This is a genomic window from Nocardia sp. NBC_01009, assembly GCF_045208035.1.
Classification (GTDB): Bacteria; Actinomycetota; Actinomycetes; order Mycobacteriales; family Mycobacteriaceae; genus Nocardia.
In genome coordinates this window covers 2,062,418-2,120,088 of the sequence record NZ_CP108695.1, presented here as the reverse complement: position 1 = coordinate 2,120,088, position 57,671 = coordinate 2,062,418, and the positions used below count along the sequence as shown (strand labels likewise).

Below are 57,671 nucleotides of genomic sequence, written 5' to 3'. Positions count from 1 at the left end.
CGGCACGTGCTTGCGACCGTCATGGACGGCGAAGGTGTGACCGATGAAGTCGGGGATGATCGTGGAACGACGCGACCAGGTCTTGATGACCTGCTTCGTGCCCTTCTCGTTCTGCACGTCCACCTTCGCAAGGAGGTGGTCGTCGACGAACGGGCCTTTCTTAAGACTGCGTGGCATTCTCTAACTCCCTCCTTGTTATCGCTTGTTCTTGCCGGTGCGGCGGCGGCGAACGATGAGCTTGTCGCTCGGGCGGTTGGGCTTGCGGGTGCGGCCTTCCGGCTGACCCCACGGGCTGACCGGGTGACGACCACCGGAGGTCTTGCCCTCACCACCACCATGCGGGTGGTCGACCGGGTTCATGACGACACCACGGACGGTTGGGCGGCGACCCTTCCAGCGCATACGGCCGGCCTTGCCCCAGTTGATGTTCGACTGCTCGGCGTTGCCGACCTCGCCGACAGTGGCGCGGCAGCGCACGTCGACGCGACGGATTTCACCGGAGGGCATACGCAGCGTGGCGTACGGGCCTTCCTTACCGAGCAGCTGGATGCTGGAGCCTGCGGAGCGGGCCATCTTCGCGCCACCGCCCGGACGCAGCTCCACGTTGTGAATCGTGGTACCGGTCGGGATGTTGCGCAGCGGCAGGTTGTTACCCGGCTTGATGTCGGCCGTGGGGCCGGACTCGATCGGGGTGCCCTGCTGGATGCCCTTGGGCGCGATGATGTATCGCTTCTCGCCGTCCACGTAGTGCAGCAGCGCGATGTTGGCGGTCCGGTTCGGGTCGTACTCGATGTGAGCGACCTTGGCCGGGATGCCGTCCTTGTCCAGTCGACGGAAGTCGATCAGACGGTAGGCACGCTTGTGGCCGCCACCGCGGTGCCGAGTGGTGATGCGACCATGCGCATTACGACCACCCTTGCTGTGCAGCGGGCGAATCAGCGACTTCTCGGGGGTCGACCGAGTGATCTCGGCGAAGTCCGAGACGGACGAGCCACGGCGACCGGGGGTTGTCGGCTTGTACTTACGGATTGCCATGAGTTCTTCTCTACTTTCTGGATTCCCAGGCGCTTACGCGACCGGGCCTCCGAAGATCTCGATGGGCTTGCTGTCGGCCGAGATGGTCACGAGCGCGCGCTTGGTGTCCTTGCGCTTGCCGTAACCGAAGCGGGTCCGCTTGCGCTTGCCCTGACGGTTGGCGGTGTTGACGCTGGTCACCTTCACGCCGAAAACCTTCTCGACGGCGATCTTGATCTGCGTCTTGTTGGAGTCCGGGTGCACGATGAAGGTGTAGGTGCCTTCCTCGATCAGTCCGTAGGACTTCTCCGAGATGACCGGCGCCAGCAGGATGTCGCGGGGGTCGGCGATGGTGGTCACTTGCTCTCCTCCTGTGCAGCTTCGGCGGGGCCGTGCACAAAGGCGTTCAAGGCCTCGACGCTGAACACCACTTCGTCGCTTTCCAGCACGTCGTAGGTGTTGAGCTGATCCGGCGCGATCGGGTGCACGAACTCGAGGTTCTGCACGCTCTTCCAGGCCGCCAGATCTTCGCGTCCGAGGACGACGAGGAACTTCTTGCGGTCCGAAAGCTCCGCGAGGAAGCTCTTGGCCGTCTTGGTCGACGGGTCCTGCCCGGCAACCAGTTCGGTGATCACGTGGATGCGCTCGTTGCGCGCACGGTCCGAAAGCGCTCCACGCAGTGCAGCGCGGATCATCTTCTTGGGGGTGCGCTGGCTGTAGTCACGCGGCTGCGGGCCGTGGACCGTGCCACCACCGACGAACTGCGGCGCGCGGGTCGAGCCCTGACGGGCGCGGCCGGTGCCCTTCTGCCGGTACGGCTTCTTGCCACCACCGCGGACTTCACCGCGGGTCTTGGTGGCGTGCGTACCCTGACGGGCCGCAGCAAGCTGCGCGACGACAACCTGATGCATCAGCGAGATGTTGGCGGTCGCGTCGAAGATCTCCGCGGGGAGTTCGACGGTGCCATTGGTCTTGCCGCCCAGTTCCTTGACCGGAAGCGTCAGATTGGTCTTCTTCTCCAGGCTTGTCATGCGTGTGCACCACCCTTCACGGCGCTCTTGACGACGACGACGTTGCCGCGACGACCCGGGATCGCTCCCTTGATCAGCAGCAGGCCGTTCTCGACGTCCACCTTGTGAACCGACAGGTTCTGCGTGGTGACGCGATCGTTGCCCATCCGGCCCGACATCCGCATGCCCTTGAACACGCGGCCGGGGGTGGCGCAACCACCGATGGAACCCGGGCGGCGGTGCACGGCCTGCGCACCGTGCGAGGCGCCCTGACCGGCGAAGCCGTGGCGCTTCATGGTGCCTGCGAAGCCCTTGCCCTTGCTGGTGCCGGTCACGTCCACGTACGCGCCCTCTTCGAACACCTCGGCAGTCAGCTCCTGGCCGACCTCGAAGGTGGAAGCATCCGCAACGCGGATTTCGGCGACGTGGCGACGCGGGGTGACACCGGCCTTGGCGAACTGACCGGAGACCGGCTTGTTCACCTTGCGCGGGTCGATGGCGCCGAAAGCGACCTGGACGGCGCTGTAGCCGTCGCGCTCCACGGTGCGAATCTGGGTAACGACGTTCGGTCCGGCCTTGATGACGGTCACGGGAACGACGCGGTTCTTGTCGTCGAACACCTGGGTCATGCCGAGCTTGGTGCCCAGGATGCCGGCCGCTGGCCTGTTCTTGTTATCAGTCATGTCTCGAGTCCCCGTCACTGAATGTTGACGTCGACGCTGGCCGGCAGGTCGATACGCATGAGCGCGTCAACCGTCTTCGGCGTCGGGTCGAGGATGTCGATCAGCCGCTTGTGCGTACGCATCTCGAAGTGCTCGCGCGAGTCCTTGTACTTGTGCGGCGAACGGATGACGCAGTACACGTTCTTCTCGGTCGGCAACGGCACCGGCCCGACGACACGGGCCCCGGTGCGGGTCACCGTCTCCACGATCTTGCGCGCTGAGGCGTCGATCGCTTCGTGGTCGTAGGCCTTGAGCCTGATGCGGATCTTCTGTCCCGCCACGCTAAGTGTCCTTTTCTCCGCTTTTCCTTCGTGATCCGGAAGCTGGCTTCCGTACCACCCTCAATTTGCACAGCCCGAACACACGAAGACGTCTCGCTAAGAGATCGCGACCGGGCACGCCCGATCCTCGCCGCTGTTCATCTGTCATGGTTCTCCGGTCCACGCGGTCGGGCGTGTCGCCCATCCGCTCATTCCTCTGCCCTGGAATCGAAATTCACCTCAGGCTTCGGAACACTGTCCCGGACGTACCCACGCTGGAATCCAGCGAGGTACACGATTGGGTATTGCTCGCCTCGCCACCCACCACAACCCGAGGAACAGGCATGGCCCGGTGCAAGGCAACCCGAACAGTATGCCCGACGCCGCCGATGACTTCAAATCCACCCCCCGCACAACGCCACCGGCCGCCCACAGCGCAGGTCAGAACGTGAATCCCGGGCGCGCCCCCGAGTCGATCGCGCCGCGAAATCCGGAGTCCGGACCCTACCGTCCGAGAACTTACTTATGAGTAAGATACGGGCATGACGAAAGAGACCGCCACATACCGCGGCTGGAAGAAGCTGCCGGACAACCGGCTCGGGCACGCGCTGTTCTCCCTCGGCATGGTCGCGCGGGTGCCGTACTTCGGCACGGTGCTGCCGAGCGTGGTGCGGCTGGAGCCCGGACTGTGCGAGGTGACCTCGCCGAAGTGGTTCGGCATCCACAACCATCTGGGCACCTACCACGCCATCGCGGCGTGCAACCTGGCCGAGGTGGCGATGGGAATGCTCAGCGAGGCGACGGTGCCGGACACGCACCGCTGGATCCCGAAGGCCATGAACGTCCAGTACCTGGCCAAGGCGGAGACCGGGCTGCGCGCGGTCGCGAAGCTGCCGGAGATTCCGGACTTCACTCGGATCACCGAGGGCCAGGAACTGATCGTGCCCGTCGCGATCTACGACAAGAACGGGCTCGAGGTTGTGCACGCCGACATCACCACCTGGGTCACCCCGAAGTAGCAGGCGATCGCATTCGGCACCGCGTTTCCCGAGGATGGCGACGGCCGCCTCGGGAAACACGGTGATCGGTGTCGCAGACAGTTGCATCGGCGTGGCCGCGCGGTTTGAATGCCGGTATGAGTGTCAGCGCCGGCCGGGATGTCGATCTCTGCGTGGTCGGGCTCGGCCCGACCGGCCGGGCGCTGGCACACCGCGCGATGCGGGCCGGGCTGCGGGTCACCGCGGTCGACCCGCGACCCGACCGGCTGTGGCCGCCCACCTTCTCCTGCTGGATCGACGAGTTGCCGGAGTGGTTGCCGCCCAGCGCGATTGCCACGAGGATCGCCGCACCGACCGTCTGGACCAGCACCGAGCATCGCATCGAACGCCCCTATTGCGTGCTGTCGAAGACCGGCCTGCGCGCTGCGCTGCCACTCGACGACGCCACCGTGATCGCCGGCAGGGCCACCAGGGTCGATGCCAACGAGGCCGAGCTCGCCGACGGCACAATCCTCAGGGCTGCAATGGTTTTCGATACCCGCGGGCTGCCCGCGCTCGGACGGCGCCGCGCCGCGAGCGCGCACGGCATCTTCGTCGACGCCGAGACCGCGGCACCGATGGTCGCCGACGGCGAAGGACTGCTGCTGGATTGGCGGCCGGAAAACGGCGCGGGACCGGACGAGCCGCCCTCGTTCCTCTATGCCGTCCCGCTCGGCAACGACACCGTGATCTTCGAGGAAACCAGCCTCGGCCTGCTCGGCGGCATGCCACAGCACGAATTGCGCAAGCGCACCCTGAACAGGCTGGCACTACACGGGATCACCCTCACCGGCGCGGAGCCGAGCGAGGCCGCGCACTACCCGCTCGACCAGCCGCCACCGAAAAAGGGGACGGCGCAAGCGATTCCGTTCGGATCGCGCGGCGGCATGATGCACCCGTGCACCGGATACAGCGTCGCCGATTCCCTTGCCCTCGTCGACACCGCGGTCAGCGCACTCCAGCAGGGCCGCGACCCCATCGCCGAACTATGGCCGTGGCAGGCCCGGCTGACCTATTGGATGCGCATGCGCGGCCTATTCGGCCTCGGCCGCCTGACCACCGAACAGTCCGTCTCGATGTTCGACGCCTTCTTCACCGCGTCACCGCGCGGCCAACGCGCCCTGCTCTCGGCCCACGCCGACTACACCGCGCTCGGCGCGATCCTGTTCAACACCGTCGCGCATACCTGGCCCTTCCGTTGGCGCTATGACCTCGTCGGCTGGACCAATCGGAATCGCTGGGTCGACTACCCGTTCACCGAGTCGTCGGAACGCACAGAAGGGCGCGTCCGGTAGCTCCGAGCCACCGGCGCGCCCTTCGATGACAGTGGTCAGCGACCGGTTTCGGCCGCGCGGCGGTAACCGCGAATCGCGGGATAGGCGAAGACCACGATCAGGCCGATGCTCCAGGCGAGGCTCTTCATGAGGGGTTCGGCTACCGGCCCGCCGTAGGACAGTCCGCGCATCGCATCGACGGCACAGCTCATGGGTTGGTTCTCGACCGTGCTCTGCAGCCAAACCGGGTAGGCGAAGACCGGGACGAAGCCGGTGTTGAAGAACATCAGCAGGGTATTGAAGATGCCGATGAGGCTGACGAGCAAGGTGCCTTCGGTGATCGTCGCTAGCGCGGTGACCAGGACGGCGAAACCGATACCGAACAGCACCGGAATGCTGATCAGCGCGATGGCCGCGAGCGGCCCCTGGCCGAAGCGGAAGCCGATGGCGAAGCCGACCGCGGTCACGAACAGGGTGCTGAACAAGATGCGGACAGCCTCGGCAAGAATCCGACCGGTCAGGCCCGCGGCCCTGTGCACCGGCATGGTCCAGAAACGACCGAGCAGGCCGGTCGCCTTCTCGCGCTTGAACCCGAGCGCGCTGACAACAGCGCCGGTCATCGCCGCGATGAGCGTGATCATCGCGACCTGACCGTAGATGCTCGGAATACCGGTGGCCGCGGTAATCGATTTACCGAGCACGACACGGAACATCAGCAGCGTCAGCGCCGGATAGAGCAGCGTCTGAATGGTCGTCGACGGGTCACGCACCCAGGTCAGCAGCAATCGCTTGCACTGGATCACGCTGTGAGCCAGCCAGGTGCTCAACGCGCGTTCGGATTGTGCGGTCACCATGGGAAGTGGGGAGTTGCCCGCCGTTTCGATGTCCTCGGCGACGGGATGGGTCATGGTTGCCTCTGCTGAACTCATGGCCGCCTCACACTCGCCAAGACCGCCGATGGGACGAACGCGATCGCCAGCCCGCACACCCAGACCAATGGCACCCACAGCACCTGCCACGTCACCCCGTCATGGGCCATATCGCGCAGTGCGAAGGAGAACTGGGAGATCGGCTGATTGCGCACGAACGGCTGAATCCACTCCGGGAAGCTGCGTTCCGGGACGAACCCGCACGAGAGCATGCCGAAGATCAGGGTCGGCAGTGTCAGTGCTTGGCTCAGCGATTCCGGGTTCTTACTGAGGATGCCGAGCGTGTCTGCGCCGATCGCGAGCACGGTCCCGATCGCCAGCGAGAACACACAGAAAAGCACGGCCTGGCCGAACCCTGCGACGAAACGGAAGCCGATCATGTGACCGAAGATCAGCGCCGCGGTCAACGAGGTGACCGAACGGACCAGCCCCGCACAGATCCGCGCCGTAAACGGGACAAGCTTGCCGATCGGCATGGTTTGCAACCGAGTGGTGAATCCGGTCAACGACTCGAATGCGGCAAGCTGCGCGTTCGACATCATGGTGAATGCCATGGTCTGCAACACGATGATCGGCATCACGAACTGCGCGTAGTCGATGCCCTGGAACTTCATCACGTAGCGCAGCGGCAGATAGAAACCGACGGTGAACACCAGCGGAGTGATGATCGCGACGATCAACTCACCCTTGGTTACCATCGTCCTGACGATCCGGCCGGTCAGCGAACGCCACTGCCCGAACGACGACCGCCTTGCCGTGGGTAGCTCGGCGAACAGCGACGCCGCGTCGATGTCGAGGACGCGTTCGGCGGTGGAAGCGGTCACGCCGCACCACCCGTGTGGCCGGTGATGGAGAGGAAGACGTCATCGAGGGAGGGCCGCCGCAGCGCGATGTCGGCCAGCTCGATCCCCGCGGAGTCGAGCCTACGCAGCGCCTCGGTGAGGGTGGCAGCGCCTTCGGGCGCCGGGATGGAGATCCGGTCGCCGCCGTTGATTTCGGCGAGCACCGCGGCGGGCACCAGATCACCGAGCGCGGTGGCGGCGTTGTTCAGCCGCTTCGGGTCGAGGGGAACGACCTCGCAGTAACTTCCGCCGGTCTTCGCCTTGAGCTCGTCGGCGGTGCCCTCGGCGATCACCCTGCCCTTGTCGATGACGATGATGTTGTCGCTGAGCACGTCGGCTTCTTCGAGGTACTGCGTGGTCAGCAGCACCGTGATGCCCTGGTTCTGCAGCGCGGTCACCAGATCCCAGACACCCTGGCGGCTACGTGGGTCGAGGCCGGTGGTCGGCTCGTCGAGGAACACGACCTCGGGCCGTACCACGAGACCGCAGGCGATGTCGACGCGGCGACGCATGCCGCCGGAGTAGCCGCGCACCGGCCTGCGGCCCGCACCGACGAGGTCGAATTCCTCCAGCAGTACATCGGCGCGCTTGCGGGCGGCGGATTTACCCAGCCCCATCAGACGGCCGAACAGTTCCAGGTTCTCGCGGCCGGACAGGTTTTCGTCGAGCGCGGCGTACTGCCCGGTCATCATGATCGATCGGCGCACCGCGGCCGGGTCCTTGCGGATGTCGTGCCCGGCGATGGTTGCCGTGCCGGAGTCCGGGCGCAGCAGCGTGGACAGGATCTTCACCGCGGTCGTCTTGCCTGCGCCGTTCGGACCGAGGATCCCGAGCACGCTCCCCCGCTCGGCGCGGAAGCTGACCCCTTGCAGCGCGTGCACGTCACCGAACGATTTCCGGACATCGTCCACGACGACCGCATACTCGACGTCCCGGGCCTCGCTGGTGACAGCCACGGCGTCGTCGGGGTGTGAATCTGTTTGGTTCAAGCTCGGCATCAACTCTCCACTATCGGCCGGGGGCGACCAGGTCGTCGGCACGCACGCACAAATACGTCCGGGTTGGTGATCCGTAGCGCCTGGCGCGATGTTACCGGCCCCTCGATCCGCGAACGGTCGCCGGCGCGATACCCACAGGACCGCACCCCCAACTGTGTGCTTGATCACATTAACCGTGGGCGATCGGCTCCGCGCTGGGTTGATGCCGGTCTCCGCCGTCCGGGGCAGCACACGGGCGGCGGCAGCGCCTTGTCGGGCCGCCGCGGCGACCATAGTCTGCTATCCGGGGGAACGCACGCACTCATTCGTCGGCGGCAGCGCAGCTTCACCCCGAAGCGTCTGCGCCGGATCGACTCTGCGGGAGGTGACCATGGCCGAGACCGCGCAGCGATCGGGCCGATCGAACGTGCTGACGTCCTACGACCCGCGCACCGGCGAAGTCGTCGGGAATTACGCCGTGATGGGCACCGGCGAGTTGAACCGCACGGTGCGCGCATCACGCTCGGCCGAAAAGTGGTGGGCCGAACTGGGATTCAGCGGACGCAAACGCTGGCTGCTCGACTGGAAACGCAGCATTGCCAGGCGGGCAAGCGAATTGGTGGAAATCCTGTGCGAGGAGACCGGAAAACCGGAGGCGGACGCGGCAATCGAGGTGATGCTCGCCGTCGAGAACCTGGACTGGGCGGCACGTAATGCCGCTCGTGTACTGGACCGGCGCCGCCTCGGATCCACCTGGCTGACCCGCAATCAGCGCGCCTCTGTCGGCTATCTGCCGCTCGGCGTTGTCGGGGTGCTCGGGCCCTGGAACAACCCGGTGTTCACCCCGATGGGCTCGATCGCCTATGCGATGGCGGCGGGCAACACGGTGGTATTCAAGCCGAACGAGCTCACCACCGGCGTCGGCGTGTGGCTGGCCGAGAGCTGGAGCCGACTCGCCCCGAATCAGCCTGTGCTGCAGGTGGTTACCGGCGACCACGGGACCGGCGCCGCGCTGTGCCGTACCAAGGTGGACAAGATCGCGTACGCGGGCTCCGACGCGGGTGCGCGTGAGGTGATCTCGCTGTGCGGGCAGACGATGACGCCGGTCGTCGTCGAGCGCAACGGCAAGGGCGCCATGATCGTCCATGTCGATGCGAAGCTCGACGACGCCGCGGAGGCCGCGGTATTCGGCGCCATGGCCAATGCGGGCCAGAATGCCAACGGCATCCAGCGCGCCTACGTTGCGAACTCGGTCTACGACCGTTTCCTCGAACTGGTGACCGATCAGGCGCGGCGGCTGCGACCCGGCGCGGACAAGCGGGCGTCCTACGGCCCGATGATTCTGGAGTCGCAGGTCGATGTGGTGCGCAAACAGGTGCGCGACGCGCTGGCCCGTGGCGGCAGGGCGGTGGTCGGCGGGCTGGAGTCGATCCGCGAGCCCTACATCGAGCCCATCGTGCTCGCCGACGTGCCGGAGGAGAGCGTCGCGATCACCGGCGAGGGCATCGGGCCGGTGCTGATCGTCAACAAAGTGGCGAATGTGGAGGAGGCCGTGCAGCGCATCAACGCGGTCGGCAACGGTGTCGCGGTCTCGGTATTCACTCGCGATGTGCACGGCGCCGAGGCGTTCGCCGAGCAGCTCAGAGTCGGCGTTGTGACTGTCAATTCCTCGACCGCCTACGCCGGGATACCCGCGCTGCCGATCGGCGGTGTCGGGGAATACGGCCAGGGCCACCATCACGGCGACCAGGGTCTGCGCGAGTTCAGCCGGACGCTGGCCATCGCGCGCAAGCGCTACCAGGCGCCGGTGAATCTTTCGACCTTCGACCGCCATCCCCGCGATCTCCGCCTGGCCAAGGCCATCTTCCGGGTCCGCCACCGACGCATGGGCTGACTCAGCTCGCGCCGAGGAGCACCGCTTCCATCAGCGCACAGACGCGGGCCAATTGTTCGGGGCGCGCGTCGAACTTGGTCAGCCTGCCGACATCGATCACCTGGCCGATGGCGGCGTGCACCCGAAAGCGGGCCTCGACGGGGTCGCCGTCCAGCAGGTTGGCCCACTCGAGGACGTTCTGACGCTGAATGGCGCGCAGTTTGTGCTGCTCGGTCTGCGGCAGATTGCTGAACTCGGCGTAGTAGACCGGCATGATCTCGGGCATCGAGAAAGTGAGCCTGGCCTGGCGGAAGGCGATGCGCCGGACCGCGTCCGGACGGCTCGTTGCCTCGGCCAGCGCCTCGGTGATCGCGATGGCGACCCGGTCGCCCGTGCGGTGGAAGGCCGCCGCGAGCAGGTCGGCCTTGCTGGTGAAGTACCGGTACACACTGGAGGCATTGATACCGACAGCCGCGCCGATCTCCTCGATGCTGGCTTCGTGATAGCCCTGCCTGCCGAAGATCCGGATCGCCTCGGTGAGCAGCTGTTCGCGTTTCGAGGTGACCGGAAGGCCACGGGTGGCGGGGCCGGGATTGCGCTGCTGGGGTGCGGGCGGCAGTTCGGCACGCAGAATCGACCAGCACATGTCGTGCAGCAACGGCAGCAGCCGGGTGGTGGACAACGCGGTGCGGTGCGCGGAGACGCTGGCGATCGCGCTGAGCACCGCGGCAGCGAGCATCGCCACGTCCTCGGGTGGTGCGGTCGGCCGCAGTAGCGCGATCGGCGCCGCCACCGTCGCGTTGAGATCGTCGTAGATCTTCCGGATCCGAATCCGGTCTTCCTGCTCGAGGTAGCGCCGCTCCCAGCGGTACAGTCCCGCCTCGCGCCGAATGTCGATGGTGTGTTCGCTCATCGCCCTGATCAGGGCGTCCAGCCGCCGCGCAGGCTCCTGTTGCGGATCGTCCGCGGCCTCGGCGACCTTCAGCAGATGCCGGGCGCCCTCCTCCGCTGCCGCGACGAGCAGCGCGTACTTATTGCGGAAATGTCGATACAGCGCGGGCCCGGAGATCCCGACCTCGGCCGCGATCTCGTCGACACCGACCGGGTAGTACCCGCGTTCGCTGAACGCGCGCGCGGCCGCCCTGATGATCTGCACCTTGCGATCCTTCGGACGCCGCCGCACCGACTGGCCGGCATCAGGCCGCACGGAAGCGAGATGTACCTCGCTGCGATCCGCGACCATGTACCTCTCCGTTCTCGGACGGCGCCGCTGGTTGACAGCGCCGGACAAATCAACCTAAGTTAACCACAATTCGCAAAGTTAACCATTATTCATGGCTATCCGAAGCGATTGCTTGCAGATGGCTCGCAAGAACCGGTCCACCGAATTTCCAGACCAGGAGCACCACATGAGCAACGCCGATTCCGCAACTACTCCTGCGGGCTTCTCGGCCGTCCACGACGGCAAGGTGCTCCGAGTGACCATCACCAAGCCCAAGCGAAAGAACGCTGTCGACTACGACACGATGGTCGCGCTCGGGGATACCTTCCTTGCCGCCGCCGAGGACGCCTCGGTCCGGGTAATCGTACTGACCGGTGCGGGCGCCGACTTCTGCACCGGCGCCGATCTGGCGGCGACCGCGTCGGAGGCGCAGCGCGGCATCACCTCCGACCAGGTGATGGATGCGGCCAACCGACTCGTGAAAGCCATTGTGGATGCACCTATTCCGGTTATCGCGCGAGTCAAGGGCGCAGCGGCGGGCGTCGGTGTCGGCATCGCACTTGCCGCCGACCTCGTCTACGCCAGCGAGGAGTCCTACCTGCTGCTCGCCTTCATCAATATCGGCCTGATGCCCGACGGCGGCGCCGCCGCGCTGGTCGCCGCGGCCGCGGGACGCCCGCTCGCGGCCGAGATGGCGCTGCTCGGCGAGCGACTGCCCGCACCACAGGCCAAAGCGGCCGGCCTGTTCACCGCGGTGCTCGGTGCGGACGAACTGGACGCGACGGTGGAGGCTGCCGCGGCGAAGATCGCTGCGGGCCCGCGGCGCGCGCTCGAGCTCACCAAGAAGGCGCTCAACGCGGCGACCCTGACCCGACTCGACGCGTCGCTCGCGGCGGAGAAGGCCGGCCAGACCGAGCTCCTGCAGTCCCCCGACTTCTTCGAAGGTGCGACCGCGATGCTCACCAAGCGCAAGCCGGTCTTCGGTATCTAATTTGCAGCGCCTGCGGCGCTGCGTGTTCGCGGCCCCCTTGGTCTCGCTTCCGAGCCGTCGAGACTCGCGCCTGCGGCGCATGCGCTTCGACGGCTCGGAAGCGAGACGGGCCGCGAACTCTAGTGCTCGGTCTCGCTTCGCTCGGAAGGTGTCATCGTGCCTAGTGGGTGCGTTGGTAGCTGAGCTTGCGACTTTGGTTTGGGCGCTTAGGCGGCTGTAGAGGTGGGATGCGCCGCGAACTCTGGTGCTGGGTCTCGCTTCGCTCGGAAGGTGTCATCGTGCCGAGTGGGGGCGTCGGTAGTTGAGCTTGCGACTTTGGTGGTTGCGCTTCGGCTGTTGTGAGGGTGGGGACGGGCTGCGAGGTCTGGGGCTGGGTCTCGCTGCCCACGAAAAGCGTCATCGTGCCGAATGAGCACGTCTGTGGGGATCTTGCGACTTTGGTGGACGCACTTCGGCGGCTGCGGAGGTGGGCCGGGCCGCGAACTCTAAGTTGCTAGTCTCGCTGGGGCTCGAAATGCGTCAACGTGCCGAATGGGCACGTCTGTGGGGATCTTGCGACTTTGGTGGCCGCGGCTCGGGCGCTTGCGGTACGAGACGGGCACGCACACTCTGGGGCTGGGTCTCGCTGCGCTAAGACGGTGTCATCGTGCCGAATGGGGCGCCGGTAGCTGAGCTTGCGATTTATTCGGATGCCGTGTGACCGTCCCGGCGGCGAACCGAACAAGCGGGGCGACTATGTTCATCGGCTATGACTTACCTGGTTACTGGAGCAACTGGGTTCATCGGTCGGTTCCTCATCCCCGCGCTGCTCGAACGCGAGGGTGATATCCATGTGCTTGTCCGGCCCGGCGCCGACTCGGCCGCGCGGTATGCCTGCTGCGCCCGCGAGTGGGACGGTGGCGACCGGGTGCGGCCGGTCCGCGGCGACCTCGGCGCCGACGGACTCGGCATCGATCCGACGTGGCTCGCCGAGCACCGCGGATCGATCGATCAGGTCTTCCATCTGGCATCCAGCTACGACCTGACCGCGCGCGGCGGCGGCACCAGGCACGTGGTCGATGTCGCAGAGGACCTGAAAGCCGGTCTGCTGCATCATGTCTCGACAGTGGAGGTGGCAGGCTCGTGCGCGGGCCTTTTCACCGAGGACATGTTCGACGAGGGTCAGGTGCTGACAACGCCGATGCAGCGGGCCAAGTTCGAGGCCGAGCGGATCGTGCGCGAGTCCGCGCTGAACTGGCGTATCTATCGGCCGCCGATCGTGGTCGGCCACTCCCGCACCGGCGAGATCGACCGGATCGATGGGCCTTACTACTTCTTCCGGCTACTGCGGATGGCGGCGCAGCTGCCGAGAATCCTGCCGGTGCTGGTGCCGAAGCTCGGCGAAACCAATATGGTGCCGGTCGACTTCGTCGCCCGCGCCCTGGATCACCTTGCCCACCAGCCGGGTTCGACGCCGATGACCTACCACCTCGTCGATCCGCGCAGGCAGAGTGCGGTCGAGGCGCTGAACCTGTTCGCCGACGAGGCCGGGGCGCCGCACCTGGTGGAGGTGATGCCCAAACGCACCCTGAACATGATGCTGCGGGTGCCGGGCACCAGCTGGCTGCTCCCCCGCGTCGGCGTCCCACTGGATGTGTTGGAGCACAGCGAATTCACCTGCTGGTTCGACTGCCGCCACACCACCGCCGCGCTCAGCGGCACCGATATCAAGGTGCCGCCGCTGGCCGCCTATGCCCCGCTGATCTGGAAATACTGGATCGAGAACTGGGCCTGAGCGGCTCAGTTACCGGTGACCGTCAGGTAGATCAGCGCCACATTGAGCAGGCTGATGACGATCGCGACCAACCAGGCGAGCGCTGTCGTCACGCGATGGTTGACGTCGGCGCCCATCAGGACACGGTCGCTGGTGAAGCGGACGAGCGGGATCAGCGCGAACGGAATACCGAAGGACAGCACGACCTGCGAGATGATCAGGGCGCGAGTGGGGTCGATGCCTATAGCGAGGATGGTGATCGCGGGGATCAGGGTCACCAGGCGACGCATGAGCAGTGGAATCTTGCGGCGCAGTAGGCCTTCCATGATCATCGCGCCGGCGTAGGCACCGACCGACGTGGAGGCCAGGCCCGAGGCCAGCAGGCCGATCGCCAGCAGTAGCGCGGCGACGGGACCGAGGACCTCGCCGACCGCGGCGTGGGCACCCTCGAGGGTGTCGACATTCTCGCGGCCGCGCAGGGTGTTCGCGGCCATCAGCAGCATCGCCAGATTGACCGTCCCCGCCAGCACCATGGCCAGTCCGACATCGTATTTGGTGACCCGCAGCAGCCGAACCCGCAGCGGGCCGGGCTCGGGGTGGCCGTGGCGGTCCCTGGCCAGTCCGGAGTGCAGGTACACCGCGTGCGGCATCACGGTCGCACCGATCATGGCCGCCGCGAGCAGCACGCTCTCGGCGCCCTGGAATTGCGGCAGCAGGCCACCGATCGTGCCGGACACCGAGGGCGGCGAGATCACCACGCTGGCGAGGAAGCCGATGGCGATGATGGCGAGCAAGCCGGTGATGACCCGTTCGAACGGCCGCTGTCCGCGCCGGTCCTGCACCAGCAGCAGTCCCATCGAGACCACACCGGTGATCACGCCACCGACCACGAGCGGCAGCCCGAACAGCAGCTTCAGCGCGATCGCGCCGCCGACCACTTCGGCGAGATCGGTCGCCATCGCGACGGTCTCCGCCTGACCCCAATACGCGAGCCGGACCGGGCGACTCGCCTTGTCCCGCACCGCCTCCGGCAGCGACATGCCGGTGACCAACCCCAGCTTCGCGGACAGGAACTGCACCAGCCCGGCCATCACATTGGCCATCACGATGACCCACACGAGCAGGTATCCGAACTGCGCGCCCGCGCTGATATTCGACGCCACATTTCCTGGGTCGACATAGGCGATGGCAGCTACGAATGCCGGACCGAGCAAGACACTGACAGATCTCGCCCGATGCGACGCGGTGCGCGCCGACTCGGCCAGGGTTGTACTCACAGAACAGAATTTTACGGGTTACCAAACTTTTTGGTTAGTCTGGTCCGCCTCTCCGGGTCTTCAGGCCGGATTCAGGTGTCATAACGGTGTCATTGGCGGCTACCGGTCGGCGGTTCGGTCGAGTTGGCCCGTGCCGGATGAGTTACCCATGTACCTGCGAAATCAGGCATTGCGCAACCTTTCGAACATGGAACGACCGCCCTGATTGTGTTGATTCACACAATCAGGGCGGTCGGGTTCGATCAGACTCCGCCGCGCGGTGAGATCAGATGCCGAGGCCCTTGGCCAGGAGCGGCCAGGAGGCATGCAGCTCGTCGTTCCAGTAGCCCCACGAGTGGGTGCCTCCGCTCCGGAAGTTGAAGGTCGCCGGGATGCCCAGCTGGTTCAGCTTGCCCTGGAGGTTGTGGGTGCAGAAGTTGGTGCCCGCTTCGATCACGCCGCCGATGAGGATCTGGTTGGCCAGACCGAAGGAGCCGGGCAGCGCGTAGGGGTTGTTCAGCTGGTCGTACTGGCCGGGCAGTCCGTTGCCGGTCGAGATGTAGAGGTCGAGACCACGCAGACCCTCCGCATTCACATACGGGTCGTTGGCCTTCCAATCGGGCGAACCCTCCGGGCCCCACATGTTGTCGGTGCTGCCGCCGCCCCAGGTCTCCACGGTCAGCTTCACGAACTCCGAGCCGACCGGGTCACTGGTCTGGGCGCAGCCACTGTAGGCGGCGACGGCCTTGTACAGACCCGGCTTCGCGATCGGCAGGGCGAGCACGGTGGTGCCCGAAGTCGACAGGCCGGCGATGGCATTCACACCGTTGGTGCCCAGCGCGCCGTCGATCAGCGGCGGCAGCTCTTCGGTGAAGAAGGTCTTCCACTTGTTGCGGCCCAGCGTCGGGTCGTCCTTGATCCAGTCGGTGTAGTAGCTCCACTTGCCACCGATGGGCTGCACGACATTGACGTTCTTGTCGCCGAGGAAGTTGAGCGCATCGGTCTTGGCCACCCACGACGCGTCGTCCTCACCGCCGCCCGCGCCATTGAGCAGGTACAGGGTCGGCCGCGGCACCGACGCATCGGCAGGGCGCTGCACGTCGATGGTGACGTTCTTGTCCATCGCCGCCGAGAACACGGTCAGGCGGATGCTGCGCGCGTCCTTGTACTCGGCCTTCGCGATCTTCGAGCCGTCGGCCGCGATCGGGTTGGCGAGCAGGGCCTTCTGATCGATGATCGGGTCAGCCGTCGCTGTGGATGTGCCGAATCCGGACATGACGCCCGCGAGAACTGCGGTGGCCGCGATCATCGCGGCGGCACGCGTGCCACGGCGCCGAGTCTGTCGACGGATCAATTTCACACCTTCACTTCGTATCGAGATTATGGTTGGGCTTTCCCCTGGCCGCCGGGCATCCGCACTCGGCACCACGCCGACGATACGGCCTATGTCGTCGTGATAACAGGGGCCATCGTTACTGCGATGTTGCCCCATCATGCCTGACCTGGCCAATCACGACCACCTCTGCCTCGCCGACCGAGACGGGCGTCACCTGCCCATCAGCTGCTGGCCGTGCTCGGCCAGCCCGCCCAATGCCCGGATCCAATGCTCGGCGAAGGTCTTCACCTCGTCACCGCCGAACACGTCGGCGGCGTAGTCGAAGCGGATCAGCATGCCCTCGGCGGTTGCATCGGCGGTGAGGTCGAGCAACAGGTCACCGCTCGGCGCCTCGCTGTGCACCCGGGCCGGACGCAGATCACGATACCGGAGCGCGAAGCGCCCCCGCGGCAGCGCACGCAGCCGCGCGCCGGTGTCGGAGTTGAGATAACGCAACACGCCATAACCGACGCCACGTCCCGGCGCTGACCGGCGCAGCTCCCTGACCTGGCCGATCGCGACGCCTGCCGCGGGGCCACCGATGAGCGCGTCCGCCACATCCACACCGTCCAGCCACAGCGGGAGCGGGTAGTCCGTGGTGAACCCGCCGACAATGGTGTCGGTCACAGTCACCGAGCGGGCGTCGGCGGCCAGTCGGATCACCGGGCCGATGGTGCGGGTGACTGTCTCACCGGCGGCGGTGACCAGTGCGAGGGCCACCGCGGTCAGCAGGACCTCCTCGACCTCGGCCTGATACGCCGCGGCCGCGACGGCGACGGCCGCGGTGCCCTCGGCGGTGATGGTCAGCGACACCCGGCGGCGTGATCGTGGATGTGAGTCACCCACGGGATTGAGGGTCGCGGGTACCGCCCCCAAAGTGTCCTGCCACCAAGACATTTCATCGATGACGTCCGGGCCCTCCGACCGCCGCGACAACTCCCGCAGCAGCTCGCGCAGACCCGATTCCGGCACCGCGGGGGTGGCGTGTCTGCCACGCCACCAGGCGGTGGAGAGCTTGTCGATGATCGTGCGCCACGAGGCGTCGTCGACCACCAAACCGTTGGCCACCACCACCAGTGTCGCGTCGTGCTGCCCCCGAATCAGGACGAAGCGGATATTGCGGCCGTGCGCGGGATCCAGTTCGGTGGCCACCTCGCGCACCACATCATCCAGCGGCGGCGCGGTCTCCGTGCTCGTCGCATCCAATTGCAGGAAGGCCTCGTCGAGCCGCTGGTCCGCGGCCGGGATCTCGAACACCGGTGCACCGGAGCGCTCGTCACGACGCAACCGGACCCACAGCATCGGATGCTGTTCGAGCACGGTGTCGACAGCCGACTGCACAGCTTCGGCCGAACAATTCGACGGCACCTCGATCACGATCGCCCGCACCTCGACACCCGCCTCCAGCAAACGCACAGCATTCGGCGTCAACGGCAGCGGACCCGCTGCATCGTCATGGGGTTCCCCCAGTCGTGGCGACTGCCGCACGGCTTCCGGAGCCGCACCGCGGGGCGTGGCGTCGGCGAGTGGTTCGACGTTCGGCACTGTGGTGACCCTCGGCACCACAGTGAAAGCGGAGACCCCGGCCTCGGCTGCGGCAGCCGCCTCCCGCATGCCTTCACTACTCGACGCTGTCGAAGCCATCGGCCCAACCGCAACGCCCGGCACCCCGGCCTCGGGTGCGGCAGCCGCCTCCTGCTTTTCTTCGATCCTCGACGCTGTCGAAACCATCGGCCCAACCGCAACGCCCGGCACCCCGGCCTCGGGTGCGGCAGCCGCCTCCTGCTTTCCTTCGATCCTCGACGCTGTCGAAACCATCGGCCCAACCGCAACGCCCGGCACCCCGGCCTCGGGTGCGGCAGCCACCTCCCGCTTACCTTCGACACTCGACGCTGTCGTACCCCTCGGCGCGACGACAACTCGAGGCACGTCGACCTCGGGTGTGGGAGCTACCGGTGTTTCGTCGACACCCGGCGCTGCCGCATCTACCGGCACGAAGGCAACGTCTGGTACCTCGGCCGCCGGGGCGGCGGCCTCGGCGGCCCGTTCGATGCCGGGCGCCGTCGTAAACACCGGCGCGACACCAACTTCCGGCATCGCGATGCTCGGGACAGTTTGCCGGTCGAGCAGGGCGGTGAGCTGTGGACCGATGATGTCGAGTGCCTCGGGGGAGGTCAGCTGCTCGTGGCGGGCGGGAACCGGATGCGCGACGATGGCGCCGGCGACGTACGGCTGCCAGGCCGCGTGCTCGGTCTCGTGACCTGCGGCGGTGAAGTAGTCCAGTCGGCCCTGGAAGACCCGGTGCCGGTGGTCGACGGCGAGCTCGACAGAGCGCACCGCGGCTCGGTAGATCCGGCCGAGCCGTTCTTTGGTGAGGACGGCCAGCTCGGGCGAGATGGCGGCGTGCAGGGCGGCCAGTGCGGCGTCGTCGAGCGCCTGCAGGTCAGCGGTGCCGGGGAAGGCGTCGATGCCGAGTTCGGCGAAGGCGGCCCGGATCTCGGCGCGGAAGTCGGCGATATTGCCGCCGGTGCGGCCGTCGAGTAGTGCGAGCAGCGCGACCTGCGCGCCCTCGGCCTGTAGTTCGACCGCAACGGCGTGTGCAAGCGTGCCGCCGAGGGACCAGCCGAGCAGGTGATAGGGCCCCTCCGGTTGCACCGCGCGGATCTCCGTCACGTAGCGGCGCACCATCGAGTCCAGTGAATCCGGCAGGTAACCCGGCTCGGACAGGGCGGGCGACTGCAGCCCGAAGATCGGCCGATCCCTCGGCACGTACGACCCGAGACCTGCGTAGCACCAAGCCAATCCGGCCATCGGGTGAATGCAGAACAGTGGCGCGGCCGCGCCTGCCGCGCGAATCGGCAGCAATACTTCCAGCGCGGAGTTCACATTCGACGCGGCATCGTCGGTGGCGGAGGTGTCCGAGACGCCGATCCGGCGAGCCAGCGCCGCGACGGTGGCGTCGGTGAAGAACCACTGCACCCGCACCGCGGCACCGGTCTCGGCGCGCAATCGGCTCGCCGCGCGCGTCGCCACCAGCGAACTGCCGCCCAGTGCGAAGAAGTCGTCGTCCGCACCGATGCGCTCGACGCCGAGCACCTCGGCGAACACCTCCGCAACGACCCGCTCCAGCGGGGTCGACGGCGCCAGGTACTGCCGCGGCGCGCGGTCGGGCTCGGGCAGCGCAGCGCGGTCGAGTTTGCCGACCGGGGTCAGCGGAAGCTCGTCGAGCACGACGACCGCCGCGGGCACCATGTGCGCGGGCAGAATGCTCGCGGCATATTCGGCGAGCTCGGCTGTATCGATGGTCCGGCCCGGCGCGGCAAGCGTATAGGCGACGAGCGTCTTCTCACCGCTGCGGGTATCACGACCGAGGGTGACCGCGAATTCCACATCGTCGTGACTCGCCAACACCACATCGATCTCGCCGAGCTCGATGCGGAAACCACGAATCTTCACCTGGAAGTCCGAGCGTCCGACCCAGTCGAGCTCCCAATCCACCGAGGGCACAGCGGCATTGCCCGCCCGCTCCCCCGGTTCGGCGTACCAGCGCACCACATCCCCGGTGCGACACATCCGCGCACCGGGACCGCCCCACGGATCGGCGACGAAGCGTTGCGCCGTCAGTCCGGCACGGTTGTGATAGCCGCGGGCCAGCGCCGCACCCGCCAGATAGAGCTCACCGGCAACTCCGGGTGGCACCGGACGCAACCGCGAATCCAACACCAGCAACGACATTCCGCGCACAGGCTTACCGATCGTGACGCGCCGCCCCGGGTGCAGATCACCATAGGAGGCCGCGACCGTCGCCTCGGTCGGCCCATAGCCATTGACATACCGGCGACCCGGCTGCCACTTCTCCACCAGCTCCGGCGTGGTCACATCACCGCCGACACAGAGGAATTCGAGCTCCGACAGTCCCGTCGGATCGACCGTGCCGAGCACCGCGGGCGTGCAGATCGCGTGGGTGACCCGTTCCGTCCGCAGTAATTCGGCCAGCTCCTGACCCGCGACCATGGCCGGCGGCGCGATTACCAGGGTCGCCCCGGTGTGGAAGGCGCACAGCCATTCCAGGACCGACGGGTCGAAGCTCGGCGAGCACAGGTGCAGGAACCGGTGCCGCGGCGCGACCGCGAACACCTCTGTCGCGTAGTCGATCAGGCCGCCGAGTCCGGCGTGGGTGACAGTGACGCCCTTGGGGATTCCGGTCGAACCGGAGGTATAGATGACATACGCCGGATGCTGCGGCCGCAATGGCGTCAGCCGGTGGCGATCGGTGACCGGATCTGCCGCGTATGCCGTCACCACCGCTTGGGTGCCGGGATCGTCGAGCACCAGCCAGCCGCGACCAGGCAACTCCTCGGCGTACGCGGCGGCGGTGACGCCGACGATGGCACCGGAGTCGGTCACCATGTGCCGAATCAGTTCCTCGGGATAGGTCGGGTCGATCGGCAGGTACGCGCCACCGGCCTTCGCTACGGCCCACACCATGGCGACCATGTTGTAGGAACGCGGGAAGGCAAGGGCCACAAGGCTCTCCGGGCCGACGCCGCGGTCGATGAGTACGCGCGCCAACCGCGAGGAGTATTTGTCGAGTTCGCGATATCTCACCGAGCGGCCCTGGTGGCGAACGGCGATGGCCTCGGGGTCGGCGTGGACGGCACGCGTCAGCAGGTCGGGCAACAGCCCGGTGGCCATCGGCCGATCCCCGTGCAGGCTGGTCAGCAGCGCGCTTTCGGCGGCGTCGAGCAGCGGCAGGTCGCCGACGGGGATATGCGGCCCGGTGGCGATCGCCGCGAGCAGCCGGGTGAATCGATCGGCGAATACTCGGACGGTGGCATTGTCGAAAAGGTCTCGCGCGTAGGTGAATTCGCCGTACAGGCCGACGCCGTCACCTGCCGCTCGGATGGCAAGGGCCAGATCGTACGGCGCGACGGTGATGTCGAAATCGACGGTCTGAATGCTGAGCCCGGGTAGCTCGAAGCTGCTGTCGGGGAGATTGAGGAACGATAGCGCCACCTGGAACAGCGGATGCCGCGCGGTCGAGCGCGGCGGCTCGAGCAGCTCGACCAGACGCTCGAACGGCAGGTCGGCGTGTGCGAAGGCCTGCAGGTCGGCGTCCTTGGTCCGGGCGAGCAGCTCACCGAAGGTGAGCTCACCCGACACCTGTGTACGCAGCACCAGGGTGTTGACGAACATGCCGATCATGTCGTCGAGTTCGGCCTCGCCGCGCCCGGCCACCGCGGTGCCGATGGCGATGTCGTCGCTGCCGGACAACCGAGCGAGGAACACCGCGAGCGCGGCGTGCACCACCATGAACATGGTCGCGTTGTGCTCGCGAGCCAGTCGGCGCAGGCCGGCGAACACCTGCGCGTCGACCACGAAATCCGTGGTGCCGCCCGCAAAAGACTGCACCGGGGGACGGGTCCGGTCGGTGGGCAGGTTCAGCTCGCCGGGCAAACCGGCCAGCGCGGTACGCCAGTAACCGGCCTGCACCGAAATCACGCTGTCCGCATCGGATTCCGTGCCGAGCAGTGCTCGCTGCCAGATGCCGTAATCCGCGTACTGCACAGGCAGCTGCGTCCATGCCGGGGCCGCACCACCACTGCGGGCGGAGTAGGCGAGCATGACGTCGCGCACCAGCGGCCCCATCGACCAGCCGTCGGCCCCGATGTGGTGGGCAACGAAAACCAGTATGTATTCGTCGTCGTCGACCTGGAACAGGGTGGCGCGGAACGCGACCTCGACGCTGACGTCGAAGCCCGCGGCCGCGAGGTGCTGCACCTGTCGGCCGACCTCGCTTTCCGCGATGTGCACTGGCGCGAGATCGACAGGCACCTCGTGCGGTGCGAGCACCTGCTGAATCGGGCCGTCGGGGGTCTGCGGGTAGAGCGTGCGCAGCACTTCGTGTCTGGCGACCAGGTCGCGCACGGCCAGGTGCAGCGCGGCGATGTCCAGCTCGCCGGACAGCCGCAGCGCCACCGGGATGTTGTAGGCCGCCGAGTCGGTGTCGAATTGGTTGAGGAACCACATTCGAAGCTGGGCGAGCGACAACGGGATTCGCTCCGGTCGCGTCCCGGCGACCAATGCGAGTCGCCCGCCCGTGCCGACGTGCTGCTCGACCTTGGCAGCCAACCCCGCAACAGTCGGCGCTTCGAACAGCTGACGCACCAGCACTCGGGTATCCAGTGCCGCGCCGACCCGGGCCGCGGCCTGAGTGGCAAGCAATGAGTTGCCGCCCAGCGCGAAGAAGTCGTCGTCGGCGCCGACGCGCTCGACGCCGAGTACCTCGGCGAACACGCCCGCCACGATCTCCTCGATCGGGGTCGAGACGGCACGGAAGACCCGCGTCTCGAATTCCGGTTCTGGCAATGCCGTGCGGTCGAGCTTGCCGTTGGCGGTCAGCGGCAGCGCGTCGAGTGTCACGTAGGCACTCGGCACCAGGTACGAGGGCAGGACCCTCGACAACGCCGCCTGCACCGCAACAACGTCCGCACCCGAGCCGGGATCCGCCGCGACCAGGTACGCGATCAATCGGTCACCGATTCTCGGATCGGATAGCGCGATGACGGCGGCCTGCGCGATCTGTGGCAAGGCCAGCAGCGCTGCCTCGATCTCTCCCGGCTCGATACGGAAACCACGGATCTTCACCTGGAAATCGGTACGACCCCGATACTCCAACTCACCAGCAGCATTCCACGCCACCAGATCACCAGTCCGGTACATACGCTCGGAGGACCCGAACGGATTCGCCACGAACCGCTCCGCAGTCGAATCCGCGCGCCCGACGTAGCCGCGTGCCAGCTGTGCACCGGCAAGATACAACTCACCGGACACACCCACCGGAACCGGACGCAACCGCGCGTCCAGCACAAAGACCCGACTGTTCCACTCCGGCGCACCGATCGACACCGACACCGAATCGGCATCCGTGACACGGTGATTGGTGATCGACACCGCAGCCTCGGTCGGACCATACAAGTTGAACAACTCAGCAGAACTACTACGCCGGAACCGCTGCGCGGTCGCCGCGGGCAACGCCTCACCGATCGCCAGCACCCGACGCAACGACCCCGGCAGCCGCCCGACCAGCAACACATCCAGCATCGACGGCACCACATGCAGCGTCGTCACCGACTCGTGCGCCATCAACTCGTTCAGGTATGCCGGGTCGTGGTGGCCATCGGGTGCGGCGATCACCACCCGTCCACCGCACACCGCCGCCGACCAGAATTCCCACACCGACAAGTCGAACGTCGCCGCCGTCTTCAACAGCACAGCGTCCTCGGCACCGAGGCCGAATTCGTCCGCCTTCCACAGCAGCTGGTTGACGATCGCACCGTGCGAGACAGCGACACCCTTGGGCTGACCAGTCGAACCCGAGGTAAAGATGACATACGCCGTGTTCGCGGCCGTCAGGACACTACGACGCTCATCCGCCGAGACGGGCGCATCGATATACGCCGACAGATCGACCTCGTCGATCGCCACGGAATCCACCGCCGCAGAGACGAATCCATCGTTCGCCGTCGTCAGCACACACACTGGCCCAGCCGTATCCAGGATGTAATCGACGCGGTCAGCAGGCTGATCCGGGTCCACCGGCACATACACCGCACCCGACTTCGCCACCGCATACATCGCGACCACGAGATCCGCCGACCGGCGAATCGCCAACGCCACCCGATCCTCCGGACCGACACCACGCCCGATCAGATACCGCGCCAATCGATTCACCCGAGCATCGAGCTCGGCATAAGTCAGCTCACGCCGGCCATCGGGCTCATCGGCAACCAACGCCACTGCACCCGGCGACGTCGCCACCGTCGCATCCAACAACGACACCAACGTCGCGGCCGGATCGACCGCATGCGCGGTGTCGTTCCAGCCCGCGAGAATCCGCGTCGACTCCTCGGGCGTCAGCAGATCGATCGCACCGACGACGACCTCGGGGTCGGCGATCACGGCATCGAGGACCCGGACAAACCGATCCGCGAACCCACGCACCGTCGACTCATCGAAAAGGTCTGTGGCGTAACCGAATTCGGCGACGATCTCAGCGGGCGTACCGTCCTCGGCATACCGCTCGTGCAAGGAGATATGCAGGTCGGTCTTGGCCAGCTGCAGGTCGAATTCCACACCGCCGACCGACAGCCCCGGCAGTTGCAAGGCGGTCTCGGCCAGGTTCTGGAACGACAGACCCACTTGGAACAGCGGATTGCGCGCCGTCGAACGCGCCGGGTTCAGCGCTTCGACAATGCGCTCGAACGGCACGTCCGCGTTTGCGAACGCCTCCAGATCCCGCTCTCGCACATCGACGAGCAGGTCCGAGAACCGTTCGTCTGCACCCACACTCGCACGGAAAATCAGCGTATTGACGAACATTCCGATCAGATCATCGAGTTCGCGTTCGCCGCGACCCGCGATCGGCGTGCCGACCACGACGTCAGCGCTGCCCGACAGCCGCGCGAGCAGCACCGCCAACGCAGCGTGCGCCACCATGAACAGCGAAGCATGGTGTGCCCGCGCCAGCTCATGCAACCGGGCGTGGCGGTCCGGCGAAATCTCGAAGCGAACCGACTTGCCGCGGTACGACTGCGCGGGCGGGCGCGGGCGATCGGTGGGCAACTCGAGTTGGTCCGCCAGTCCGGCCAACGCCGTCTGCCAGTACGTGATCTGTTGTGCGGCAAGTGATTCCGGATCATCCTCGGAGCCGAGCACCGCCCGCTCCCACAGCGCATAGTCGGCGTACTGCACCGGCAGCGGAAGCCATTGCGGCGCATTCCCGGCCACGCGCGCCGCGTATGCCAGCATCAGATCACGCGCGAGCGGCCCCATCGACGCACCGTCTGCCGCCACATGATGCACGACGAACGCCACCACGTGTTCGTCCGGGGACAACCGGAACAGCGCCATCGCCAGCGGTACCTCGACCGTGACATCGAAAGTGGTCAACGCGAATTCGATGAGCGCGGGCACCAGATCGGCTTCGTCGGTGTCGAACGGAACCAACGCGAACGGCGTCGCGGGCACCGGGTGGATCACCTGATGCGGATGGTCGCCAGCACTCGGATAGGTGGTCCGCAGCACTTCGTGGCGGATCAGCACATCGCCGATCGCCGCGCCGAGCGCAACCACGTCCAGCGCGCCGGACAGCCGCACCGCGAGCGGAATGTTGTCCACCGCGGAGGTGGCCGTGTCGTATTGGTTGAGGAACCAATACCGCTGCTGCGCCAGCGACAGCGGAATCCGCTCCGGACGCTCACCAGCGACCAGCCGTGGCCTACTCCGCCCCGAGCCTGCGTTGCGTTCGACGAGCAACGCCAGTGCACCGACCGTCGATGCGTCGAACAGGTCGCGCACCGCGAGCCGGGTGTTCAGCGCGGCATCCAGGCGCGCGGTCACCTGGGAGGCCAGCAGGGAATTACCGCCGAGATCGAAGAAGTTGTCGTCCAGACCGACCCGCGCGACCCCGAGCACGTCACCGAATGTGCCCGCGACGATCTCCTCGATCGGTGTCGACGGTGCGCGGAACGCCTTCACTTCGAACACCGGCGCGGGCAACGCCGTCCGATCCAGCTTGCCATTCGACGTCAGCGGAACCGCGTCGAGGACCGTGATCGCGGCGGGCACCATGTGGGCGGGCAGGGCCTGCTCGGCCAGTGCCGCCAAACCCCCGGTATCGATCGGCATACCGTGCACGGCGTGCACATACGACGCGAGAACCGTGGCCCCGCTGTCGAGCCGGTGACCGACCGTGACGGCGAAGTCGACGTGTGGATGCGATGCCAGCACCGCATCGATCTCACCGAGCTCGATGCGGAACCCACGGATTTTCACCTGCGAGTCGTTGCGACCCAGGTATTCCAGCTCACCGCTGGGAGTACGGCGCACCAGATCGCCGGTGCGGTAGAGCCTGCCGCCGGCCGGATCGAATGGATCGGCCACAAAGCGGGCGGCAGTGAGCGCGGGCTGGCCGTGGTAGCCGCGAGCCAGTGGTGCTCCTGCGAGATATAGCTCGCCGATCACCCGATCGGGCACCGGGCGCAGCCGATCGTTGAGCACATGGGCGGTGACGCCACGGATCGCCGCACCAATGGTCACCGGCGCACCAGGAACCAGCGGCGCGCTGATATTGGTCATGATGGTGGTCTCGGTCGGCCCGTAACCATTGCAGAACTCGCGCGTGCGCTCCGGCCCGATCGGCAACGCCCAGCGCCGCACCAACTCCGGCGGGCAGACGTCGCCGCCGACGATCACCACGGCCAGCTCGTCGAGACCGGCCGGGTCCACCGAGGCCAATGCCGCCGGCGTGACGAACGCATGGGTCACCGCTTCCCTACGCAGGACGGTGGCGAGTTCCGCACCGCCGTACACCGTTGGCGCGACCACCACCATGGTGGCGGCGCCGCCGAGTGCGAGCAGCAGTTCGAGCACCGAGGCATCGAAGGACGGGGACGCGAAATGCAGGGTGCGCGCGGTGCGCGTGACCCGATAGCCAGCCCGCTGCTCATCGCAGAAGCGGGCCAGCCCGGCGTGCGTGACGACCACGCCTTTCGGCTTGCCGGTGGAACCCGACGTGTAGATGACGTACGCGGGATGTTCGACATACAGCGGCCGCACCCGATCCCGATAGGTGATCAGATCCGCCGGATACTCCTCCAGCAGCTGTGCCGCATCCGGCGTATCGATCACCAGCCATTCGGCCAGGTCGGGCAGATCGTCACGGACTGCGGCGACAGTCAGCCCGAAGCGCACCCCGGAATCGCCGACCATGTGCGCGACCCGTTCGGCCGGATAGTTCGGGTCAACGGGAACAAACCCGGCGCCGGTCTTGGCGACCGCCCACACGGCGAGCACCGAATGCAGTGATCGCGGCATGGCCACCGCGACCAGGTCTTCGGGGCCGATGCCCCGCTCGATGAGCAACCGCGCAAGTCGGGTCGAGCGCTCGTCCAGCTCGGCGTAGCTCAGCGCGACGGATCTGCTGGTCGCATCGGCGCAGACGATGGCGGTGCCTGCCGGATTCGCGTCCACGGCGGCCGCGATCAATTGCGGCAAGGTGGTGGCGCGCGCTCTACTGATCCTGGTAGGCCGGACCCGGGCCGTGCGCGTCATGCGTGCACCGCTTTCCATGTCTCGTGCCGATATTGTCCGACCACGCGAAACATGAAGCAGCTCACCTTACCTATTCACACGAACACGCTCCCCTCCACAGCGCTACCGAAAGCATCGCCGAGGTCAACGGCAATCGTTATCGGAAGTACCGTGCCTGAGCTCGCGACGGACACGGTAACCGCTGTCGTAGGGGACCGCTACATTATGGGGGCGAGGACAAAGATTGGTGCCCTACTGCCGGAGCAGATCCGGCAGCGCGAGCACCTCGACGCTATCGCCCGCGATGAGCATCGGTCGGGCAGCACCGTCGTCGAGCACCACAACCTGCAGATCCTCAGGTTCACCGACCTCGACGGCGGCCAGACCGGCGGCGTCGGTGAAAAGGTGGGTGACCCATTCGTCGGCAAGCACCTCGGGCAAATGGAGCTCCGCTGTTCTCGGTGCGACCACCGAGGCGCCCACCGCGCCCGTAGCGATCACTTCCAGCAGCGCGGCCATCGTCTCAGGACGACCGTGCCGGAAAGTACGGGATTCGAAAGTGAGCCCGGCGCCGGCGACCAGCCGTTGCGCCGCGGTCGCCAATTCGTCGTAGGTCAACGTCGCGCCGGTGTCGGGGAGCACGATCGCCGGATCGTCACCCCGCAGCGTCCTTGCTCGATTCGCGTAGGTCACGGGCTTGGACGATTGGAGGTCGATTTCGGCAATCACCGCGGGATCGTCGAGGATGAGCCAGTCGATGCCGCCGGTCGGCGCCACTCCGCGACGCGTGATATCGCTCGCCGAGCTGATGCCGACCTTCAGCGCGGGCTCGTTCGGCAGCGCCGAATCCGCCGCCCGCATCGGAACCAGGGCAGCACCCGCCTTCAGCACGGCCCAGATGGTGGTCGCCACGTCGGGGCTGCGGTCGAGTCGCACCGCGACGCCGGTGCCTGGTCCACAGCCGTGCCCGATCAATACCCGGGCCAGTCGCGAAGATCCGGCGTCGAGGTCCTGGTAGGACAGTTCGGCTTCGCCGGACACCACCGCGGGCCCGAACGGATCGGATTCCACCGCAACGGCCAGCAATTGGGTCGGCGCGATCCGCGCGGTGGACGCGGAGTTATCGGTACCCGCGCCCGCGTCCGCGTCCGCGGCCGGTGCGGTCGGCACTCGACTGCGCTCCTGCGCATCGAGAATGTCGATGTCACCGACGCACACTTGCGGGTCGGCGACGACGGCGGCAAGTATCCGCTCGAAGCGCCGCCCGAAGGCCTGCACCGTGGCGTGGTCGAAAATATCCGTCGCATAGGCGAATACCGCGAGCATCTCGTCGGGTGATCCGTCGCCACGATGGCGTGGCTCGACGATCAGCTGGAGATCGAACTTCGCGGTCACTGTGCCCGCGTCCAGCCCTGTCACCGTCAGTCCCGGCAGTTCCAGCGACGGCGGCTCGGTGTCCTCGAACGACAGCGCCACCTGGAACAGCGGATGGTGCCCTGCCGGCCGCGCGAGCACGGTCTCCTCGACCACCCGCTCGAACGGAATGTCCGCGTTGGCGAATGCCGAAAGATCGGTCTCCCTCACCTGATCGACCAGAGCGGCGAAGCCGATCCCGGACGGCACTGCGGTGCGCAGCGTCAGCGAATTGACGAACATGCCGACCAGATCGTCGAGTGCGCGCTCGGCGCGCCCGGCGAACGGGGTGCCGACCGCGATATCGGAGCTGCCCGACAGCCGGGCCAGGAGCACGGCCAGCGCCGCGTGCACGACCATGAACAGCGTCGAATGCTGTTCCCGCGCAATACGCACGAGTCCTTCGTGCACGGCGGCGGGCACCCGGATCGCGGTCGATGCGCCACGCATGGACGGCGTAGCGGGCCGCGGCCGGTCCACCGGAAGATCCAGTGCGCCGGACAATCCGTCGAGCTGCTCGCGCCAGTACGCCAATTGCCGTGCAGCAACCGAGTTCTCATCGTCATCGGCGCCGATGACCTCGCGCTGCCAGATCGCGAAGTCCGCGTACTGCACCTCCAGCGGCTGCCAATCGGGCGAATTGCCGTGGATGCGTGCGAGATAGGCCGTCATCAGATCCCGCGCCAACGGCACCATCGACGTGCCGTCGGCGGTGATGTGGTGCACGACGAGAACCAGCAGATGCACCTCCGCCGACCCCGCGCGGCGCATCGCCGCGGTGACGTTCAGCAGTAGCGCCCGCACCGGAACTTGTTCTGTCACATCGAATCCGGTGGACATCATCGCGGTGAGTCTGGCGACCGGATCGGTGGTGACCTCCACCGCGAGGCCACCGGGAAGCACCTGGTCGACCGGCAGGATCTCCTGGTACGCCGTCCCGCCCGGCCCGTCGGTCGGGTAGCGGGTGCGCAGCGACTCGTGTCGTTCGAGCACATCGGCGATGGCATAGCGCAGCGCGTCGACATCCAGTGCGCCGGTCAGCCGGATCGCCATCGGGATGTTGTAGGCGAGCGAGTTCGGATCGACCCGGTTCAGCACCCACATCCGCTGCTGGGCCAGCGACAGCGGAATCCGATCCGGCCGAGTCATGCGCACCAGCGGCGACCTGGCTTCGGCGGCTGCCGCGGCGCCGGGCACGATGCGGGCCGCAAGCGTGCCGACGGTGCTCGCCTCGAACAACTCTCGCACCACGATGTTCGCGTCCAGCGCCTCGTTGATCCTGGCGACGGCTCTGGTCGCCAGCAGCGAATTGCCGCCGAGCAGGAAGAAGTCATCGTCCAGCCCCACCTCGGCGACGCCGAGCAGCCCGGCGAACACCTCGGCGACGGCCTGCTCGATCGGTGCGCCCGGCGCACGAAAGGTGGTGGCACTGATGAATGCCGGCGCGGGCAGCGCCCTTCGATCGAGCTTGCCGTTGGGCGTGAGCGGCAGCGTCTCGATGATCTCGAACGCATCGGGCACCATGTAGCCGGTCAGGAATTCGGCCACCTGACTACGCAGTTCGATCGGATCGAGCCGGTAGAGCCGCCCGTCCTCGGCGGCCGCGGGGACGACATAGCCGATGAGCCGATCACCAGCGTGTTCGTCCGAATGGACGAGCACCGCGGCCCGGCTCACGCCGGGACATCTCAGCAGCGCGGACTCGATCTCGCCGAGCTCGATGCGGAATCCACGCAACTGCACCTGCTGATCGCTGCGCCCCGCGTACTCCAGGCTCGCCTCGCCGCCGAAACCGACCCAGCGGCCGACGTCGCCGCTGCGGTACATCCGAGATCCCGGCGCGCCGAACGGATTTGCGACGAAACGCGTCGCCGCCAGTCCCGGCCTGCCGAGATACCCCCGCGACAGCTGACCGCCCGCGACATAGATCTCCCCGGCCACCCCGACCGGGGCGGGATGCAACCGAGTGTCCAGAACAAAGGCGTCCAGGCCGGGTAGGGCACGGCCGATCACACTCGCGGCGTTGTGGACGAGTCGCTCGTCCAGCGACAGGAACGACACGTGCACCGTGGTTTCGGTGATGCCGTACATGTTCACCAGCCACGGCTCGTTCATCGCGTGCCGCTCATACCAGGGCTGCAGCTGACGCAGATCCAGTGCCTCGCCGCCGAATATCACGTAGCGCAGCGCCAGCCTGCCCGCAGCGGCGGACTGCGCCGCGCGGTCGGCCTCGGCCAGCTGATAGAACGCCGAGGGCGTCTGATTCAGCACGGTGACGCCCTCGCGAATCAGCAACTCGCGGAACTGTTCCGGAGCGCGTGCGGTGAAGTGGTCGACCATCACCACGCTGCCGCCGTTGGCCAGCGCACACCACAACTCCCACACCGAGAAGTCGAAGGCGAAGGAGTGGAACAGCGTCCACACATCGGTTTCGTCGAATTCGAGGAGCAGCTGGGTGTTGGCGAACAACTCCAGGACATTGCGGTGCGCGACGCCGACGCCCTTCGGTTCGCCCGTCGAGCCGGAGGTGTAAATGACGTAGGCCAGATTGTCCGGGCGCAGCGGCGCGATGCGATGGGCATCGATGATCCTGCCGTCGGCGAACTCGAACGCTTCCTCCAGCAGCACGACCGGAATATCGCCGGGGGGCACGGCATCCCGTTCGCTCGCGGTGCTGAGCACGCACACCGGTGCGGCGTCGGCGAGCAGGTATTCCAGCCGCTGCACCGGGTAGGCGGTATCGATGGGCAGGTACGCCGCCCCGGTTGTGAGCACCGCGAGCAGGGCGACCGGCAGCTCCTCGGTCCGTGGAACTGCCACGGCGACAAGCGTTTCCGGTCCTGCACCGCGAGCTATCAGGGCCCGTGCCACCCGGTTGGCGCGACGCTGTAACTCGCCGAAGGTCAGTGTGGTGTCCCCGCAACACACGGCGATGGCATCGGGTCGCGCTCGCACCTGGGCGGCGATGAGGTCGACCAGGGTCACCTCGGGCACCTGCACGCCGGGGGTGTTCCATTCGTGCAGCACCAGCGCACGCTCACCGGGTGCGTACACGTCGATATCGCCGACGACGGCGGCCGAATCGGCGGCCACCGCGCCGAGGATCTTGCGGAAGCGGTCGGCGAAGTCGTGCACGGTGGCCGCGTCGAACAGCTCCGTCGCATAGGTGAACAGCGCCGAAATACCTTGTGCAGCACCGTCGGCATCGATGTTCTCGATCACTTCCAGCTGCAGGTCGAACTTTGCCAGCGGCAGCGCCATCTCCACGTGCGACACAGCCAGGCCGGGAAGTTCCAGCTCCGGCTGCGCCAGGTTCTGGAAGGTCAGCATCACCTGGAACAGCGGATGCCGCGCCGTGGAACGGACCGGATCGAGCAACTCGACCAGCCGCTCGAACGGCACGTCGGCGTGGCCGAAGGCTTGCACGTCGGTCTGTCGTACCGCGCGAAGCAGCTGCTCGAAGGTGCTGTCGGGGTCGACATCGGTGCGCAGCACAAGGGTATTGGCGAACATGCCGATCAGATCGTCGAGGGCCGCCGCGCCACGACCGGCGACCGGCGCCCCGATCGCGATGTCCCTGGTGCCCGACAACCGTGCGAGCAGCACCGCGAGCGCAGCGTGCACCACCATGAACAGCGTCGAATTGTGCTGCTGCGCCACATTGCGCAGCAGTTGATGCACTTCGGCATCGATATCGAAGGCGAAGACCGCGCCTTTGTTGGTCGCGACCACCGGACGCGGCCGGTCCACCGGCAATTCCAATTGGCCAGGAAGATCAGCCAATTCGTGCTGCCAGTAGGCAATCTGCCGGGCCGAAAGCGAATTCGCGTCATCTTCGCTGCCCAGAATCGCCCGCTGCCAGATCGCGTAGTCGGGGTACTGTACGGCCAGCGGCTGCCAGTCCGGCCGGCCGGCCCGCGTCCGAGTCACATACGCGGCCATCAGGTCCCTGGTCAGCGGGGCCATCGAGAAGCCGTCGCCCGCGATGTGGTGGACAATGCACACCAGCACGTGTTCGGCATCGCTGGTCTGCAACAGCCGCAGCCGCACCGGAGGTTCGGTCGTCACATCGAAGCCATCGATGATGGCCGCGGTGACCAAGCGGGGCAGATCGATCTCGGCGACCTGCTGCGGCTCGAGCTCGGGAACCGCCCGCACATCCTCGACCGGCAGCACGACCTGGAAGCCTTCGCCGTCGACATCGGGATAGATCGTGCGCAGCGACTCGTGCCGCTCGACCACATCGCGCACCGCAGCGCGCAGCGCATCGACATCGAGCCGACCCGACAACCGCACGGCAACGGGAATGTTGTCGACCGCGCTCGCCGGGTCGAAGCGGTTCAGGAACCACATCCGCTGCTGCGCGAACGACAGCGGAATCCGATCGGGCCGCGGCAGCGAACCGAGTGCCGGACCGGCGGCAGTACCGGCCAGCCGCTCCACCCGCTCGGCAAGCCCGGCAACGGAAGACGCCTCGAAGAGCAGCTGCACCGGCACTCGCGCGTCCAGTGCGTTGCCGATGCGCGCCACGGCCTGCGCCGCGAGCAACGAGTTTCCGCCGAGCGCGAAGAAGTCGTCATCCACGCCGACCCCGCCACCGGTATCGGTGGCGCCCGCGACCAGCAGCGCCGCGAAGACGTCGGCGACGATCTGCTCGGTCCGGGTGGCAGGTACGCGGAATTGTTCGGTCGCGAACACCGGTTCGGGCAGCGCGGCCCGGTCCAGCTTCCCCACCGGGGTGAGCGGAATTTCGTCGAGCACCACGATGGTGCTGGGAACCATATAGTCGGGCAACGATTTTCCGGCAAACGCCGCGAGCTCGGCGGTATCGACAACGACGCCGGGATCCGCGAGCACGTAGGCGACAAGCGCCATCGCGCCCGACGGGAGCGTGGTGCCGACGGTCGCGGCGAAATCGATGCCGGGATAGCTGGTCAGCACACTGTCGATCTCACCCAGTTCGACACGCATGCCGCGGATCTTCACCTGGAAGTCGCAGCGGCCGAGATATTCGAAGGCGCTATCGGATTCGCGCCGCCGGACCAGGTCGCCGGTGCGGTAGAGCCTGCTGTCCTCGGCGCCGGTCTCGGCGTCGAAAGGGCTGGCGACGAACCGGTCCGCGGTCAGCGCGGGCCGCCCGAGATAGCCCTGCGCGAGTGCGGCCCCGGAGAGGTACAGCTCGCCGATCACACCTGCAGGCACCGGGCGCAATCGCGAATCCAGCACGAACGCGCCGACTCCCGGGATGGCTGCGCCGATGGTGACTTCCGCGTGCGGCCGCATCGGCGCGGTGGTGGTGACCATGACCGTGGCCTCGGTCGGACCGTAGGCGTTGAACATCGTGCGGTCGCCGGTCGCCCAGCGGCCGACGAGTTCGGGATGGACCCGATCGCCACCCACCACGACGACGCGCAGCTCGTCGAGGCCGGTCGGCTCGACCGACTCCAGTGCGCCCGGTGTGATCAGCAGATGGGTGATCCGCTCGCGGCGGAGGAGATCGGCAAGGTCGGCGCCGCCGAACACCTTCGGCGGCACGATGACGAGTGTGGCGCCCGAGGCGAAGGTGAACAGCATCTCCATCAACGAGAAGTCGAAGCTCGGTGAGCTCAGCTGCGTGACCCGGGATCGGTCGGTGACCGCGTAGCGCTCGCATTGCGCGGTGACCAGGCCGGAAAGCCCGGTGTGGGTGACGACGACACCCTTGGGCTGTCCGGTCGATCCCGACGTGTAGATGACGTAGGCCGGGTGCTTGTCGATGAGCGGCCGGACCCGATCGGTGTAGGAGATCGGATGCTCGGGCCGGGCGGCGAAGCGTTCGGCGACCACCGGATCGTCGAGTTCGATCCAGTACACCGATCGCCCGAGGCCCGCGCGATGCGCCTGCGTGGTGAGTCCGAAAAGGACCTGCGAGTCGGACAGGATGTGCGCGATCCGGTCCGCGGGATAGGCCGGATCGACCGGCACATAGGCAGCCCCGGTCTTCGCGACGGCCCAGACCGCGAGCACCGATTCCACCGAGCGGGTGATCGCGATCGCCACCAGGTCCCCCGGGCCTGCACCGCGATCGATCAGCTCACGCGCAAGGCGTGAGGACGCCTCATCCAGCTCGCGGTAGGTGAGCTCACGCTGATCGGCCGGATCACCGGTCGGGTTGAACCGGATCGCCGCCGCATCCGCCGCCGACTCGACCGCTGCGGTCAGCAGCTGCCCGAGAAGCGGCGCCCCCGACCGCCGACGGCGGTTAACACGAACAGAACGTCGAGCAATATCCATTCGAGTGCATTCACCTCTCGCGTCAAGCCGGGCCGCGCGGCCGACACTATCTCCAAAGCCCCACTTCGAGGTCGTCGCTCTGGGCGACTGCGACCGCGCAACGAAAGAAGTGTAGGCATGCGCCGGTGACCGCCTCGAGTGCCAGGTGCATCGGGGGGCCGACGTGTTACGCACCGGTAAGCTACCCGGGGAGCCGAGCTGACGCGAGTCGTTCGGCGAATGTTCTGACTGGTCAATGGTTCATAGCGCCGTGCACCTCGAGCTCGCGGTCAGCACCTCGGCGATCCGATCGAGCGCGGTGCCGGTCGGGATCGCGTCGGACACTCCCGACTCGATCCCGACCGGCGCCGAATATCAGCTGCTACCAGGTGTTATTCGACAGCGGCAGCACTATCGGGCGAACCCGCCCACACCTCGGCCAGTACCGAGCCGATGCGGGCCAGCGCCGAGCCCGCCGTCATCCGCCAATGCGTTTGCGCCACGTCGAAGTCGCGCACGGTGCCATCGACCGCTTCGACCCATGTCGCGGCGCCTGCGCTACCGGCAGGCGCATCGTGGGCCGCGGTGAAGTAGACGAGGTCACCACGGAAGGGGCGGGCGCGGTACTCGTACATGAGGGCTGCCGATCGAATACCCGCATCGACCACTCGGGTAATCCGCTCGGGGCCGAACGAGGCGAACGGTTCCGGCAGTCCTGCTAACTGGTCGGCCAGCCTTGCCACGTCGATGGCCGCATCGAGGCCCAGGTCGACGTCGCCGAACAATCCACCGACCAACTCGGCAATCGGTAACGGCTCGGGTGCGGTGTCGGCTTCGACGGCCTCGACATCCATGGCGGTGGCCAAGAAGCTCGATGTCCTTGGCGCGCGGCTCGAGCAATCATATAAGCAACGCGCAGCACCGAGCCCAGCTCGGGCGGCTGCCGGACCGGCAGCGCATTATGCACGGCAACCGTTCAACTATCGGCCGGAATTCGTCCTAATGTTGCAGCTGATACCCAATCCGTGAGGGACTTCACAGCCAACCGCGACGAGTCGCTTGAACCCCGGCCTGAAAACGCGTGCTCGCACCGAGTCGCTCCAGTAATCGCGCGGTCCTGCGCACCACAGTGCGCCGCGACATTCCGAGTCTTCGCGCAATGGTGTCGTCGGTGGCGCCGAGGCCCATCAGAGTCAGGATCGCCTTGTCCTTTTCGTCGAGTTCATCGGCCGACGGATTCACCGAGATCGGCGCGGCCAGTGACCACAGCACATCGAAGGTCTTGATCGCCAGGCGCAACGCCGCGGAACCGTTGATGCGCAGGCCCATCGGGTCCGGTCGCCGTTCATCGGCATGCAGCACCAGGCTGGCCCGTTCGTCATCGCTGATGATCAGCTTGAACGGTGGCTCGGGCAGCGTGCGCGCCTGTGCCCCACTGGCATTGGTGGACAGCGCGTGCCGCAGCCGTTCCGGGTCCTGGTAAATGGTGTCCTGGTACAGGGTTTGGTAGCGGATGCCCGCACCGATCCTGGCCCGCTTCAGCTGGAAGAGCCGCTGCTCGCGTTCGATATCGCTGAGATAGGGGCCGCGCTCGATCACCTTGACGCTGCTGCGCGCCGCGGTCTGCATTTCCTCGAAGTCGGCCAGCATCTCGAGCCGCTCGAATACCGGCACTACGGAGCCGTTGGCGCGCGGCGAGCGGCGCACCGACCGGAAGGTCTCGCTGAGTCGCGATGCGGCGGCGTGCATGTGGTTGATGTCCTGCTGCCTGCGTCGAGCCTCGGCCTCCGACAGCGACTCCGGGGCGTGCGCATCCCACAGCAGCTCGCCATCGGGACCGACAAGGCATTCCGCGGCGTCGAGGTCGAGCAGTACTTTCAGTAATGCCTCGGCCACATCGACTGGCAGACCTAAATATCCGGCGATATCGGACAGCCTCGATCGCGGATGATGCACCAGCACGGCGTAGGCGCGGCCGTGCGGTGATCCAGGCTCGAAGATGTCGCCAAGCGCGGTCACCGCCAGAGCCTAACGACCGATTGGTGTTCGCGTGCGACCTGCGATCCGCCGAACATCAAGCCGGGCAACAAAAATCAGTGCGCCGACGGGCCCCACTGCAGGGGAACACCCTTGGAGGCCAGGTAGGGCATCGGGTCGATCTTGCTTCCCGCTTGGTCCCAGATCTCCAGGTGCAGGTGCGGACCGGTCGAGTTGCCGCGGTTGCCGACGGTGGCGATGACATCGCCCGCGTTGACCCGCTGCCCCTCGTGCACCAGCATCTCGTTCACGTGCCCGTAGACCGCGACGGTGCCGTCGTCCTGCTGCACGCGGACCCACAGGCCGAAGCCCGACGCCGGGCCGGCCTCGATGACGGTGCCGTTGCTCACCGAGTGAATCGGAGCGCCGAGCTGATCGGCGAAGTCGAGGCCGTAGTGGAACTCGCCCCACCGGCTGCCGTATCCAGAGCTGATCGCACCGGCGACCGGGCGAACCGCGGGGGCGGGCGCGAGCTGCTGCTGGGCGCCCTTCAGGATCTGCTCGACCTGGGCCAGCGGGCCCGCGATCTCCGGCGGCAGGTTGCCGATGCCGAACGGGGCGGCGACCGGCGCGGCGATCGGCTTCGCGACCTGCGGTGCGGGGAGCGACTCGGCGACGGGAGTCGCGGCGGCCCTGGCCTCCGAAACCGGCTGCGCGCCGGTGCCCTTGAAACTGATGGGAGTAGAAGCCTCGTCGGCGTCATGAGAGCCGGGCAGCAGCGGTGCTGCGATCGCCGGGGCAACCTGGGTCGCGGTGCCGAGCAGCGCGCTCGCCGCGACCGCAACGCCTGCGGCGACCTTCACTCGCTCGGTCGTGGTCGACTCGGCGCGATGCCGCGTCGGCCGACCCGAAACACCGTCGCCGATGAGGCTCATCACGGTTATGGAACTGGGGCCTACACGATGGTGCGACACAGCTGCGTCCTAGCTTCCGACCTACATTGGTGGTCAACGAATCCCGGGCCGGAACCACACCGTTTGTAACGATCTGGCAACTCCGGGCTATGTAACGTTTCGGCATCCGTTGTGACGGGAACTCTACCCCGTCGTGACCATTCCGCAACCTTCTCTCGAGAAATCGCAGGTAGGCCGGGGTCAACCGTCCAAATGAGCCAGACTGGGACCGTGATCATCGACGAAATGCGCGTCCCGATCGTGCTGGCCCCGATGGCAGGCGGACCCTCCACTCCCGAGCTGACCGCGGCCGTATCCGCGGCGGGCGGACTCGGCCTGCTGGCCGCCGGCTACCTGAGCGCGGAGGACACCGCGGCGCGCCTGGCCGCGACCCGCGAGCTGACCACCGCGCCGTTCGGCGTCAACCTGTTCACCCCCGGACCGCCGACGCCGCCCACCGCCTTCGCCGGCTATCTGGCCGAGCTCGGCGCGACGCACGAGCTCGGCACGCCGAAGTACGACACCGACGACTGGGACGCGAAGCTGGAACTGCTCGTCGCGGCTCCCGTCCCGGTGGTCACCTTCACCTTCGGCTGTCCGACCGCCGCCGAGATCGCCCGACTGCACGCTGTCGGGTCGGAAGCATGGGTGACGGTCACCTCCGCCGCCGAGGCGCACATCGCGGCCGAGGCAGGGGCCGACGTGCTCATCGCTCAGGGCGCCGAGGCAGGCGGACATCGCGCCACCTTCATCGACCGGATCGCCGACGACAACGTCGACCCGCTGGGGCTACTCGCGCTGTTGCAGATCCTCACCACCAGCGTCGAACTCCCGATCGTCGCCGCCGGCGGCATCGGCACCGGTGCGGGGATCGCGGCGACACTGGCCGCGGGCGCGGCCGCCGCCCAGCTCGGCACCGCATTTCTGCGCTGCCCCGAAGCGGGCACCAACCCGGTGCACCGCGCCGCCATCGGCTCCACCACTGCGACCATGCTGACCCGCGCGTTCACCGGTCGCCGGGCTCGCGGCCTGCGCAACCGGTTCCTGGACGAACACACCGCGACGGCGCCGGTCGCCTATCCGGAAATCCACTTTGCCACCGCGCCGCTGCGGGCCGCCGCGAGGGCAGCAGGCAATCCGGAGGAAGTGAATATGTGGGCCGGTCAGACGCACGCTCTCACCTCCGAGCTACCGGCCCGCGAATTGGTCCACGCCCTGGCTTCCGATACGAAAACCGCTCTGAAACGGGCACTTTCACGACGAATCCTGGATTGTTGACAACCACTTTCGATTAGAATGCTGAGGGCATCGCATCCGCCATCCACCTCATCCCCGGAGGAGAGCGCTATGTCCCTCGATGTTCCCACCGCACTACTCGAACGCGCCGAACGTGGCGAGGTCGACGACGCGGAATTCGTCGAATGTGTTCGCAATTCATTGCCCTACGCCTGGGAGGTAGTCAGCCGGGTGGCCGGTGAACTGCACTCCGGCACCGAGGAATACGCCGACAACGTGGTTCCGCCGCCGGACGAAGTGGCGCGCGGTCAACTGCTGCGCGCCATGGCCTCCGACGCGATCCGCGGCGGCCTGGAACGGCACTTCGGCGTGAAACTCGCCTTCCAGAACTGTCACCGAGTCGCGGCCTTCCCGCTGTCCGCGGTCGGCGGCGAGACCTACAGCACGTTCATCGGCACCCGCGCTCAACTGCTCAATCAGAGCCCGGAGCTTCGTAACTGCTGATCGGCAGCATCGCACAGGCCCGGCGCGGCAATATAATTCGCCCGCGCCGGGCCTGCTGCGGTGAGCTCAGGACAGGGTGGTGATCGTCAGCTCGCCGTCGGCGTACTGGGCACGCAGGCGCTTCTTGTCGAACTTGCCGACACTGGTCTTCGGCACCTCCGCAATGAAGGTCCAGTGTTCCGGCAGTTGCCATTTGGCGAACTTGTCGGCCAGGAATTCGCGCAGCTCCTCCGGCTTGGCCTCGGCGTCTTCCCGCAACACGATGGCGACCAGCGGGCGCTCGTCCCACTTCTCGTCCGGGACGCCGATGACCGCGGCCTCGGCAACGGCCGGATGACCCACGACCGCGTTCTCCAGGTCCACCGAGGAGATCCACTCGCCGCCGGACTTGATCACGTCCTTGGACCGATCGACCAGCGTGAGGTAGCCGTTCGGGCTGATCTTGCCGACATCGCCGGTGCGCAGCCAACCGTCATCGAACTTGTCCGGATCGACCGATGACCCGTCCGGCGAATAGTAGGACGCGGTGATCCAGGGCCCGCGAACCTCCAGCTCACCCAACGCTTCTCCGTCATTGGGCACCACGCTGCCGTCGTCGGCGACCAACCGCGCCTGCACGTTCGCCGGGAATCGGCCCTGGGTGAAGCGATAGGCCCACTCCTGCTCACCGGTGGCGCTGGCGGGCGGATGCGCGACGCTGCCCAGCGGCGAGGTTTCGGTCATGCCCCAGGCGTGCAGAATCTTCACGCCGTGCTTTTCCTGGAACGCCCGCATCATCGACGGCGGCACCGCCGAGCCACCGACCACCACCGTTCGCAGATGCGAGATGTCCTGCGGCTTCGCGGCCAGGCCGGCAAGCACGCCGCCCCAGATGGTCGGCACGGCGGCGCCGAAGGTGGGCTTTTGCGATGCCATCAGCTCCAGCAGCGGCCCCGGCTGCAGGAAACGGTCGGGCATCAGCAATTTCGCCCCGGACATCAGTGCCGCGTAGGGCAGGCCCCATGCGTTGGCGTGGAACAGCGGGACGATGGCGAGCACATCGTCGGCCTCGGTGAAACCCATGCTGTTCGGCGAGCACACCTGCATGGCGTGCAGCCAGTTGGAGCGGTGCGAATACACAACGCCCTTCGGGTCGCCGGTGGTGCCGGAGGTGTAACACATTGCGGCGGCGGATCGTTCGTCGATCACCGGGAAGTCGTAGGAGTCCGACTGCGCGGCGAGCAGCTCGGTGTAAGAGTGCACCTGCACCCCGGCGGGCGCCTCCAACGCGGCGGCGTCACCGTTGGCCACGATCACGTGGCGAACCGTCTTCAGGTTCGGCAGGTACTGCGCGAACATCGGCAGCAGCGTGCCATCGACGATGACCACCTGGTCCTCGGCGTGATTGGCCACGTAGACCACCTGCTCGGGGAAGAGCCGGATATTGAGCGCGTGCAGTACCGCCCCCATCGCGGGCACCGCGATGTAGGCGACCAGGTGCTCGTTGTTGTTCCACATGAACGTGCCGACACGATCACCGATGCCGATCCCGAACCCGCGCAGCGCATTCGCCAGCCGGGCCGACTCGGCCCCCAGCTCGCGATAGGTCATGGTGCGCACATCGGACCCGGTCCAGGTGGACACGGTGGAATCACCCACGAACGTCGATGCATAGCGCAGCAACGTCGCCAGCGACAACGGCTCGTCCTGCATGGTGCTCAACATCGGAACTCCTCTTCCTTCGGTGGCTGGCCACCGGCATATCGACCATGAGCCACATCACATCGGCGATGCTACCCAACAGTAGGCGCGACCCGAGGTGGCGCTGGAAAACTTTGTGCCGCCGCCTATAGGCGACTGCCATCAGTTTCCTGAGGTCAGCCCGAATGCGCGGGATAGGCGTGGACCAGAGCGGTGTCCAACCTGGGGACCGCGTGGGTGAGGGTGTGCTCGGCGCCGTGCGCCACCCGGTGCGCATCGGCGAGGGAGGTGGATGCAGCGACGTCCAACTCCACATCGGCGTGCAGGCGATGACCGATCCAGCGCATCCGAAGACTGCGCACACCGAGCACACCCGGCTCGGCAACAAGCGCCTGCTCCGCGGTGGCCACCAAATTCGGTTCCACACCGTCCATCAAGCGGCGGAACACATCCCGGGCTGCGGTGCGTAGCACCGCGAGGATGGCGACGGTGATCAGCAGGCCGACCACAGGATCGGCCGACGGGAACCCGAGCGCCACCCCGGCAACCCCGAAAAGCACTGCCAGCGAGGTGAATCCATCGGTTCGCGCATGCAGGCCGTCGGCGACAAGCGCGGCCGAACCGATCCGCCGCCCCACCCTGATCCGATACAGCGCCACCGTCTCGTTTCCGAGGAATCCGATCACCCCGGCCGCGGCAACCCACCCGAGATGCTCGATCGGCACCGGATCCAGCAGTCGCCGCACCGCCTCGTACCCGGCGATCACCGCCGACAACGCGATCATGGCGACCACGAACAGGCCCGCGAGATCCTCTGCGCGCCCGAACCCATAGGTATAGCGCCTGGTGGCCGCCCGCCGCCCCAGCGCGAACGCGATCCACAGCGGCACCGCGGTCAACGCGTCGGAAAAGTTGTGAACGGTGTCCGCCGCCAACGCCACCGACCCGGACACCGCAACGATCAGCACCTGCACCAGCGCCGTCGCCCCGAGCACGCCGAGACTGATCTTCACCGCTCGAATGCCGACCGCACTGGCCTCCAACGCATCATCGACGCTGTCGGCGGCGTCATGGCTGTGCGGGGCGAAGATCTCCCGCAGGATGCCCCGTAAGCCGTCCGGGTGATCGTGGTCGTGCACATGCTCGTGTCCATGGCCACGGTGTTGTGCACGGTCGCGGTCACGCGAACCGGCCTGGTCGTGTGCAACGGCCTGCCCGTGGTCGTGGCCATGGTCATGTGCAACGGCCTGGCCAGGCCCGTGGCCGTTCTCATGTGCATGGCCGTGGTCGTGCCCGCGGCCCTCTACATGGTCATGGTCATGCCCCTGAGCAGGTTCGGAGCCGTGCAAGTGATCGTGGCCGTCCGCAGCACTGTGCATGTGCGCGTTGCCATCTCGGCCGGCGAGTCGGCTCTGGGCGTGGCCGTATCGGTGCAGCAGGTCGAGTCCGCGCCAGCGGAAACCATTGCGCTCGTGGCTCATTCCGACACCGCCCGATCCCCCGCGGGCAACTCGCGCACCGCCGTGACGCCGCGGTGATGCGGCGGGATACCGGGACCCGCGTGCTCGGCGTTATAGACCGCGTCCATGACCAGCTGCCGGACGTGTTCGTTCTCCAGACTGTAGAAGATCGTCGTCCCGGCCCGTCGAGTTCGGACCAACCGCGCCATCCGCAGCTTGGACAGGTGCTGGGACACCGACGGTGCGGGCTTCCCGATGTACCCGGCCAGGTCGTTCACCGACAGCTCCCGATCGACCAGCGCCCACAGCACCTGCACCCGGGTCGCGTCGGCCAGCATCCGGAACACCTCGACAACCAGCCCCACCTGATCCTCCGCCAAGGGCGGAGCCAATGGCTCGTTATCTGCATTCATACGCAGATAATAAGCCATGAGCGCAGGCTCCGATACCCCACGTATCCCGACCCCGGATCGGATCGGGTCGGCCGCACGCCCGGCCCGGGCCGCCGAGGCGGTGGACCAGCAGGAAATTCATCATGCGCGCTGCACATCCAGGCCATGGTCGGACTGCATCAGCAGGCCGCCGCCGATCTGGCCGGGGCCGATGAGGGTACGGAACCGGGCGACTTCGCAGCCGCCCACGAACTCATCGATCAGCGACGTCGTGAGGTCCGCGATGATCGACGGCTCCCCTTGTCCGCGTTGCTGATTCGCCTGATCGAACCAGTTCCAGCAGTAGCTTTCGTCGGCCGCCTCGGCCTGCACCGGATACGCGAGCACGAGCCCATTTCCTCAGCGATCCGAGTCAGCGAGAACCCGGCGTCCGCTCACCACTCCGAGCAGTCGCTCACCTAGCGACGCAGGCGTTGCGTGATTGCGGTCCGTAGGACCGACACCGCGCCACGCACCAGCAGGCCCGCCGCGATCAGCGGGGCAAACAGCAGCCACGGCGAGCCCTGGTGGTAGTCGCAGTAGAACCGCAAGGCGCTGCGGTGGTGGCTGCGGATCTTCCGGAACGGGGCCGACCGCATACTGCCGCCTTCGCGGTGGCGAATCTCGACGGTGGGGTCCAGCACGACCCGCCAGCCGGCGCGGTGCATGTCGAGAGCCATCTTGGTTTCCTCGAAGTAGAGGAAATAGCGGGTGTCGAACCCACCGACGGCGTCGAATGCCGCACGCCGGAATAGCATGCAGCACCCGGAGATCCAGTCGACATCGCTGACCGCGGTCACCGGCTCACCGAAGTACCGCCGAGTGGCGGGATTGCCTGGCCACACACCGCCCAGCAACGCGTGCGCGACGCCCACCGCGAGCGACGGGAACCGGCGCCCGGTCGGGTAGTGCGTCCCGTCGAGCCGGGTCACCTGCGGCCCGATCATGCCGATCTTGTCGTCAGTGCGAGCGGTTTCGACAAGCGCGGCTATCGAGCCCGGTGCGAGGTGGGTATCGGGGTTGGCGACCAGGATCCATTCGGCGTTCGTCGCGGCGGCACCCTGGTTGATTGCGGCGGACAGGCCGACGTTCTTACGGTTGCGGATCACTGTCCCGCCGAACTGCTCGACAAGGCCGGCGCTCCCGTCGGTCGATGTGTTGTCGACACCGACGACATCGACCGTCAGCGGCTCGACTGCCGCCGTTAGCGAATCCAAGAACGGCGGCAGATCCTCTGCGCTCTGGTAGGTAACCAAGACAAGGCCGACGGTCTTCTCATCGCGGCGAGACATGCCGGGCAACCTATCACCTCGGCTGGATCGCCACACCTACGAGCGTGTCGGGCATCAGCAGGTCAAACGCCCGTACGCGACGTGCCGAACCCGAATCGGGCAGCAACCGCCATCATCGGCCCGCCGCGTGACCAGGCCGGCGGAACGGGGCTGCCCGGAGCAGACCCCTGGGGCGGACGGTAGAACAGGTGGCATGGCTGTTGAACGGATGCTGCCGACGCCGGAGGCGCGGGATCTGCTCGAGTTGACTCGCGCTATCGCCGACAAGGTGCTCGAGCCCCGGGTAGTCGAGTGTGAGAAGACCGGGACGTTTCCCGACGGGGTCTTCCCCGCGCTCGGCGCGGCGGGGCTGCTGAGCCTGCCGTATCCGGAGGAATTCGGCGGTGGCGGGCAGCCGTACGAGGTGTATCTGCAGGTGCTCGAGGAGTTGGCGAGTCGATGGGCCGCGGTCGCGGTCGCGGTCAGCGTGCACAGCCTGTCGTGCCATCCGCTGTTCGTCTTCGGTACCGACGCACAGAAACAACGGTGGCTGCCCGAGATGCTGTCGGGCGAAACCGTCGGCGCTTACAGCCTTTCCGAAGCGCACGCCGGATCGGATGCGGCCGCGTTGCGGTGCCGGGCCACCGCGGTGGACGGCGGATACCGAATCAACGGCACAAAGGCCTGGATCACCAATGGCGGCCGCGCCGACTTCTACTCGCTGTTCGCCAGGACCGGCGAGGGCTCGCGCGGCATCTCCTGCTTCCTGGTTCCGCGCGACACCGAGGGGCTGAGCTTCGGCAAGCCCGAAGAGAAGATGGGGCTGCGCGGAATTCCGACGACGACCGCCGCCTACGACGACGCGCTGCTGCCCGCCGACCGGTTGATCGGCGATGCGGGACAGGGACTTTCGATCGCTTTCAGCGCGTTGGACTCGGGCCGCCTCGGCATCTCGGCCGTCGCCGTCGGCCTGGCCCAGCGCGCACTCGACGACGCGGTCGCCTACGCCAAGGAGCGGGCTACGTTCGGCCGCCGCATCATCGACCACCAGGGCCTCGGTTTCGTGCTCGCCGACATGGCCGCCGCGGTCGATTCGGCCCGCGCCACCTACCTCGACGCTGCCCGCCGCCGCGACGCCGGACTCCCCTACTCACGCCAGGCCAGCGTCGCCAAGCTGATCGCCACCGACGCCGCCATGAAGGTCACCACCGATGCCGTCCAGGTCTTCGGCGGCTACGGCTACACCCAGGACTTCCCGGTGGAGCGCTACATGCGCGAGGCCAAGGTCATGCAGATCTTCGAGGGCACCAATCAAATCCAACGCCTCGTCATCGCCCGCCAACTCGCGGGCAACTGAGCGCCTCCGACGTGGCCGAAAATGTTGATTCGTCGTCCTGGAATGTCTTCGTGCCCGCCGATCGCCCGCTTAGGCTCTAGCCATGACGACGCCATCCATCATCATTATCGGAGCCGGGTTCGCCGGGCTCGGAATGGCACTCGAGCTGCGCCGGGCCGGGGTGGATGACTTCATCATCCTGGAGCGCGCCACGGATCTCGGCGGCGTGTGGCGGGAGAACACCTATCCCGGCGCCGCCTGCGACGTACCCTCACCGCTGTACTCCTGGTCGTTCGAGCCCAAATCCGATTGGCCGCGACGGTTTTCGGAGCAGCGCGATATCCACGAGTACATGCGCGGCGTCGCCGAGAAGCACGACCTGCAGCGCCACATCGAATTCGGCACCGAGGTGACCGATGCCGAGTTCGACGAGCAGACCGGCAGTTGGACCGTCAGCACCGCCGACGGTGCACGCCGCACCGCGGAAATCCTCATCCCCGCTGTCGGCCAGCTCTCGCGTCCCGCCATGCCGAATATCCCGGGCGTCGACACCTTCACCGGAGCCGCCTTCCACTCCGCCGAGTGGGACCACGGCATCGACCTCACCGGCAAGCGAGTGGCCTGCATCGGCACCGGAGCCAGTGCGATCCAATACATTCCGCGCATCCAGCCGAAGGTCTCCCACCTCACGCTGTTCCAGCGCTCGGCGGCGTGGGTGCTGCCGAAATTCGACGTCGAGTACAGCGCGGCGCACAAGGCCATGTTCAAATACCTGCCGCCGACCAGGCTGGCCGAACGATTCGCCATCTGGTCGACCTTCGAGGTGCTCGCGCTGGCACTGACGGACATCCCGGCCATGAGGGCGCCCGTGGTCGCGCTTGCCGACCGGCACCGCGCCAAGCAGGTACCGGACGCCGAACTACGCGCGAAGCTGACACCCGACTATGCGGCGGGCTGCAAGCGCGGCCTGTTCTCCAATGAGTACTTCCCCGCGCTGACACAGTCGAACGTCGCCGTGGAGACGACGGCGATCGAAGCGATCACCCCGACCGGTATCCGCACCGCGGACGGCGTCGAGCACCCCGTCGACGTGATCATCTACGGCACCGGATTCAAGGGGACCGAGTTCCTCGCGCCGATGCATATCTACGGCATCGGCGGACGCAAGCTCGCCGACGTCTGGGGTGACGAGGGCGCCCGCGCCTTCCTCGGCCTTTCGGTCCCACACTTCCCGAACATGTTCATGATGTACGGCCCGAACACCAACGTCGGCTCGGGTTCCATCATCTACATGCTCGAATCCCAGGCCCGCTATATCCGTCAGGTCGTCAAGTACCTCACCGACCGGCCCGGCCGCTATCTCGCGACCCGAGCGAACGTCGAGCAGAGCTGGGACGGGTGGCTGCAACGGCGGCTGAAGGACACGCCCTGGAACTTCTGCTCCAGCTGGTATCGCAACGCCGCGGGCCGCATCACCAACAACTGGCCGGGTGCCACCGCGCTCTATCGTTGGAAGACAAAGAGTTTCGACCTCGCGGATTACGACGAAGCCCAAGCCACCGGCCTGGAGCCGGCGTCGAACTGACCCGGATCCGCGCTCATCTCGCCCGCCGCGAAGCTCAGCTCGGCCTCAGCAAGCCCGCAGTAAACTGGGCCTGACTGGACCCGAGGACGAAAGGGGCACGAGCGGTGTGGTGGCTACTGATCGTCGTGATCGTGGTGCTGGCAGTCGGATTTGTCGTCATACGTGCACAGCAGACCAAGCAGCGCGCGGCGACCGAACTCGCGGACGCGGCCGCCGACGCCAGGCAGCTGATCGAACGGCTCGGCGGCCAGGTGTACATCCTGACCGGCAGCAACGACGCGGCGAAGCAGGCGCTCGCGGACGCGTCCGAACGTCATATCGCCGCAGGCTCGCAGATCGATCAGGCGCGCACGCCCGCGCAGGCGCGATTGGCGAAGCAGACCGCGCTGGAGGGCATGTACTACATCCGTGCCGCCCGTTCGGCCATGGGCATAGATCCCGGCCCCGCGGTCCCCGCGCTGGACGGACAGGACGCGGCCGGTCAGGTCACCGAAAAGCGAACGGTCGAATACGAAGGCAGAGCGGTCGCGGCATCGCCGAACCCGTCCTCGGATACTCCGAACTACTATCCCGGCGGCCGAGTCGCCGGACGTCCGGTGCCCGCAGGATGGTACTCCGAGCCGTGGTGGAAGCCCGCATTGATCGGCGGCGCTTGGGGACTCGGCTCCGCATTGCTGTTCTCATCGCTGTTCTCCGGGATGTCCGGGGTCGGCTACGACGCGCAGGGCTTCGAAAGTGGTTACGGCGAGGGCTATCAGGACGGGCTCGACGCAGGCGGTAGCGATGCCGCCGGGTACGACTCCGGCAACGATGTGAGCGGTTACGACGCCGGAGGTGGAGACCAAGGCGGCTACGACGCGGGTGGGAACGATGCGGGCTGGGGTGGGGATGGCGGGTTCGACGGCGGCGGGTTCGACAGCTTCTGACAACCTGGCATCACACAACCGTGAGTCCTGACAACGGAGCTCGGACAGCTGGCATCTGGTCGCGCCGCCGGACTTCCACCCCACGACAGCCCGTCACACCCCGACGCACCAGCGATTTCGATCCCCGCCAGCAGTGTTCGGACAGCCGGCCCGGATTGGTCGGGGCCACCCGACTGCCACCGACGACCAGCCCACCGCGCCCCCGACGCGCCAGCGATTCTGAACCTCGTCCCCCAACCCGGTAGACTCCCCGACGTCCACTGATACGCCCTCGTAGCTCAGGGGATAGAGCACCGCTCTCCTAAAGCGGGTGTCGCAGGTTCGAATCCTGCCGAGGGCACCAACCTGCGCATCATTTGCGCATACACAGGAGTACGTAGGCACCGCTGGCACGCGGTGACGCAACCCACATAGTTGCAAACCATCCCCTCCCGTAGCCTCCCTGGCTATGAGCACTCCTGGGGGAGGCGGCGGAGCGTCGCTATCTGTTGTACCCACTGAGGTCCAAGCCGTCGGCCGCTACGTCTACGGCATCGCCGAAGCGCTGCGTACCGCCCTTGCTTCAGCCAACACTGAGGTCGACACCCTGTTGGCTGGCGGCTGGAGCGGTGACCTGGCCACCTTGTTCGGCACCGGCTGGACCGAAACCCACGACGGCGGCACCACCATCATCACCGCGCTCACCGACATGGCCAACAAACTCGGCATCACCGCCGAGAACTATCAACAGCAAGACACCAACCACGCGTACTCGCTGAACATGTCCAGCCTCAATCTCCCGGGCCTGTGATGTCGGAATTCTCGGTCAACATGGACCAACTCGACCAGATCGTGGCCCGAATCGCCGGTCTCGCCGGCTACGTCGCCGACCACCTCGACGACATCGACGATCAGGTCGCGACCCTCAAAGGCGGCAGCTGGGAAGGCATCGCCGCCGACGCCTACCACATAGCCCACACCCAATGGGTGACCGGCGCACGAGAATTCGCCGACGGTCTGCGCGATATGAGCGCTGCCGCCAAATCAGCCCACACCCGCTATCGCAATGCCGCCGACATCAACAAGAAGATGCTGGGAAGCGCCTAGTGACGTGGACCATCGACACCGGCATGTACTACGACGCCGGCAACAAATGCCACGCCCTAGCCAACGACCTCAGCCTCGCGCTCGGTCCACTCAACGCCGCACTGCAGCACCAGTGCGGCGGCATGGCCGGAAACCACGAATCGTGCAACAACTGGATCACCACCTACGACAACCACGCCAACGAAATCGTCACTCTTGCCGCGACATTGGCGAACGCGCTGCTTCGCTATGGCGACGTCTTGCAAGCGTGCGGCTACAACTGGTGGCGCTCCAACCGCACCGCAGCGAGCGGTTCAGAACCCACCAAACCCACTGAGTCCGAACCGCTCTACGACTCCGGCATGGCCTTGCCAGTCAGCTCGCGCGGCGACAATGGTCCGGGGTTGGACGAAGGCGTCGTCGTAGGACTCTTGGAGCGAGTCGGCCGAATCCCCAACGGTGACCAGGACAAACTCGGTATCGCCCGCGACGCGTGGAAAACCTTCGCCGAACACGCCACGGTCACCGGAGCCGCGACCAGAATCAGCGGGATCAAAGCCAAATTCGATGGCAACACCGACCCCAACATCATCGCCATCGACGAAAAGCTCGCCACCCTCGAGCAGGCGGCGAAATTACTCGCCGACGCCGCCAAGGGCATCGTCACGCCGCTGACCGAACACAATGACGCGCTCTCGACCATGCGCGAGGACATCGGCAAACAAGTCGCTGCCGCCGCGGTCGAGATCGGCGCAGCCATCGTGTTGACCGCGGTGATCGTCGGCGTCGCGGCCTTCCTGACCGCCGGCGTCGGCGCCGCAGCCGCCGGTGCGGGCGGGGCCGCGGTCACCATCGAGATCGTGGAATCCACGGCGGTGATCATCAAGAACACCGTCACTGTGAGCCGCATGGTTACCGCCGTCGGCGCGGTCATCGCCATCGGAGTGGCCAGCGGCGGCTTCACCGCCATCCCCGATCTCACCCAAGCTGGACTGAGCGCGGCGGTGGGTGCGATCGCGGGGATGGCGGTATACATCGCGGCCGAGGAGGCAGCCGACGGCGAGCCGGTCTGGGACAGCACGGAGGAACGGACACGGAACCCCGCGCAGGATAAAATCCTGACCGACAAGGATATTAGGGAACTAAAATCCCGCGGTCACGACCCACATGACGTAAAACCGGACCCGCCGTCGCGATACGACCTTTACAAGGACGGAAAGGGAAACGTGTACATTAAACCAAAAGGCGGAAAAGGCCCAGGCGACCCGACGGGGATCAGATTGCAATGACAGTTGAGGAGCTTGTCGAAGTAGCCGTTTCTCTACGATTGACCGGCGTATTCGATCCAGATGAGGTGACTGCGGCGCTGAGTCTTACGCCGTCCAATCAATGGCGGTCTGGGCAGCAGGGAGCCGCCCCCAAACTACGTAGAAGTTCCGATGGTTGGGTTCTTCGGCTAGCAACCGGCGTCGGACAGGTTGGCGAGCAGATAGACCGGGCCGTAGGGCAACTTGCACAGGTTAGCGGGCAGCTGCGGCACATTCTCTCGGACCAGGAGATGTCCGGCTGCCTGACCGTTGCGGTGGACGCCCCAGCGGGCTGCTGGCCTGCAATCACCTTGTCGCCTGCGACGCTCGCATTTCTAGCGCCTTCTGGACTTTCGCTCGATATCGATGTCATTTAGGAGTAATCAATGATCGATGAGCAAGACGACCAAACTCCGGTGATTCGCACTGAAGCAATCGGAATTGGCGAAAATGATGCCGATGAGACGCATTTCCATCGGATTGAAATGAACTGGAGCCTGGAGGACGCGGTCGACGCGTTCCTCGACGAATTTAGTGCTGCCAGGTCGGTGACGACGTACAGCAACTCTGGCGGCGCAATTCTGGTAGAGGTCGCGTTAGCAGGCAGAAGCTTTCCTTCTATGCACTTCGACCATCGGCTCCTGAACCGCCTTGCCTCAACCGGAATGCCGCTGCGGATCAAAACCGGGCCGCGCACAACAACATAGGCCATCTTGCGAATTTATTGGGCGAATTCTCTTGACGAGCAAGCACGCAATTGATTGCTTACTTATTATAGCCTCAATCCACCGATACAATCCGCGGTTCAGGTGTGCTGAAATAGAGAAAGCGCCTTCTGACCTGGGATACAGCGCCCTCACCCCAATTCTGTTCGGATGAGGGCGATGCCGGAAGTTCTCCGCGCTGTCGCGGCTAACCTCTCCACTGTCGGCGCTACTGTCGCTCCCCAACGGTAGATAGGTGACGACCACTCCCGTCGCGCGGGCACAGGTGGCCCCCAGCCCGCCATCGATGTTGCGCGGCTCCGGTTTCACTGATAACGGGATCGGCGTACAGGTCTGCTGAACACCGCACCGTCTCTCAGTCCAGGCTGAAATCCGCCTCGATTACCAGTCGACCAGAGCAGATCCCCAGGTCGTCCGCGTTCCCATCTTCGATGCGCCCCGCCGAGGGCACCAACCTGCCACTGCGTTTCCGCAGCCCAGGGCGGTTTTTGGCGTCGCAGGTTCGATTCCCCGGGGGCACCATTCGCCGTTTATCCGCGATTTCGCGCACACTGAAAATGCGCAGGTCAAACGACTGTTTGGGTACGAACCTCTAGCAAGCACGAGACCAGGAAACCGGGTCGGCAGCGTGCGGGATTCAGCACCGGTCGGCGTCGCAGTGATCCGCTTGCCATTTCAACAGTGCGGCAAGCGCTTTCGCCTGGGCGGCGGCGATGCGTTCTCCGTCCATACCGCCGACGTACCGAACCTCGAAAGACACCGCCAGCCCGGAACACACCGCGTCTACAGCCTGCTCGACAGCTAATACATCACCTTCGTCGACGAAGCTGGAGACGGGGCTCTCACACAGCAGCAGGCCAACGTCTTCCTCGAGATCGCACGATGGCAAGTGGCCCAGAAGACGGCGGCACCACCCGCCTATAACTGATATCCGGCTTCGATCATCAACTGCTCTGCCGAAAAACCGCAGGTCGTCGCCGTTCCCATGCTCGACACGCCCCGCCGAGGGCACTTCCGGACGGGCGAATCGGATCCGGCTCAGGATCAGCAGACTTCGCTACCGATGGCCATCCACCGCAGCAACGCGACAATAGCCGCAGCCTGCGCCGCGGCGAGGTGTTCCCCCTCCTCACCCCCCGCCGACGTTTCGCAGTCACTCCGTAATACGTGCCCAGGCGTCTCGAACCGCAGACAGCGCGATCTCGGCGCTGATCACAAGTCGAGTCTGCCCGGCCAATTGTGCCTTCCAGTCGTCCTCGTCCGGTGCACGATCGAACAATTGCGGGGTGGGGAGCCGGTTGGTCGGGCCGTACCTCCGGTACAACGCTCCCGCAGCGCCGTCGATCGCGCCGATGTCGTTCAGCGCCCAAAGATCCCACAGGTCGCGTACTGCGCGCCGGTCGTGCCATGTTGCGGTCTTCCCTGCAACAAAAGCCGGCAATGTGGGCACGAGAAGTTCGGCCGGTGGGACGTCGCTGTATCGCTGCTCGAGATCGCAGAGTTCAGTCGGCCACACCGATCTGCCACGTGCCGACAGCAACTGGATCTTGACAGACACACCGGATGCGGAGCGAAGATGGGCGGCCCCGGTATCCGGGACATTGCTCAACGACGGTGCCCATTCCAGCCGACCGTAGCTTCGCGCGACCGATCGCGGCAAAGCAGCGTCGAGTTCGGCTGCCAGTACCGCTCGGTTGTCCAGTGCAACCAGATCGATGTCTTCACTGAGCCTGCCACTCACCAGATGCGTACGGGCAAGAGCAGTTCCGCCGATGAAGTGCAGTCGGTCGCCGAACCTGCGGCTGATTGCCGCTAGCAGATGGGAGATCAGATGGTCGCGCTCGACCTGCTCCGGGGGAACTCCGAATTGAGCTGCGACACTGTCACGTTCGTCGATGCTCATACCCCACCCAACTTTCCGCACGTCGAAGCGCCGCACCCAGACGCTGGTCCGTAGCGAGCTGTGTAAGTCTCGCCGAATCGCTACGACGGTAGAGCGTCTCGATCGCCGGACGAACCTCCGCCTCGGCGTTGCCCAGTTCCGGGCGCCGGGCAAGATCGAGCACGGTCTGCTCCGGCGTTGTGACCAGCGCCGGGCCCAGTGGCGTTTCGACGCGCTCCGCGTCGAGCGCTTCGGTATCGCGGCGGACGAACCGGACTTGTGCCGAGCGGTCGGTCAATGCGATCGACCGGTGCTGGGCCGGAACCGCGACAACCGCGGTCGCCAGCGCACGAGGTACGGCTCCCAGCACGCGGGCTGCGCTGATTCCCATCACAATGGTCTGATCCGGCCCGTAGATCGATGATGCAATACCTGCGGCGACTGCCTCGAGGCTAGGCAGCCAGGTCCGGCCGACATAGTCCGGCGCGACGATGATGTAGTAGCCGTGAGCAACGCGGTGCAGCACGCCTCGATCGACGAGCCGCGCGATCTCGGGCCGCGGTTGGGCGTAGATGCCAGCCAAGTCCTGCGGCCGCAGGGTTCGAAGCGGTGCCCGCCAGAGCTCACTGGGCAGCACAGTGCTGCGATACTCAGTCACCAGCACCACCTCCGGAAGAGTATGCATATAGTTGGCTGTAACCCAACGAAATGCATACTACCGGATAATGGCCATCCCCTCATCCACCAACCGGCTTTGGCGCCGGTCTGCGGTTGCCGACGCGGACACAGCGAGATCGGCAACGCTCAGACCAGATACATCTCCACGATGACCAGGCGTTTTCCGGTTGCCCACGTTGGGCGTGCCCTGCCGAGGGCACCGAAACACGGGCAACTGTTTCAGTTGTTGCCCAGCCTGTCGTGTCGTGCCGCGTGCTGGTTCGGCTTGGTGTCGGTGGTGGTTCGGCGGCTGATTCCGGGGTGCGGTAGCGGTCAGCGCGGCGGCGGCTTGTGTAGCGGCGGAAAGTATTTCGACCGCCACGCCCGATCACGCATCGAAACCGGACGGTGTCGCTTCCAGTCGGCGACGCCCGATGGCCCCCCAGCCACCCTCGACCCGCTACAGCGGTGATCTCACTGACGGGCCCTCGGTCTGATTAGCGGAAGAGTAGGATTTTTTTTCCGCAGAGCAGTGCGGGTGTAGCGGCGTTTTCGGCGCTTGAAGCACTGGGGATGATCGGCGATTTATACGTTGCGCGGTGTGATGCCGCGACGGTGTGTCGATTTGTAAACTACCGGTTCGCCGCGCTCGGTAACTGCCCCGGATTTCCACACAAATCGGAGGTGGGGAGATGAATACCTCACAGTCGAAACTGACAACAGATTCGGGTATTCCGGTTGAAAGCGACGAGTTTTCGCTGACTGTCGGTCCCGGAGGCCCGATTCTGCTGCAGGATGCCTATCTGATCGAGCAGATGGCTCAGTTCAACCGGGAGCGGATCACAGAGCGGCAGCCGCACGCCAAGGGCAGCGGCGCGTTCGGCCGGTTCGAGGTCACCCGTGACCTCAGTGTCTATACCAAAGCGGCGGTGTTCCGGCCGGGCGCCTCAACCCGATTGGTGGCCAGATTCTCGCAGGTGGCCGGGGAGCACGGATACCCCGACACAGTGCGGGACCTGCGTGGGTTCGTGCCCCCGAGGACTCGACCTGTTCGGCCAGACCGAGCGGTGAACCAGGATCCGCCCAGCGCAGCGCGTATCCCAACCGCCGCGCCAACCGCCGCACCAGCGCCGAATCCCATTCCGGTATCGGCGACGACGGATCTATCCATCCGATCGCGTCCATCGCCCCGTCCCCTTCAGCCGTCTGGTTGGCAGGCACCCGCCGCCGGGGACTACCGATGAGGGCATCGACCCGGCGGCGGGGCTGAAAAACACGCTAGGCGTGCATAGTTCGGGAACCGAGTAGTTCGGCGTCCACCGCCGTTCACACCGGACAATGCGCGTTAGGCTGGTCTTATGGAACCCGGTGCGCTGATGCGTGCCGCTCGCGAGGCGGCGGGTATCTCATTGCGCGCGATGGCCGAGCGGAGCTATTACAGCAAGGCGTACCTGTCGCTGATCGAGACCGGCCAGCGCCCGGTGCCTGCTGGCGTCGCCGCTGCTTACAACAGGGTGCTGGACGTGGATCTGGGACGGCTGACGGCGGTGGCACGAATGCCAGCCGGTGTGGACACCGCCGCCCTGTCCGACGTGGGGGTGGTGCTAGCGGCTACGCGCCGAATCGAGGACGCCGCCGGGGCTTTGACGGTTCTACCCGCAGTCCGGGGAATGGCGGAGATGGCCGAGACGTTCGCGGACCAGGCGCGTTCAGCGCGCGCCGAAGCGTCGGCGAGCATCGCTTCGGAGATCGTCCAGTATCGGGGATGGCTGGAGCACGCGATCGGAGCTGACGCCGCCGCCCGGCGTAGCCTCGGCACGGCCGTGAACCTGGCGAAGGCGTCCCGTGACCCGGACCGGCTTGCGCACAGCCTCGGCTTCCTCGGCTACGTCACTGTGAGCGCAGGGAATTACGGCGAGGTTGTCGCCTTGTCTGACGCCGCGCTGGCGGTACGGGACACGCACCCCATCATCACGGCCTACGGGCGAATGCGGCGAGCTGAGCTATTGGCCGCGCACGGAGAGACGGGCGAAGCGCAACGCGCGCTCGCGCTAGCCGACGCGGCGGCGGAAGCGGCGGACGGCATCGACCCTCCCGCGTCGATGTATTGGTGGAGCACCGGATTCGGGGCCGTGCAGCGCGGTGGCGTTCTGTCGCTGCTGGGGCACACGGCCGAAGCAATCGGGGAGGCGACACACGGGCTGGCCGCGATGCCAGCCGAGCACCGCCGGACTGAGTGGCTGGCATCAGCGCTGCGCCGCGTCGACCCGGACATGGGCGCGGACGAATCGGGGTGAGCGCCGGACAGGGCGAATACCAGCACCACCAGTGAGACCGTCTTCCGTGCCGCCCCCATCGAGTCCGCTGCCGCGTTCTACACAGAGTCGCGCGCTGTCCGCTCGTTGTGTCCCGAGCGGGCCAGGATGAGAACGCTGACTACGAGCACCCAAGCGGGAAACGCCAGCGTGACCCACATGCTGATTTCGCTCCCGATAAGCAGTGTCAGCGCCAGCAGGTAGCTGAGGCCGGCGAGCCACCGGGGCATCAACCTGGTCTTCAACCAGATTGTCGCCAACGAGATCATGAACACCGCGGCCATCCGAAGCGCATACGTCTGGGTCGCCGAAAACACGACCATCTTGCCGAAGCTGACCACCTCGGCATGGGCGGCCGCATCGACGACCCCGGTGTTGCTTGCCACCAGCGCTCCGGCGGTGGCGGTGGCGACGAACATCATCGCCAGAAACAGCAGCCCGCTGCCGAGGAACACCGACAGGAAGAACCGGTCTTCGTAGCGCCCGAATCCGTCGCGCACTACGCCGATGAACCACAGGAAGCTGATGCCAGCGAAGGGCATCAGCACGGTCGCTGTCTTGATCGCGGTCTGTGGGCTCTTCATCAACTCAGTCGAATCCCGAACACCTTCGGGTATTTCGATGCGTATCAAAATCAACGTTGTTCCGAACAACACCGCGAATAAGACTCCGGCGAGTGCGGCGGCTCGCGGCGTTGACAGATTGCGAAAAGTCGAGGTCTGATCCGAGTGTTGCGGCTGCGTTGACATGGCATCATCCTGCCAAACCCGAGCATGTTTTGGCGGCTCGATGACTCCGAATAAGTGGACAAGGGCAGTTTCAGCTCCGGGATCCCCGACACTCTACACATACGACCGCTACTCGTTTCCACCGACACTTTTCCGGCGTGCACAGCAAACTGGACACACTCAAATTTGACCGAGTTGATTACGGCAATGTGGCGATATCGCCAGACGCCCGGTCGGAGCGACGTCGATCCACGGGAGCGGCCAGTATCTATTAGCGGAGCCGATTCCCGGTGAACGGCCCCCGATAGGCCTCTACCAGCAAGTATGACCTGACGATTC

At 66.3% G+C, this 57,671-nt stretch carries 43 protein-coding genes, 1 tRNA gene and 1 pseudogene (1 of these 45 cut by a window edge); 19 read left to right on the top strand and 26 right to left on the bottom strand.

The window, feature by feature from the left end; translation table 11 throughout:
* The 6 genes in view from rpsS to rpsJ are tightly spaced (at most 33 nt apart) and all read right to left on the bottom strand, a layout consistent with a single transcriptional unit that may run on beyond the window.
* Positions 1-177 carry the 5' portion of a 30S ribosomal protein S19 gene (rpsS, locus tag OHA42_RS09360; protein WP_019045020.1) on the bottom strand. 105 nt of this gene lie to the left of the window's left edge, so only the first 177 of its 282 coding nucleotides appear in the window; its start codon is at positions 175-177; its stop codon lies off the left edge, out of view.
* An 18-nt stretch (positions 178-195) separates the two neighbouring features.
* The gene (rplB, locus tag OHA42_RS09355) at positions 196-1,035 is read right to left on the bottom strand and encodes a 50S ribosomal protein L2 (RefSeq protein ID WP_328409150.1); all 840 of its coding nucleotides are present in this window, start codon (positions 1,033-1,035) and stop codon (positions 196-198) included.
* 33 nt (positions 1,036-1,068) lie between these two features.
* Entirely contained in the window at positions 1,069-1,374 is a 306-nt protein-coding gene (gene rplW, locus OHA42_RS09350) for a 50S ribosomal protein L23 (RefSeq protein ID WP_040686547.1), read from the bottom strand.
* On the bottom strand, positions 1,371-2,045 hold the full coding sequence (gene rplD, locus OHA42_RS09345) for a 50S ribosomal protein L4 (protein ID WP_328409148.1): 675 nt from the start codon (positions 2,043-2,045) through the stop codon (positions 1,371-1,373). Before rplD ends, rplW begins: the two co-directional genes overlap by 4 nt.
* Positions 2,042-2,707, bottom strand: coding sequence for a 50S ribosomal protein L3 (gene rplC / locus OHA42_RS09340; RefSeq protein WP_328409146.1), 666 nt, complete (start codon positions 2,705-2,707; stop codon positions 2,042-2,044). Before rplC ends, rplD begins: the two co-directional genes overlap by 4 nt.
* 14 nt (positions 2,708-2,721) lie before the next feature.
* A complete protein-coding gene (rpsJ, locus tag OHA42_RS09335) occupies positions 2,722-3,027 on the bottom strand; it encodes a 30S ribosomal protein S10 (protein ID WP_003938093.1) in 306 nt (101 codons plus the stop codon).
* Between the two features lie 521 nt (positions 3,028-3,548).
* On the opposite strand from rpsJ, the gene OHA42_RS09330 reads away from it, so the two are divergent.
* On the top strand, positions 3,549-4,025 hold the full coding sequence (locus OHA42_RS09330; protein WP_406236218.1) for a hotdog fold domain-containing protein: 477 nt from the start codon (positions 3,549-3,551) through the stop codon (positions 4,023-4,025).
* Between the two features lie 116 nt (positions 4,026-4,141).
* Positions 4,142-5,338 carry a lycopene cyclase family protein gene (locus tag OHA42_RS09325; protein ID WP_406236216.1) on the top strand — a complete coding sequence of 399 codons (1,197 nt, stop codon included), beginning with the start codon at positions 4,142-4,144 and terminating at the stop codon, positions 5,336-5,338.
* A gap of 35 nt (positions 5,339-5,373) precedes the next feature.
* On the opposite strand, the gene OHA42_RS09320 is transcribed toward OHA42_RS09325, so the two are convergent.
* The 3 genes from OHA42_RS09320 to OHA42_RS09310 are packed head-to-tail and all read right to left on the bottom strand — an operon-like array spanning position 5,374 to position 8,086.
* The gene (locus OHA42_RS09320; RefSeq protein ID WP_406236214.1) at positions 5,374-6,246 is read right to left on the bottom strand and encodes an ABC transporter permease; all 873 of its coding nucleotides are present in this window, start codon (positions 6,244-6,246) and stop codon (positions 5,374-5,376) included.
* Complete coding sequence (locus OHA42_RS09315) at positions 6,243-7,070, bottom strand: ABC transporter permease (RefSeq protein WP_406236212.1); 828 nt, start codon at positions 7,068-7,070, stop codon at positions 6,243-6,245. The genes OHA42_RS09320 and OHA42_RS09315 overlap by 4 nt, the downstream gene beginning before the upstream one ends.
* Entirely contained in the window at positions 7,067-8,086 is a 1,020-nt protein-coding gene (locus OHA42_RS09310) for an ATP-binding cassette domain-containing protein (protein ID WP_406236210.1), read from the bottom strand. Before OHA42_RS09310 ends, OHA42_RS09315 begins: the two co-directional genes overlap by 4 nt.
* Before the next feature lie 370 nt (positions 8,087-8,456).
* Between OHA42_RS09310 and OHA42_RS09305 the strand changes: the two genes are divergently transcribed.
* The gene (locus OHA42_RS09305; RefSeq protein WP_406236208.1) at positions 8,457-9,959 is read left to right on the top strand and encodes an aldehyde dehydrogenase family protein; all 1,503 of its coding nucleotides are present in this window, start codon (positions 8,457-8,459) and stop codon (positions 9,957-9,959) included.
* Between the two features lies 1 nt (position 9,960).
* Here the strand turns inward: OHA42_RS09305 and OHA42_RS09300 are convergent, their stop codons facing one another.
* Positions 9,961-11,181: a TetR/AcrR family transcriptional regulator gene (locus OHA42_RS09300; protein WP_406236206.1), complete on the bottom strand. Its 1,221-nt coding sequence runs from the start codon at positions 11,179-11,181 to the stop codon at positions 9,961-9,963.
* A 166-nt stretch (positions 11,182-11,347) separates the two neighbouring features.
* Here OHA42_RS09300 and OHA42_RS09295 point away from each other — a divergent pair, with 166 nt between their 5' ends.
* Both OHA42_RS09295 and OHA42_RS09290 read left to right on the top strand, forming a co-directional pair.
* Positions 11,348-12,151, top strand: a complete 804-nt coding sequence (locus OHA42_RS09295; protein WP_406236204.1) for an enoyl-CoA hydratase-related protein — start codon at positions 11,348-11,350, stop codon at positions 12,149-12,151.
* A 748-nt stretch (positions 12,152-12,899) separates the two neighbouring features.
* On the top strand, positions 12,900-13,925 hold the full coding sequence (locus OHA42_RS09290) for an SDR family oxidoreductase (RefSeq protein WP_406236202.1): 1,026 nt from the start codon (positions 12,900-12,902) through the stop codon (positions 13,923-13,925).
* 5 nt (positions 13,926-13,930) lie between these two features.
* Here OHA42_RS09290 and OHA42_RS09285 read toward each other — a convergent pair whose 3' ends face one another.
* From OHA42_RS09285 to OHA42_RS09255, 7 genes are all read right to left on the bottom strand, one after another.
* Entirely contained in the window at positions 13,931-15,169 is a 1,239-nt protein-coding gene (locus OHA42_RS09285) for an Nramp family divalent metal transporter (RefSeq protein WP_406239242.1), read from the bottom strand.
* A gap of 277 nt (positions 15,170-15,446) precedes the next feature.
* Positions 15,447-16,469, bottom strand: a complete 1,023-nt coding sequence (locus tag OHA42_RS09280) for an alpha/beta hydrolase (RefSeq protein WP_406239241.1) — start codon at positions 16,467-16,469, stop codon at positions 15,447-15,449.
* Positions 16,470-16,706: 237 nt separating this feature from the next.
* Positions 16,707-27,650 carry an amino acid adenylation domain-containing protein gene (locus OHA42_RS09275; RefSeq protein ID WP_406236200.1) on the bottom strand — a complete coding sequence of 3,648 codons (10,944 nt, stop codon included), beginning with the start codon at positions 27,648-27,650 and terminating at the stop codon, positions 16,707-16,709.
* Positions 27,651-27,881: 231 nt separating this feature from the next.
* The gene (locus OHA42_RS09270; protein WP_406236198.1) at positions 27,882-35,315 is read right to left on the bottom strand and encodes an amino acid adenylation domain-containing protein; all 7,434 of its coding nucleotides are present in this window, start codon (positions 35,313-35,315) and stop codon (positions 27,882-27,884) included.
* A 371-nt stretch (positions 35,316-35,686) separates the two neighbouring features.
* Positions 35,687-36,160, bottom strand: coding sequence for a hypothetical protein (locus tag OHA42_RS09265; RefSeq protein ID WP_406236196.1), 474 nt, complete (start codon positions 36,158-36,160; stop codon positions 35,687-35,689).
* 169 nt (positions 36,161-36,329) lie between these two features.
* The gene (locus OHA42_RS09260) at positions 36,330-37,313 is read right to left on the bottom strand and encodes a DNA-binding response regulator (protein WP_406236195.1); all 984 of its coding nucleotides are present in this window, start codon (positions 37,311-37,313) and stop codon (positions 36,330-36,332) included.
* Positions 37,314-37,387: 74 nt separating this feature from the next.
* Positions 37,388-38,206 carry a M23 family metallopeptidase gene (locus OHA42_RS09255; protein WP_406236193.1) on the bottom strand — a complete coding sequence of 273 codons (819 nt, stop codon included), beginning with the start codon at positions 38,204-38,206 and terminating at the stop codon, positions 37,388-37,390.
* A 249-nt stretch (positions 38,207-38,455) separates the two neighbouring features.
* On the opposite strand from OHA42_RS09255, the gene OHA42_RS09250 reads away from it, so the two are divergent.
* On the top strand, positions 38,456-39,502 hold the full coding sequence (locus OHA42_RS09250; RefSeq protein WP_406236191.1) for a nitronate monooxygenase: 1,047 nt from the start codon (positions 38,456-38,458) through the stop codon (positions 39,500-39,502).
* A 69-nt stretch (positions 39,503-39,571) separates the two neighbouring features.
* Complete coding sequence (locus OHA42_RS09245) at positions 39,572-39,964, top strand: SCO5389 family protein (RefSeq protein ID WP_328409101.1); 393 nt, start codon at positions 39,572-39,574, stop codon at positions 39,962-39,964.
* A 66-nt stretch (positions 39,965-40,030) separates the two neighbouring features.
* On the opposite strand, the gene OHA42_RS09240 is transcribed toward OHA42_RS09245, so the two are convergent.
* Both OHA42_RS09240 and OHA42_RS09235 read right to left on the bottom strand, forming a co-directional pair.
* The gene (locus tag OHA42_RS09240) at positions 40,031-41,668 is read right to left on the bottom strand and encodes a long-chain fatty acid--CoA ligase (RefSeq protein WP_406236189.1); all 1,638 of its coding nucleotides are present in this window, start codon (positions 41,666-41,668) and stop codon (positions 40,031-40,033) included.
* A 152-nt stretch (positions 41,669-41,820) separates the two neighbouring features.
* Positions 41,821-42,783 carry a cation diffusion facilitator family transporter gene (locus tag OHA42_RS09235; RefSeq protein ID WP_406236187.1) on the bottom strand — a complete coding sequence of 321 codons (963 nt, stop codon included), beginning with the start codon at positions 42,781-42,783 and terminating at the stop codon, positions 41,821-41,823.
* A 12-nt stretch (positions 42,784-42,795) separates the two neighbouring features.
* On the opposite strand from OHA42_RS09235, the gene OHA42_RS09230 reads away from it, so the two are divergent.
* Complete coding sequence (locus tag OHA42_RS09230) at positions 42,796-43,182, top strand: hypothetical protein (protein WP_406236185.1); 387 nt, start codon at positions 42,796-42,798, stop codon at positions 43,180-43,182.
* On the opposite strand, the gene OHA42_RS09225 is transcribed toward OHA42_RS09230, so the two are convergent.
* The 3 genes from OHA42_RS09225 to OHA42_RS09215 all read right to left on the bottom strand — a co-directional run bounded on the left by OHA42_RS09225 (position 43,122) and on the right by OHA42_RS09215 (position 44,827).
* Entirely contained in the window at positions 43,122-43,517 is a 396-nt protein-coding gene (locus OHA42_RS09225; RefSeq protein ID WP_406236183.1) for an ArsR/SmtB family transcription factor, read from the bottom strand. The genes OHA42_RS09230 and OHA42_RS09225 overlap by 61 nt on opposite strands.
* A 120-nt stretch (positions 43,518-43,637) precedes the next feature.
* The gene (locus tag OHA42_RS09220) at positions 43,638-43,883 is read right to left on the bottom strand and encodes a hypothetical protein (RefSeq protein WP_406236181.1); all 246 of its coding nucleotides are present in this window, start codon (positions 43,881-43,883) and stop codon (positions 43,638-43,640) included.
* A gap of 71 nt (positions 43,884-43,954) precedes the next feature.
* Complete coding sequence (locus tag OHA42_RS09215) at positions 43,955-44,827, bottom strand: glycosyltransferase family 2 protein (protein ID WP_406236179.1); 873 nt, start codon at positions 44,825-44,827, stop codon at positions 43,955-43,957.
* 193 nt (positions 44,828-45,020) lie between these two features.
* On the opposite strand from OHA42_RS09215, the gene OHA42_RS09210 reads away from it, so the two are divergent.
* From OHA42_RS09210 to OHA42_RS09170, 9 genes are all read left to right on the top strand, one after another.
* Positions 45,021-46,163 (top strand): acyl-CoA dehydrogenase family protein, encoded by a 1,143-nt coding sequence (locus tag OHA42_RS09210; protein ID WP_406236177.1) that lies wholly within the window; start codon positions 45,021-45,023, stop codon positions 46,161-46,163.
* A gap of 82 nt (positions 46,164-46,245) precedes the next feature.
* Positions 46,246-47,727, top strand: coding sequence for a flavin-containing monooxygenase (locus OHA42_RS09205; protein WP_406236175.1), 1,482 nt, complete (start codon positions 46,246-46,248; stop codon positions 47,725-47,727).
* A gap of 104 nt (positions 47,728-47,831) precedes the next feature.
* A complete protein-coding gene (locus OHA42_RS09200; RefSeq protein WP_406236173.1) occupies positions 47,832-48,653 on the top strand; it encodes a DUF1542 domain-containing protein in 822 nt (273 codons plus the stop codon).
* Positions 48,654-48,920: 267 nt separating this feature from the next.
* Positions 48,921-48,996: transfer RNA gene (locus OHA42_RS09195), tRNA-Arg, on the top strand.
* A gap of 105 nt (positions 48,997-49,101) precedes the next feature.
* Entirely contained in the window at positions 49,102-49,443 is a 342-nt protein-coding gene (locus OHA42_RS09190; RefSeq protein ID WP_406236171.1) for a WXG100 family type VII secretion target, read from the top strand.
* 20 nt (positions 49,444-49,463) lie between these two features.
* Positions 49,464-49,739 (top strand): WXG100 family type VII secretion target, encoded by a 276-nt coding sequence (locus OHA42_RS09185; protein WP_406236169.1) that lies wholly within the window; start codon positions 49,464-49,466, stop codon positions 49,737-49,739.
* Between the two features lie 206 nt (positions 49,740-49,945).
* Positions 49,946-51,007 carry a polymorphic toxin type 33 domain-containing protein gene (locus OHA42_RS09180; protein ID WP_406236167.1) on the top strand — a complete coding sequence of 354 codons (1,062 nt, stop codon included), beginning with the start codon at positions 49,946-49,948 and terminating at the stop codon, positions 51,005-51,007.
* On the top strand, positions 51,004-51,402 hold the full coding sequence (locus OHA42_RS09175; RefSeq protein WP_406236165.1) for a DUF4279 domain-containing protein: 399 nt from the start codon (positions 51,004-51,006) through the stop codon (positions 51,400-51,402). Before OHA42_RS09180 ends, OHA42_RS09175 begins: the two co-directional genes overlap by 4 nt.
* A gap of 9 nt (positions 51,403-51,411) precedes the next feature.
* Complete coding sequence (locus OHA42_RS09170; protein ID WP_406236163.1) at positions 51,412-51,732, top strand: hypothetical protein; 321 nt, start codon at positions 51,412-51,414, stop codon at positions 51,730-51,732.
* 655 nt (positions 51,733-52,387) lie between these two features.
* Here the strand turns inward: OHA42_RS09170 and OHA42_RS09165 are convergent.
* The 3 genes from OHA42_RS09165 to OHA42_RS09155 all read right to left on the bottom strand — a co-directional run bounded on the left by OHA42_RS09165 (position 52,388) and on the right by OHA42_RS09155 (position 54,290).
* Entirely contained in the window at positions 52,388-52,639 is a 252-nt protein-coding gene (locus OHA42_RS09165; protein WP_406236161.1) for a hypothetical protein, read from the bottom strand.
* 264 nt (positions 52,640-52,903) lie between these two features.
* The gene (locus tag OHA42_RS09160) at positions 52,904-53,653 is read right to left on the bottom strand and encodes a nucleotidyl transferase AbiEii/AbiGii toxin family protein (protein WP_406236159.1); all 750 of its coding nucleotides are present in this window, start codon (positions 53,651-53,653) and stop codon (positions 52,904-52,906) included.
* On the bottom strand, positions 53,634-54,290 hold the full coding sequence (locus OHA42_RS09155; protein ID WP_406236157.1) for a type IV toxin-antitoxin system AbiEi family antitoxin: 657 nt from the start codon (positions 54,288-54,290) through the stop codon (positions 53,634-53,636). Before OHA42_RS09155 ends, OHA42_RS09160 begins: the two co-directional genes overlap by 20 nt.
* Positions 54,291-54,981: 691 nt before the next feature.
* Here OHA42_RS09155 and OHA42_RS09150 point away from each other — a divergent pair.
* Both OHA42_RS09150 and OHA42_RS09145 read left to right on the top strand, forming a co-directional pair.
* Positions 54,982-55,317, top strand: a pseudogene (locus OHA42_RS09150) (catalase); the annotation flags it as partial.
* A 330-nt stretch (positions 55,318-55,647) separates the two neighbouring features.
* On the top strand, positions 55,648-56,586 hold the full coding sequence (locus OHA42_RS09145; protein ID WP_406236155.1) for a helix-turn-helix domain-containing protein: 939 nt from the start codon (positions 55,648-55,650) through the stop codon (positions 56,584-56,586).
* Between the two features lie 77 nt (positions 56,587-56,663).
* On the opposite strand, the gene OHA42_RS09140 is transcribed toward OHA42_RS09145, so the two are convergent.
* Positions 56,664-57,353 carry a hypothetical protein gene (locus OHA42_RS09140; RefSeq protein ID WP_406236154.1) on the bottom strand — a complete coding sequence of 230 codons (690 nt, stop codon included), beginning with the start codon at positions 57,351-57,353 and terminating at the stop codon, positions 56,664-56,666.
* Between the last annotated feature and the right edge of the window lie 318 nt (positions 57,354-57,671).

What these genes read in the sequence shown, in the direction of transcription:
- rplB (WP_328409150.1), bottom strand. Translation starts at nt 1,035, where the DNA reads ATGGCAATCCGTAAGTACAAGCCGACAACCCCCGGTCGCCGTGGCTCG.
- rplD (WP_328409148.1), bottom strand. Translation starts at nt 2,045, where the DNA reads ATGACAAGCCTGGAGAAGAAGACCAATCTGACGCTTCCGGTCAAGGAA.
- rplC (WP_328409146.1), bottom strand. Translation starts at nt 2,707, where the DNA reads ATGACTGATAACAAGAACAGGCCAGCGGCCGGCATCCTGGGCACCAAG.
- OHA42_RS09330 (WP_406236218.1), top strand. Translation starts at nt 3,549, where the DNA reads ATGACGAAAGAGACCGCCACATACCGCGGCTGGAAGAAGCTGCCGGAC.
- OHA42_RS09325 (WP_406236216.1), top strand. Translation starts at nt 4,142, where the DNA reads ATGAGTGTCAGCGCCGGCCGGGATGTCGATCTCTGCGTGGTCGGGCTC.
- OHA42_RS09320 (WP_406236214.1), bottom strand. Translation starts at nt 6,246, where the DNA reads ATGAGTTCAGCAGAGGCAACCATGACCCATCCCGTCGCCGAGGACATC.
- OHA42_RS09310 (WP_406236210.1), bottom strand. Translation starts at nt 8,086, where the DNA reads ATGCCGAGCTTGAACCAAACAGATTCACACCCCGACGACGCCGTGGCT.
- OHA42_RS09305 (WP_406236208.1), top strand. Translation starts at nt 8,457, where the DNA reads ATGGCCGAGACCGCGCAGCGATCGGGCCGATCGAACGTGCTGACGTCC.
- OHA42_RS09300 (WP_406236206.1), bottom strand. Translation starts at nt 11,181, where the DNA reads ATGGTCGCGGATCGCAGCGAGGTACATCTCGCTTCCGTGCGGCCTGAT.
- OHA42_RS09295 (WP_406236204.1), top strand. Translation starts at nt 11,348, where the DNA reads ATGAGCAACGCCGATTCCGCAACTACTCCTGCGGGCTTCTCGGCCGTC.
- OHA42_RS09290 (WP_406236202.1), top strand. Translation starts at nt 12,900, where the DNA reads ATGACTTACCTGGTTACTGGAGCAACTGGGTTCATCGGTCGGTTCCTC.
- OHA42_RS09280 (WP_406239241.1), bottom strand. Translation starts at nt 16,469, where the DNA reads ATGATCGCGGCCACCGCAGTTCTCGCGGGCGTCATGTCCGGATTCGGC.
- OHA42_RS09275 (WP_406236200.1), bottom strand. Translation starts at nt 27,650, where the DNA reads ATGACGCGCACGGCCCGGGTCCGGCCTACCAGGATCAGTAGAGCGCGC.
- OHA42_RS09270 (WP_406236198.1), bottom strand. Translation starts at nt 35,315, where the DNA reads ATGGATATTGCTCGACGTTCTGTTCGTGTTAACCGCCGTCGGCGGTCG.
- OHA42_RS09255 (WP_406236193.1), bottom strand. Translation starts at nt 38,206, where the DNA reads ATGAGCCTCATCGGCGACGGTGTTTCGGGTCGGCCGACGCGGCATCGC.
- OHA42_RS09245 (WP_328409101.1), top strand. Translation starts at nt 39,572, where the DNA reads ATGTCCCTCGATGTTCCCACCGCACTACTCGAACGCGCCGAACGTGGC.
- OHA42_RS09240 (WP_406236189.1), bottom strand. Translation starts at nt 41,668, where the DNA reads ATGTTGAGCACCATGCAGGACGAGCCGTTGTCGCTGGCGACGTTGCTG.
- OHA42_RS09230 (WP_406236185.1), top strand. Translation starts at nt 42,796, where the DNA reads ATGGCCACGGTGTTGTGCACGGTCGCGGTCACGCGAACCGGCCTGGTC.
- OHA42_RS09225 (WP_406236183.1), bottom strand. Translation starts at nt 43,517, where the DNA reads ATGAATGCAGATAACGAGCCATTGGCTCCGCCCTTGGCGGAGGATCAG.
- OHA42_RS09215 (WP_406236179.1), bottom strand. Translation starts at nt 44,827, where the DNA reads ATGTCTCGCCGCGATGAGAAGACCGTCGGCCTTGTCTTGGTTACCTAC.
- OHA42_RS09210 (WP_406236177.1), top strand. Translation starts at nt 45,021, where the DNA reads ATGGCTGTTGAACGGATGCTGCCGACGCCGGAGGCGCGGGATCTGCTC.
- OHA42_RS09205 (WP_406236175.1), top strand. Translation starts at nt 46,246, where the DNA reads ATGACGACGCCATCCATCATCATTATCGGAGCCGGGTTCGCCGGGCTC.
- OHA42_RS09190 (WP_406236171.1), top strand. Translation starts at nt 49,102, where the DNA reads ATGAGCACTCCTGGGGGAGGCGGCGGAGCGTCGCTATCTGTTGTACCC.
- OHA42_RS09185 (WP_406236169.1), top strand. Translation starts at nt 49,464, where the DNA reads ATGGACCAACTCGACCAGATCGTGGCCCGAATCGCCGGTCTCGCCGGC.
- OHA42_RS09175 (WP_406236165.1), top strand. Translation starts at nt 51,004, where the DNA reads ATGACAGTTGAGGAGCTTGTCGAAGTAGCCGTTTCTCTACGATTGACC.
- OHA42_RS09170 (WP_406236163.1), top strand. Translation starts at nt 51,412, where the DNA reads ATGATCGATGAGCAAGACGACCAAACTCCGGTGATTCGCACTGAAGCA.
- OHA42_RS09160 (WP_406236159.1), bottom strand. Translation starts at nt 53,653, where the DNA reads ATGAGCATCGACGAACGTGACAGTGTCGCAGCTCAATTCGGAGTTCCC.
- OHA42_RS09145 (WP_406236155.1), top strand. Translation starts at nt 55,648, where the DNA reads ATGGAACCCGGTGCGCTGATGCGTGCCGCTCGCGAGGCGGCGGGTATC.
- OHA42_RS09140 (WP_406236154.1), bottom strand. Translation starts at nt 57,353, where the DNA reads ATGTCAACGCAGCCGCAACACTCGGATCAGACCTCGACTTTTCGCAAT.